A 55,554-nucleotide genomic window follows, 5' to 3' on the forward strand; every position below is an offset into this window, starting at 1 on the left:
TTTGTCGACTTTTTTCGAATTTTCGGAAAAATCCGTCGCACAAAAAATTGTTGTGTTGTATAGTTAAAAAAACATTCCAACGGAGCATCACAATGCGAACCATCGATACCTTAAGTGAAAGAGCAGATAGAGCACTATCCGCTATGACTTTTAATGCTGACATTGAAGCCAGTGTTCCAACAACTTACACACCGTCACGTTCTGGTGGTTGGGCGTTTACTAAAAATTCGCTTCAAACGTTACCAGGTTTAAAAAAGCCGCTAATTGAACAGGCAATGCGTGAATTGGAAGGTGAAGGTTATGTTTTTGAGAGTAAAACAACTGGTTCAGTGAAATCGACCCACCTTAGTATTGATGATGCTTGCGCTATCTATAAAAAGCTTGGTTTTAAAACCTTCAAAGAGCGTTTCAATAATCGTTGTTTAGTCGTCTCTTTTGCCAACTTGAAAGGTGGAGCTACTAAAAGTAGTTCGACAGTCACAGTTGCACACGCTTTACGTACACATAAACGCCGCATTGCAGATGACTTGAAAATTCTGGTTGTAGATTTAGATCCTCAGAGTAGTGCGACAATGTTTTTAAATCGTAGTTTAGCCGTTGGTGATGTTCAATGTACTGCGGTGCAAGCAATGCTAAATGATTTAACGACTGAGGATTTATTAGAACATTTCTGCCAACCTTCACAGATTAGCGGTGTAGATGTCATCCCTTCATCTATCGATGATGGCTTTATTGCTTCACGTCTCTACGATCTATGGAGAGACGACGAAGATCTTAAACATATGAACCCTCTGCTTCTACTTAAGTTGAATCTTATCGATAAGCTTTCGGATCATTACGATATTATTTTCTTAGATACTGGTCCTCATATCGACCCGTTATTAGAGAACACTTTATGCGCTGTCGATGCTTTGTTTACACCTTGTCCCCCAGCTCAGGTAGATCTTCATAGTACGTTGAAGTACGTAAAACAACTTCCGACTTTGCGCGAGAACATTAACAAACGCCAACCTGAAGATCTTATTAGTGAAAACTTAGTGCAAATTGGTTATATGACCAAATTTGACGAAAACAAACGAGACCATGATGAAGCCCACTCACTGGCGAAGAGTGTGTTTGGCTCGCAAAACTTTTTACCCAAAGCACTTCCAAAACTTGATGGCTTCGAACGCTGTGGTGAGAATTTTGAAACGGTCATTGCTGCTTCGGCCAAAACGTACGAAGGAGACTCATCTGCTCTAAATTCAGCTAAAACCGCAGCATATGAGTTCGCTGACAGTTTCTTTGAGATGCTTGTAGATAAAATTGAGGATGGTGAGTTATGAGTAGTTTTACTCCAAAAGGACGCGAAACTAATAGCTCAAAAGCGGGGACTCGTGCAAGAGTGAGTCTAGATGACATCACTGAAAAAACGTATGAATTGTCTAGTGGCAAAAAGGTTACAGGTACTCTCAAAAGAGTAGATCCTAAAGACTTTCATAAATTTCGAATTCACCCAGAAAATGGTCGTCAGCAAGAGTCGCTGAGCATGGAAGCCGTTAGCGATATTTATGATGATATTGATGCGCTTGGGGTTAGGATGGACCTTATTGGTATTGTGGTGGAGGAAGGTGGCGAGACTGTATTTTATATACTTGATGGTTCCCGTCGATTCTTCGTTGCTAAATTAACCAATCGTCCGTTTTTGATTTGGGTATTCCCAGAACTGGATATGCTTGATGCCCGTGAAATAGCGGAGATGACAACCAAGAGTAAGCCTCTTAGTTGGCGTGAAAAAGGCTTGGTTAAGCTAAAATACATCAAAGACAATGGCGGGAATGTTGAAGAAATGGGTCTGGATGCTTGCGTCTCTAGAATCATGGAACTGCAATCCATAGATCCAAAGAAATACGAAACAACTAAGCGAGAAATTAGATCTGCTCTTTTACCAGATGCGTTTATTCAAATGTTTGTAAACGGTGATGATTTACCAACAAAAATCTATACAACTTTAGGTTCCATCGAACATAACCTACGTAGCTTAGAGCATGATGTTAATTCGTTCGTAGATTCTATTAAGTTTGATTTCGAAAAACCAGTGGACCCATTTAAGATGGAAAATCTAGAGGAGGATTTTGCTTCTCTCGATAAATCAAAAGTTACCGAACTCAGAAAACAATACAAGGAAGATCTTGATAAATATAATGAGCTAGTGCACAAAGCGTTCGTAGTAGCCCTAAAAAATCTGAAGTCACAACCAAGTACGAATGTTTCAGCATTCGAGCGTGATTTCAATGTTGGTTCTATCAAGGTTAAAATTGAACAGAAGAAAGAACAGAGTAAAGTAACAATTAACGTCAGTAAGATGAGTAAGGGGCAGTTAGCTCGGCTTGAAGAGTTCTTCTTAAATTTGAATGACGCTTGATTCATTTATTTAGCCCTACCACACGTGGTAGGGCTTTTTATCACAAAAGTGAGTTATATAAATAAATTTTTGAGACATCATAGATAGATTGAAAGTTTTTGCTTGATGGGCTCTAGTAAAGCTCATAGATTCCATTCGTTTTTATTCAAAGAGGCCGAAGAATGGATTCCAAAGAACAATTGCAACCACTCATTGAAAGAGTAAAGCTTCTGAAGATTGAATCAGAAGAACGTCTTCGACAAAATACTCAGTCATTCAAAGATTTACGATTTAACTTCAACTCAACCGACAAGAATGATCAAGGGTCTTTATTTGAGGAAGAAAGTAGAATACTTGCAGAAATTAACAGGCTAGAGGGTGTTATTTCTATTCAAAATGAAGTGCTTGAAGCAATCAAGGCAGATGAATATGGTCTTTGTCGACAATGCTGGGATTATATTGATCTCAAAAAATTAACAGCTAATCCTTGCCTCATTCATTGCACTTCCTGCCAATCTAATATCGACTTGCGTTCCCGTAACTTTGCTACACAATATACCTAAGTTAGCTACTGACCCGTAAATTAAATGGGAATATTTATGGTGGCTAGAATTTTTCCGTATTGGTGTTGTTTCAATACAAGTTATTGTTCGGAGTGAAATATGGCCGCTAAAATTGATTTTTTTAAAGACCAAGTCTCTTCTGTCGTAAACTATTGCGAGCTTAACAATATTACTAATGTCATCATCTATGCATCACAAAAAGCTGTCGAATTATCGCCCAATGTCAGTGATTCCTCTATTCTTCCGTCTGAAGCCTCTGCTCAGTGTATTGGTACACGGATAGGGATTGATGCAGATGCGTTCGAATTTGCAAAGTATTTGATAGGTTCTAAATATGCGTTGTTTGACGTGTCAAAGTTGAAGGACGCTTTAGAGATATCTCGAGGCAAGGTTAGCATAGAGGTTCTACCGATATGTAATGTGGATCAGTTAAAAGTTAACTTTCTTCCAACTGGCAAATCTATTACCCATCTATTCAATGGTTTTGAAGAATTATGGACTTAATTACATATAACGCGCACATGAAATGTGCGCACGACGCAATCGAAGCTAAACAGCCAAGTATGGCTAGAGTTTCAATTACAAGAGCATTGAGTATTCTGCTTTCTACCTTTGATGCTGAAGTGCCAAGTACAACTTCTGATTTCCTGAAACACTTCGATGATTTTCAACTACTAGCTAACTCAGCTACTAGCTTGGACGATCCTAGTTTAAATGATTGTGTTAATGTTGGACGCTTCCTATTTTCAGTAATATTTCAGCTTGCTAATGAACGTGCATCTGACCAATCAGCCCAAGTTCGTATTAATGATTTAGAGGGGACAGTTCAATCGTTGAGATTAGAACTCTCTATCTATAATAGTATCTGTTCTGGTGCGGAAATCTTAAGTAAACGGCTTCATGCTCGGGAGTTTGATGAGTACGAGAATTTCATCAAGACTCATATACCAAAGCGATCTGACAGTTTGGTCTTTAAAAAACCATCATTGAATGACCTGTCTTCATTCATAAAGGTTTTTGGAAAGTTGTTTGAAAGTGGGCTTACATTTGCGCGCAAATTTGATGCCTTACAGAGACAGAATGTGAGCTTAATTAATGAGCTTTCCCAATTGCAAAAAAATCCTATTAATAGTGGTAAGAAATCTCGGAAAGGGAAAATTGTTGAGTATGTTCCCAAAAAAGTGTTGGATACTTTAGATAAAAAGCATGAGAGGGCATTAAGAGACATCGAAGACTTAAAGTTACAGGTGGCGCATAAGAAATCGTACTCTCGTAAGGTTTTGACAGTAAAGTCGGAAGATGAGTCTATCCCTGAATTTACGATGCTGTTGATCAATCAACCGACTCCTTACCGAACTAACGCAATGAATATTAAAACGATAACTGGTTTGCCTTTCACTATAGCGGTGACTGATAACCTTGGCATAACGATGGATGTGCAATTTTCAATTTGGGGTACCCCCATTTATCCTGAGTCTATTCCATTTGCCAAGCATTGGCCGCTCGCAATGAACGTAGAAATTGTTAACTTTTTTAAGAGTATTTTGAAAGATTCAAAAGAGCAGCGATTAAGAACGATTTATCGAGCGCTAGAAGATCTGAAACGTATAAGCGTGGATGACATTTTAGAGGTCGATGACTTGAGCGAGCGTACAAAACGTGCGGTCTCACTGAGTGGTTGTGAATCTTTGTGGGCGATGGCATCTCTATCGGATTATGCATTCACCTCTCGCGTAATTAATGCTTCCATGACAGATGGGAGTGGGGTCCAGTTCAGTATGGAAGAAGCGCAGGACAGTCACATAGAAATACTGAGCTATATTCAAGACTGTGCGATGATCTTAGCTGAAAATAGAAGTTTCAATTTTTAGTTGTCCTTAAAGCTGAGCCTTGTGCTCGGCTTTTTTATTGCGATTCTGTGATGCTGTAGGTGATTGCTTAATATTTCTCTGGTATATTGGCTGAGCACTTAGTTGTATATTTTAATTAACTATAGGGGAAAACTTCTCATGAAAAACTTTACTTTTGCGCTTTTGCTTTGCACATCTCTTCTAGGATGTGATCAAGGAGAGGTCATCACGGATACCTACGATTGCACCTCTGTTTCAATTGACAATAGAGAGCACCAGGTTGAAAAAATAGCGTCTTTTGATGGTATTGAAATTGGTTACTTTGACGGTGTTGAGTTCGTTAAGCACTCGGAGTGTACAGCGGCAATTGTCAAGAATACTGGTTCAGCATCTACCTACCTGTTCTATGAATACGGGAACCTTTCCGAACATAGTGGTGTTTCTAGTCTATCATTTTGGACTAATGCTATGGGTGTCGAAATGCTTCGTGCTGAGAGACTTAATAAGGTTGGGGCCGTTGTTGTGGAAGATGGACCTGTTCGTACCGTGCAATATATGAAATGGGTCGAAAATTTTGGGTCAGTTGTTGCAGAAGATAATTTTGACAACTCCGGTTTAACTCGTGTTTTGGTTACATTAGGTGATCGCTCGAAAGAACGTTATTTTGATCCTAACACCCAGCAGTGGGATTGTTACTATCGCGACAATGGAACAATTCTGACCATTGATCAGGAGTGTACTAATGAATCTTCCAATGACATTAAGTATCTAGGAAAAGAGATATTATCCGAACCATATTTTACTCAATTAGAAACAGCAGTAAGAAAATATGAAACTGATTCTGATGAGTTAGATAGACGGATTGAGATCTACTTTAACTAGTATGTTTACCAAAGCCTCTTCAAAATTGAAGGGGCTTATCTTAATTAACTATAGGGGACAACCGCATGACACATACATCTTTCACAGATGCTTTTCAGGTAGCGTTAACTGCGCCTGAAGTGTTATCAGCTCTAATTTCAGGTTTCTTTACCTTTTTGGCAGCGGCAATAACTTCATTTACAGGGTGGTGGGTTTCTCGCAAGTTCTTATCAAGAAAGCAGGCAGTTAAAACTTGTCTTCATGCTTTGGAGGAGATTGCGGAATACCATAATTTTGAAGCTGCTATGCAGTCAAAAACCGGAGAATCTAAGGTTGCATTGCGCAAATACGCTTTCAAAGAAAACGGCACTAAATTCAGTGGTAAGTTTTCGCCAAAAGCGTTAGAGCAAAAAATTTCAACGTATCAGCGTCGAGTAGAAGAATCACTAGGTGATTAAAAAAGAGGAGCCAATTTGGCTCCTTTTTTACGTTGAAAGGTAAGGAATTGGGGTTCAGCGGCACTTGTAACCCGTGTGCATATTGCAATACTGTGTTTTTATACAGTATGATTACGGTTATGTTGATTATAAAGAACAAAGTGTCTGCTTCGATTACCGGCTTTGAAAATCCGACCATTTCGTTTCGAAAATGTGCTCTTAATTTATCATCCATGTTTGTGCATTCACCATCTTCCATGAGGTTATATGAAAGTCCTTGTGACTACCTGTCCAATGGTGTTGCTAAAGGTGACTGGTTGTTAGTTGACTCTTCTAGGAACCCTGTCCTTACGGATTTATTGTTGGTCGACTTTTTTGGTGATAAAGAAGTCGTCAGTAAGAAAGCACTACTACATCGAGAGAGCCAAAAAATTGATTTGAGTGACCTTGTTGTCATTGGCGTTATTACAATGTCCATTCACCATTTTCGTACCCCGTCTAAATTTATTCCCAATCATACAGATATGAACGAACTGGATTTGCACAAATTATTAGTTGAGCGAGAGCACTCGACTTTGGTTTGTCGGGCCGATGGAAACTCAATGTTGCCTCATATCTTCAATGATGATCTCTTGTTGTTAGAACGGCACCTAAATGTCGAAGAAAATGATGTTTGCGTGTTAGCGTTAAATAATGATTTGGTGTGTAAGCGAGTTAACTGCCTGTCTCGAACGCTTATGTCGGACAACCCCAATTTCAAACCATATAAAGTTACAGCAGGAGATTACTTACGACTGCATGGTGTTGTTCGATATAGTATCCGACTACATAGGGACTTATTGTGTTCGCCTTGCTAGATGGTACCGCTTTTTATGCAGAGGCTAGTTGTATTTACAGGCCTGAATTGAGGGGGAGGCCAGTTATTGTTGTTGCAGGTCAAGGCATTAGTATTGCTGCAAATCGAGCTTGCACAAAGTTAGGAATAAAGAAGTTTAATCCTATTTGGTTAGATGCTGAAAAAATAAAGGTACTTGATGGAGCCATTTTTAAGTCGAATTTTAATACTATGAGCCATATATCAGATCGGTTTATGAGTTGCATTGAGTCAAGTTGCGTAGGGGCTCGAGTTCATCGCTATTCGGTCGATGAGGTCATTGTTGATTTGCATTATTTGCATAGCATTAATGTTGATTTGGAGGAGTTCATATTAAGCTTGAGGAAGAAGGTTTATAAGGAAACTGGGGTCGCCATTGGAGGTGGCGTCGGTAAAACAATCACATTAGCTAAATGTGCTTCTTGGGCCGCTAAAAACTCGCCGGAGTATAAAGGTGTATGTGTACTAGAAAACGAAAGTCATGTTGAGAAAGTGTTGGCTCGGTTGCCCATTGATAAGGTTTGGAACATTGGAAAGTCATATGCCCGTAGTTTGACACATGAAGGTATAATAACTGCCCTTCAATTAATGACGTGTGACCCTGTTGTGTATCAGCGGAAATACTCAATAAACCTCGCTAATGTAATAACTGAATTGAATTCGATTTCCGTTCTCAACTTTGATGATTCTAGAACGAAGAAGAAGCAAATTTGGTCAACTCAATCATACAGGGATCGACTCAAATGTAGGGACAAGCTTCAATCTGAACTCTCATATCACTGTGGGGAGGTTATGCGAAAAGTGCGCGAAAACAAGACCGAGGCTCTACGTATGAGGTTTCTAGTTTCCACAAGTAGTTACGATAAGTGTGAGCCGTATTCACGCACTGTTGACGTGCAATTTGAAAATGGCATGACAGATACTATTCATGCTCTTGCTAGTTTGAGGGGAATTGTAGACAAGCTCTTGCCTAAAGATCTTTGCTGGCAACCTATTTATAAGTTGGGGGTAGGGGTAATTCATATGGTCGATGGGGAGAAAAAACAGCTTGATTTATTTAATCGTTTTGACAACAAAGATAAGTTGAATACGGCAATTGATTCCCTAAATGCGCGGTTTGGTAAGGGTACTATCATTTTCGGGGCCCAGAAAAGAGCATATATGGAAAGAGAGGGCGACAGTATACAGTATTCAAGGTTAGAAGATTACTACACTGATTGTTCTGACCTTCTGCGAGTAAAGTGTATTTAGGGGGGCTCCCTACGAAATGTGAGACGATGTATGTCTAACTGCTTGGAGGATTTCGAACCACCGTGTAATATTGAACTAGTGCTTAGCATTCTTAACTTTATCAAAGGGGAAAAATAAATGAAATGTGCCAATCTATTTGCATTGTACTTAACATCAACACTGTCTATTGGTGTATACGCACAGTGTGATGTGGGTGAGACGATTACTGTCATCAATGAAAAATCAGTGTCCGGTTTAATCAATGAACTTTATGGTGATGCGACTGAATTTAGTGAGGTTGAGATTCAAAACGCCAGAACAGAAGTCTTGAAGTATGACTCTGTGTACAACGTATTTGAGTGCAAGAAAACATATTCATTCGACGATAATGGCATCTATCAGTTAAAAGGTAATGCTTGGGTAGCAAGTGGGATTGTTGTTGACGATAGCTTGTAGGCCTCTGAGGTTAATTAGAGGTGAGAGTAAGAAAGGAGCCATGATGGCTCCTTTCTTCGTTTAATGACTTCGTAAATTGCACGGTAATCTTTCTCAATCCAGCAAAAAGCTGTATAGTCATTTTATGCTTTTGCATAACTTCAATTGATTATAGGGGATAACCGAATGCAAGAATTAATCGCATACCTGACAGATATTGTCTCATCTTATGAGCAACATATCGGATTTTGGCACTTGCTAACTTTTTGTTTGCTTTTGCCAACGTTGACTTCTTTTGGATACCTCGCTAACCACGGACTTCAGTCTTACATTACTGAATACACAGAGAGCGATAAAAAAGAAATCAATCACTTTGGGCTTAAGTTCTAAGTACCAACTTAACCCTTTCCCAATTGTTTGGGAGAGGGTTTCTATTAAATAATTATAGGGGATAAATAGATATGGCAAAGCGTAAACGAGTTATCAAAACACAGTTTAGGGTATTGGAAAATCGAGGTCGGGATGAAGAGTTTTTAAAGTTAGCTGAAAACTTAATAGACGAAATCATGCCAGATTGGGATTTTAAAATGGATGTGGAACCTCACAAGCACTATTTCTTAGGCGTTAGTGGGGGGGCTGACAGCAGTGTTCTAGCATTGGTGTTGGCTGTTAAGAATCCTTCATTGCCCTTTGAAGCTATATTTTCAGATAGCGGTAACGAACCCGAAGATGTGTATGAAATACTTGATATTTTAAGCTCTCGTTTAAATATGAAAGTTACAGTCGCTAAGCCGGAGAAGTCTCTGTTTGAGATGATCGCTACTAATGGGTACTTACCCTCGGCGCGGCAACGTTGGTGTACTGCAATGATCAAAATTAGAACATTTGAAGATTATCTCTCGGGTGCATTGGAGAATCCTGAAACTATCTGTGTTAATGCTGCGGGGCTCCGCTATGATGAGCGGGATCGCAAAGGTTTGCTAGGCATAGATCGTGTTGAAAGTGTTCATCCATTTATTGACCAGAAGATAACCAGAGAACAAGTAATGCGTCTTGGTGCAGAGCTTGGTGTTCTATCTGTGGCATATTTCAGAGGTAAATCTCGCTCAGGCTGCTTGAATTGCTTCTTTCAGAGTCGTCAAGAGCTGATAAGTTTAGCTACTTGGGACCGAAAGCACTTTGAGCTTGGTAAGAGTGTAGAGAAACTGTCACAAAATATCATAGAAACATACGATGATTCAGAACATCCTTTACAGCCTAGCTTGTTTTATTCGCGCTTCCCATTACCGAAGCTTATTACCGAAGGGAAGGAATCGTTCACGGTTCATGATTTACTTGGAGGTAATTCGCGCTTTGATGATTTCGGTGTCAATTGGGATTATGTCGGTAATTCGCTAGTCAAAAAGAAAAAGAAAGTTGTAAAGCCTGTGTGTGATGATCAGCTATCAATTTTTGATTTGACTAAACTAAGCGAATCCTCGAAGTGTGAAAATGATGAAGCAAAACCGGATGTTGAACCTGCACTAAACGTAAATGAGTTGCTGTCTCTATTTGGGGACTCTGTCAAACCAAAATTTTGGGAGCGAACAGAAAGTGTTCCTGATGAGTTCGTTGACATTTATGTTGCTGTAGAGGTTTTGATTAGTCCTTATTCTATGGGGCATGGTTTTAATAATTATGGTGGCTATAGTCATAAGGTAATAACCTACTCTACTTCGCAGGGAGGTTTATCACGCGCAGTTAAGGGCTACTTCTACCACCGTCAGTGCGTGGCTGACGCTTATTTCAGTGGTGTTGATGGTTATGATGCAACTAGTCATGTGGTTTGTATTCAGATGCGATTTCCAAAGAGATTGCTTCCTGACGTTAACTATGATGAAGAAGGCGTGTACACTTGGTCGCAAGGCGTGTCATACCTAGAGATCGACTTTACACTTCGTGCTATCACCAGGTTAGGAGAATATCTCTATCTTAAACAATTGATAGAGTATTCAGATAAGCATGGCTACCGCACAATGGAAGTGAAACAAGCTCGAAAGGATGTACAGCGAATCGAGGACCTTGATGTTGAACTTGGGGAGCTAATCGCAATAGGGCATTTCCGCACTAACTTCAATAATGAAGAGTTACGGGAAGATTCTTATGACGAAGATGCTCGTACAGTTCGATGTATCGCGTGTTCACTTTAATCTGAAAAAACTCCCTCGTTCTAGGGAGTTTTTTTTACGCCACTTGGGAGCTCGGCGTAGCTAAGGCTAAGTGGATACAATTTATTATTTTTTTTGGTGTACTCTTTGAGTTGATAATCTTTAAAAGTGTTGCACGATACATATTCAAAAGGGCTTGCTCGGTACGAGCATTTTCCACTTCTTCAATAAATCGATTTTGAACGTAGTCCCACAAACCTGTATCTCTTTCTTGCAGCATTTTCATTTTTTCAAATGCAGGCATGATAGATAAAGGAGCGACCATTCCTTTTATGTATCCGGCTTCGTAAGCTTTGATGTGTTTTTGAGTTAAAGGTGAGCCCACTTGTTGGCATAAACCTACATTTAAGAAGTAGTCAATTGCTTTGGATGCTTTGACTGCGAGCAGTATTTCACCGGCATATTCTGCGCTATGAGCTTTGGTGTATTTGTCTTCCAGTACACCTAAAATAAATTCCACTACCTGCCACGATTGTTCTGAGCGCCCTAATATGGCATCAGTGTACATGTCTTCAAGATTGGGGCTTTGAAGCAACTTGTGTTCTACTTGCTTAAGAATTTCTATACGCCCTAAATTGGACATTATTCTCACATCTTCTCTGTTTATGTTTTGTCCAACACTATTCATGGATAGAAGGCGATATTCGGCAAGCAACTCCTTACGTTTTTCATTTTTGACCATTGGAACTGGAACCTCATCAATGGCCCCTTGAAGTGTGTATAGCATCGAATCTTGAAGCTCTTTTGTCGTGTTTTTTCGCATTTCTATGTAAGTCGACACAACTCCTCTTTGTATAAGGTCGTTTTTAGTGTTAATGCCAATATCAGATAACAGGGTTTTGATGCCACCTTTTACTTTAATGCGGTCGTTGACTGGCAAACCAAGCCTTATTGAGCGTTTGTACCGGATTTCTTTATATGTCGGAAGTAAGTTACTTTCGTAAAAATCAACTGTCTTAAAAATGTTGAAGTCTACTTCACGGTAAGCTTTTAGATGGGTTCTACTTGATTCAAAGGAGTGAATTGGCTCTTCATTACACCATATTGATTGTTTTTCTGATGAGCGACAGTAAACCTTTCCGTTGTGTATCAGCGCTAAGTAGTGCTCTCCCACCTGAATGAGTGAGCTTTTGTCCAGTTGTTTAATACTGGTTTTTAGGTTAAACCTTTGACTCAAGATTTCGTGCGCTTTTTGCGTTAGCAATGCATTTTGCTCTAGGTTTATGCTATCGTTCATTTAATTAGATCGTGTTGTGAAGATACGGCATCGTACATTCATCTTTAGTTGTATTTCTAATTCGCTCGCGTAATTTGAGACAACATAGATCCTTTAGAGAGAGAGTTATGCTGGTTGAATTAAAGCCAAAACATTTGTTTAACCAATTGATCTATCGTTTCATAGAAGCTCACCTTGATGTATTCGATAAAATTAATATTAATGACATTGTGTCTACGTTTAATGTTAGTCGCGCAACGGCGACAAGGCATATGAATTACTATAAATCTTTAGAATCGAGTTCATTTAACTGGCGATTCGTTATGTATGGACCTTACTCATACTATCAAAAAGGGTTCGGGTTTAAGCCAATAGTGATGGGGCCGACTATTGATTCAGGGAAGTATCTCAATGAACTTGATGTATTGATCGTGGGGAGGGGGGCGGTCCGTGGTAGCGATGTTCTAGATACTAAGGTGATAGAGAAGTTGCTGCACTCTCACGGTAGAATAAGAAGCATTGAACTTGCGAACGTCTTAAAGATTAGTAGGGATGCAGCATTTAAAAGGTTGGACTCATTAGTGCAGAGTAATGAACTTTGTTCGGTTAAAGTTGGCCGTGATAATTTTTACATGTTAAAAGAGAATAGTCCTTTCAAAGAGCTCGAAACACAGGCTCAAATTGATGCTTTCAACAACGCCTTAGAATACTGTACTACCAACAAGTAGATTGATAATGACCCCGCACCTAAAAAGGCTCAATAAAGAGCTGCCATATCAAGAAAAAAATCACGAGTTTTACACGAGTGAGTTGGCTGAACAAGTAACCCACTTAGATAAAAAAATTGCCAAAAGCACAGCTTCAATAAAGGCTTCATTGCACACTTCATTTGAATCAACAGATCTGAAAGTGATCCAGCGTTTGGTCGTTGACCTCGAATTATACTTAGTTGACGCTAGGGACTATCTGCCAGCTAAACTTGGGGTGAACACCGCCTATTCAGACTTAAGTCATTTATGCGAAACGGCTAAACGTTATGTATCTGAACGAACTAAGAACCAAGTTAGCTATGACACTTGGACTGCATTAAAAGAAGCGATCGGTATAGCACTTCTGCATATTGAGAACGTGCTAAGTAAATTGGTATTACGTCCGTCAAAAGAAGGGATTGTATTTGAATAAAATCTCGCTACCCCCTATGGAGTTGCGTTTTTCACGACATCATTAGAATTTCTCTTGGGTTTTAGCAAAGAGGATCGGTAAGTGTTTTTTATTATGTTGTAAGCCAGGTGGACTCTGAGTGCTTCTATCGGGGAGATGGTCGAATGGTAAATATCTGAGATGCTGTGATCCAGTGTTAGTCAACGGAGTTTGGATGGTAAAGTTGCTAAGGCGCGATAATAAAGTGGCGAACGTGCTGAAAAACGTCGAGCAACATTCAGAATAGTCGAGTAGAGGGAAAACGCTATGAATTATTGGTTTGGGTTTAGACAATTACCTGATGGAGCCACAATTGCCTGTGGGCCTTATTCAAGTGCTGACGAAGCTAACAGAGAACGATCTAGAGCAAAAGCTATAGATGCCGAAGTGTCCCAGTGGTTGGTTGCTGATACGGAAGAAGAAGCACAACAAAGAGCAGCTTTTTTTCTCGAAAATAAGCCTCTCCAAAACAAACAAGGGTAAATGGCATGGTTATAGGCAAAGCAAGGGGAATAGATGGCTTTAGGGCAGAGCGAAGTTAAAGTAAGGTAACTGAGTGGAGGATGGCAGTGAAACTAGGTAACGCTGCCATTTAGTATGAATCTTTAATCTACATACCCAATTCAAAGTATTTCTATCCCATGAAATAACCGCGACCTTGTGCTCTAGATCTTCTAGATTTGAGGTAGATACTCTTAATGAAAACCAGACCTACTTATTAGTCCACTCCTCATTAATGAATGTCTGAAGGTCGCTGAAAAGTTGCACTGAGTCCTCGTTGTTCATCTCGTTCCCATAAATTACATGTTTGAGAATTAGTTCTAGAGTTCGAGTACGCCTAAATAAGTATGCGAGCAGCTTTGACATTGCGCCTTCTTGAGTAAAGTAATGAAGAGGGTACCCGCCTGCTTGGACGAACCAAACTAAAACTTCTCTTAACTGTTTTGGGTTGATCGAATGGTTGTTGCTCTGTAAAAGCTTTTTTTTAGCCCTATGTTGGACTAAGTACATATTTAAGACACTGGTAGGCAAGGTTACTGTATCTGACAACTCGACTTCTAAATCCCTTGCGAAATTTTTTAGGGATTCATCTGTGTCGTAAGCTGTAATCCAGAAGGTCCTCTTATTTACACAAATTTCGGTAGTGAAATGAGAAGATCTACTGATTTTTAAGTGCTTAGAGATCTCTCGCACTAATGAATCGGGCATTGTGTTTACAAGCTTTCCAACATCAGTCGCTATAGGGTTGTTCACTGTGGGCGCAAGGTGAGTCTTACAACAAGACAGGAATTTCTCTTGCTCAATTGAAAAAAGAACTTGAACGTTTTTTCCTTTTGTATTTTTCGTGTGGCGGACTGACTTAGCTTGGTCCTCATTGAAGCTACCTTTCAGAATTTCAGCAACATTTTGCTCGTGGTCCTCTTCGAAAAACGCTAGCTTATATCCCCAAAGCTCAATGTATGTTACCCCTTTATCTTGTAGGAACTTTACGTCGGATGAGTGGCGCATTCGAGGTTTGTTTAGTCCCGTTCCAAGGTGTTTTAAGAAATCTTGATATGTTCGGCCAACATTAAGTTTATTGCTAAACTCGTCCCAAGATAAGTTTTCCCAATGACCTTCTTCTAAATGTGTCAGATAAGAGTTTCTAATAGACATGTATAATTGGAATACATCAGTATTAGCTTCTATTAGGTGCTTCGGGTAAGCAAAGAACTTTTCATCGTTGAGCAAGGCGTCGTACATAAAGCTCGACCACTCAACAAGGATGACTTTTGCCTCTTTTAATTGCTCTTCTCGGGTTAAGTGCATGGTTCTTTCTAACGTATCGTTTAAATAAGGTCGACAGTCTTGAATAAACTCATATTTTTTTTGGATGTGATTGCCGATTTTAATTCCGTGTAAAGTCGTTTCTTCAGCACCAGTAATAAAGTAATCAGTTCTCATTAATCTGTTTATTTGTTTTATTACTGTGCTTTCTCTTGCCCCACGAGCTTTTGCAATATCCGAAATTCGAATAGGAACTCTATTTTCAATTAGCTTATGATTCAGCATATTTCTAGAAAGGACAAAATACTCATGAGATAATGTAAACATTGCCAAAAGAGTCATAAATTCATCTTGGTTTGATACGTATGAGTCTGGGTTTAGTGTTTCTATACTAATATTTATTTTTTCACTGAACTCAGGAACTTCGATAGCTTTAATGTCGTAATACCGGTCAGATTTATAATGTGCAGGCGCAAACAATAACGAATACATAGCATCCTTAGTAGATAGCACTCTAAGAATATTGTTTTCCTTTGGTAGTTTTAAATGACCACGACGGATTTCGTTACCTATTAATGACCCTTGTTTCTTCTGTGCAGATACTTTTTCTAGTGCAGCTTTTTTTGCCTCGTGAGCTTTTAAAGCAGTTGCAGCATTCATTGATTTCAATTTGAGGCAATTCTGACGGCCTCTCAGTGCTATACCATTTACTTTAGCATTAACACTTTCGAGCAGTTCTTCTTTGGTCAGATTTCTAATGCGATTGTTGTAGAAGTTTTTTGTTTTTGAAGACCAATCTTCTATACCAAGTTCGTGGGCGTAAACTTGGTTAACGAGCTCAATAGGGATGAGGTTGCTCTTAAACGCCTCTTTGGTTTTCAGAATTGACTTGTAATAGGTTATGTCGTTAGCCACCAATTGCGATTCTATGTCATCTAGTTCGAAAGGTGACGCTGTAAAGGTGTCTGGCACGTAGATGAAAGACTTTTTACCTATTTCCATTTTTGTGGATAGGTTTAACGTTTCTGTTATCACAATGTTTCAATTGGCTATATTTAACGTTAGTGCAGCCTATACCTTTTTTAATTCTCGATCAACGTGTCTGCATCTTCCCCAACATCGAGCAGATTTTTCGTGACTTTGACTCTTTGCCTAAAATTCAGCCAGAGATTTATCAAATTAGATCTTTTCATTTTTTTCATTTTCTATTTGTTTATTTCCATATTTAAGATGGTCATAAGCTACTGTTTTATAAATGGTTATTGCAGTGGCATTTCTAGATCTCTCATAGGTCTCTTCAAGATCCTTTGCAGGTTATCTCTAGATCAATGAGTGGTAAAATCAAGGTCTTGGGTAGGTAAATTTAAAGTCACTGCATGGTTAATTTAAGGTCACGGCATGGGTAATTAACAGGTTATCCACAGACGGTGTGCGCAAAAGGCTTTATTTTGGATGAGTCTGTATCTGCCTAAACAATAGGATACAGGAACGTGACCTTAAAAATAAAATTTCTAATATATACAATAGGTTATGGTGTGTTTGGAGGTCATTTTTTGAGTGCTTTTAGAAAATTTATAATTAATTAAGAAAATGAGACAGCATAGACACTTTTGTTTCTAATAAACTGTGATGACAGAGGTAGATAGGCGTCTATAAATTAAGCAGAACTATCTTTGTAACTAATTTGTTTCAGGTAGAAATGTGTAAAGGCTTGCTGATATGAGGGGGATAGCAAAGAGCCATCGCATTGCGATGGCTCTTTAGAAGGCATTTATTATCAATTCGTTTTGTCGATCAGGAAGTCATCCAAAACATGGTCGCCTTGGTCAAGAAGCTTTTGCATTGCCGAAGGTGTTCGACCTTGACCTGTCCAAGTTTGCTCATCACCGTTGTGATCTTTGTAAACGTACTTAGGAGGGCGCGGAGCTCTTTTGGATTTTGTTTGTTTCCCTGAATTAGACATGTAAGCAAGGAGTTCGTCTGTGTTTATACCATCTTCCTTCATTTGTTTAACATACACTTCCAGTTTTCGTTCTTGCTCTTCTTCTTGTTGTTTAATTAGTTGTTCTTCTTCTTTTCTTTTTGTTAAAACACTCTGGACATTCTCGAGCATTCTTTCAATCTGTTCGATAGAAAATTCTTTTAGTTCACTTTCCACAGTTCTTTTATTTATTAACTTATTAATCATTTCTATTTTTATCCTATAATTTATTTAATAACCATGCATTTATGGGTTTAAATCATGGTACGGGAAACCGAATTTACTTACAATTACGTATCCGTCATAAACATGACATGGTTCCCATACTAGATTGTAGGCATAAACCATTGAACGTCAAAAAAGAATTAGCACAAAAAGCGAATGAACTAGGTTTAATTCAATTTATGGGTGATTTAGCCGCCCATTTTGGTCCTTTTGCTGAAGTTCATATCTCTTCAAGAGAAAGTAGTTCGGATGATTGGAATCATGAATGTGGATATGAGCGTCTTGTTAGCACTGAGAGAATAATTTCTAAAAGACCACTAACTTGGTTAAATGGGAGAAAGTTAGCTTTTGTTGTGCAGACGGATAAGTGTGAAAGGTTTAGTTGGCCGGAACATATTTCAAATGGGTATTTAAAGATTGAAGAGTACCATAGGTGTCCACCCCGAGATTTTCAATCAATCGTTCCGTATACAGGGTATTAAAAAGCCCTACGAGTAGGGCTTTGTTTAGTTTAGAATAAGCTTAGAAGGCGCGAATGAAGTTCGTTATTCGAAACCTTTGAGCTTGAGCAGTTCTCATTAAGAGATGTGTCACTACTTTCAATTTTACCGAAATACATGACAACAACTGATACACCAGAAGTCCCTTCAAATTTCTCAACCCCCTCCCAAAGAATTTCTGTTGATACGTTGTACTCTCGTTGTAAGGATTCTCTATGTGATTTTACTGTGCTAGGTAGCACTGCATACATTTCACCGGAATCGCTTAATATAGAGAGCGCAGCTTTTGTGTGCATCAAGTATCTATTTCCATTGAAAGGCGGGTTCGAAATGATTAAATCTTGAAAAACAAAACCATTTTGAGACAGCTTTAAAAAGTCGCCTTTAACAGCATTATGGTACCCCTTCGATTTCATCACATTGATGTTGAAATCTGAAATATCAATGAGAGTAGCGGATTTTGGAAGTAAACTAGCTAGCTTCCCATACCCGCACTGTGGCTCACAACATTTGATAGATTCAAGATCTCGACCTTCAAGTTCATCTGCAATAATCTGACGAAGTTTGTCAGTTGTTTGGTAGAACTGTGAGTCAACCTTGTTTAGCGGAGCTAGTCCGTTGCAAATTATCTGATTTACAAAGGCTTTAACTTCATCTAACCCAATTTTGAATGAGTAACATACTTTTTCACCAAATAATTTCGACTCCTCGGCAAGCTCACCAAGAACCATATCGGCTGCATCTTTTACTGATTTGTCGATAGTGATGTTGGTTAGCCCATTATATTCTCTGTCGTACTCTCTTCGAAAATCCTTTGAAGGCACTAGGTCGTAACCCTCTTCAATGGAAGCTCTACTGAGAGCGCAACGTAGATCGTTTGGTATGAGGCTTTCACGGCAGACAAACTCTTTTTGAAGCTTTAGACCCGAACTGTTCTTCTTCACATTTTTGCTATCAGAGATGGCTAATGGGTGAAGAAAAGCGAGTACATCATTAAGCTTATCGGCAATATCCGAAGCTATATGAATGTGCAGTGTTCCCTTCTTAAAGACTTTTACTGAAAGTGAATTCCCATCAATATTATGTGGTTTCCCATAGTTTGCTTGGCAAATCTTTAAAATACGATGAGTTTCATACTCTTCAATTACTTCAAAGTTTCGATTTACAACTGCAATTACGCAGCGTAGATCGTGTAATGCAGCAACAGCTCTGCTTTCGTAGAAGTAATAATGACTTGGTAAACCGTTGATGATCAGCTTATCGCTAAATCGCCCAGGTTTATTGGTCAAATGTACATCGCTAAGGCAATTGAAGATATCTTCAACGCGCTGAGCGAAGAGGTTATTTGCATTGGAAGTAAAGCTCGATATTTGTTCCCTTACGGTCTCAAACTCGAACGGAAGCGGTTTGTTTGATAACTCTTCATCCATTTTGTTTTGTTGGACAGTAGTCATTAAGAGTTTGACTCCGCTCTCTTTAATGATTTTTTTCCAACATTCTTCATCAAGCTTTCTAGTGGTATAAGTGTCATCAGCAGTATAAAAACGTGTGTTATCACCCGTCAGGTAATGCTGAATCAGGCCGCTATTGGCTGATAAGAATGAACGAACTAAGTTTATCTCGGCTTGCTTATTCTTTTTCCAATCGATGAGATTGTTTATCTCATACGTGATGGTGTCCATGTTTCCAAATGAAAGACCACCAGCTTTGGCAGTTGTGAGAACTGTACCCATAGATTTATCCCCTTTAATCAATTGAATTGTTGATAGATTTTCAACATTGTCAGTATATATAAACTTGCCAAATGTTAAAGGAAAACTAGTGGTTTTGTGTGTCGAGTTAAATTATTGGACGTTAGATATTTGTGACATCATAGATCAAAGAGCGTTTTGCACATTCTGGCCTCGATTCTATTAGGTTATCTTACGTCTAAATTTATCGTAGGAGTGATTGTTATGTTTGAATTTTTGTGGGGTGTAATCCCGCAGCTTTTTTTGGCTCTAATCGTAGGAATTATGATTAGTTCTTGCTTCTTTATTGTTAAAGGTAAGGAAGGAGCTGTACTTGAGACATTAGGAAAACCACATAGAAAAGCAAGATTCGCAGGACTTCATTTGAAGCTTCCTTCACCTATTACTCAAGTAGTATCAAGAGTAAATATGCAGTTGGTATCTTTGGAGTTTGAATTGGAAGTTAAAACGTCGGATGACGCATTTGTTACTTTGCCAATTTTTGCTCAGGTAAAAGTTCTTCAATCAGACACAGGACCGATCAGGGCGCACTATGAACTGGATAATCCTGAGGGACAAATGAAAAACTTTTTAGCAAACATAATTCGTTATGAAGCTACCAAACTTTTGATGAATGAGTTGTTCAAAAACCGAAAAGATATTCAAGATTGCGTGATAACTCAACTACAAGAGAAGTTTGCCACGTATGGTTATGAAATCGACTCTATTCAAATCGACGAGCCTGTACCTTCGGAGGAAGTTGTTGAGGCCTATAATCTTGTGATCGCTTCAAAACAAAAGGTAGTTGCTGAAACTAATTTTGCTGAAGCTGAAAAAATTAGACTGGTTGGTATTGCTGAGGGGCAGAAAGAAAGTAAAAAACTTCAGGGGCAGGGGTGGGCCGCAATGCGAGAAGCTATTGCGAAGAATGCCAAGGACTCAATGGAAGACCTTATGTCTACAGGGCTTTCCGCGCAAGATGCAATTTTACTTATCAATGAGATAAATCGACTAGATACAATTAGCAGCGTTGGTGAAAGTGGCAATTTGATCTTGATGGACCTAAGTGCGTCGAGTCAAGATATTGGCAAAATAATCTCATCTGTCATGTTAAGTGAGAAAGGGGGGCAAGCCACTAAACCTGATAATGCAGCCGGCCAGATAGGTGAAAGGCAATCAACAAGGTAAATCTCAGATACATTAGGGCAGGTTGGGTCTTGCCCTTTTTGTATAAGTTTACATTTAATCAAGGTATCGTTATATTATTAATGTACTTTTTGTATTGATTCAATTGACTATAGGGGACAAATTTATGTCAAAACTTTTTGCTCGAATTTCAGCTTTTTCAAACTCTAATGATTGGACTTTGCTTTTACAGCCTGTTGAAGAGCTAGACGTTCTTTCTGCGGATCTCGTATCTACTAACGGCTTACCAAAATACTACTCTGACCTTATCCATAACGGGCAAGGGACAAAGGTTAAGTTCAGCGAAGATATGGAAAGTTTTCAAGTTGACTTAGAGCTAAGGAATGTTTCGATTTATCATCATTATGGAGACTGCATTGGCAATCATGTCAAAGATAAGATTGTTAAATCATTTAAGCATTCAGAAAAGATTGAAAACTTCATTGTTCAGCTACCTCGTGGATTAGAACGCCTTGACCTATTACTCGAAATATTCAAGGAGTTTAATGTTGTAGGTGTAACTCTAAATGTCGGTGACTTTGAGAAAAAGGTTATTGCATTTAAAGCTGGACGCTCGAAGAAAGCACAAGAAAGTCGAGAAAAGTTCATATCAGAACTTAAACTTTTAAGTAGTTTTTAGGGGTTATTGCCTCTCAAATCATCTATCACTTTTGATCGTGTCATGAGTGAGATGAACAGTTACTACAACCAGGTAAGTATCTGTGCAGCTATAAGACACACTGACCTTAGTCAGTTAAGTAAAGGTGGATGCGTTGAAAAGCATTATATTCTTCTCAGCCATGTCTTAATTCATTAAAAGGGTCTAACTATCAGAGTTAGGCCCTTTTTTGTCTGCTGTCTATGTAGTCACACTTTAATGGTAGATTGACCGAAAAAACTCGCATTGAACTCCGTTTCATAACAACATCTTCCCCCGAAATATGTTGTGTTACTTATTCTTTGGCGGAAAAAGAGTGTGGCTCAACCTCGCGATCCGTCACGGCACTCATTGAGTGCCGTTTTTTTATTGAAGGGTTATGAAGTATGCGAACATTGTTTATTATTTTTGCGATTTTAATCGCAGGTGGAATGGTCTCGAACGCAATCATTGAGTCGAACTTACCAGATGAAGTGAAGGTCGAGATCTATGAAGCAAAGAAAAGTAAAGAAGCTGAATATGAAGCATCAAAATTGGTAGCTGATCTTGAAGATGAAAGAGACAAGGTTGCTGCTCAGTTAGAGGCAGAAAGGGCCAGAGAGTTAATACATGGTTTAACTAGTATGGACTTAGAAAAGGTACGCAGCTTATCGATGAGCGACGTAGCTTTAATGCTATCTTATTTAGCTCCACTTTTCATATTTTGGTCTTTGGCCGGTGTTTTACTTCTATCAATTTTGGTTAAATTTAACCGTGCCAAGAATGGGCGATAAAATTTTTATGGTAACTATAGCGTGATCCACGATGGGCTGTAGAATACTGTTATCGTGAAAAGTAAAGATATAGAGTTATGACCGTTGATAAAGTTAGCGAAAGCAAGCCAATGAAAATCGTTTTAATAAAAGATGATGGTTCAGAGATGATTGCAAACTCCGCTGCTGAAGTTGCAAAAAGACTACAATCTAAAGAAGCCAGTGTTAACGCCCTCATGAACGGAAGGTTTTACTCATTGAAAGGTTGGAGGCCGAAGCACTCAAAGAGTGAAGCTTTAAAAGAACGTAGGAAGACTCATTTTCAGCATATAGGTGTTCAAAAATCTGGTTATCAAGTTCGGGTTAAATCAGAAGGAATTTCTGTCTATTGCTCTAACTTGAATGAAGCACTCTGTACACGCTTGAGTTTCTTCTTGGAAGGTACGCTAAAGCCTTTAGGATTGCTTCTAGACTTTAAAGACACAATTCATTCTGGTGCAATATCACAAACAAATGATGTCAACCCAGTTGATGCAATACAAGTTAATTATATGGAGCTTGATACTTGTAAGTGGCGTAACAAAGTTTTCAGGATTTCTGAGGCTTGCTACCGTGACGAAGCGGCTTGTAGACGTGCTATCAAAGCGTTTTATGCCCCTTGGGTAGAAAACTACAATCGTATCGCGGAACTATACAATCAAAAGCGCACGAACATTTATGTTGAACTATCCCACCAAGAGATAAAAACTGGCAAGCCGGTAATGCCAAGTTGGAAGTTTGATCCTGAACTTTGGAAGAAATGTTTCGAAGAACTAGAAAAGTAAAAAAAGCACCGTAATTATTACGGTGCTTTTTGATTAGGTTAGAATAATCCCAATTGATTTATCTCAACTTTGATTTTTGATTTACTGGTCAATGTTGGAACAAAAGACGATTCGGTTGAATCATCATATTCTTCTAACTCCAAACCAAAGCAATCCAACAATGAAAGTTGATCCTCTTCGGGAGATACATCGAATAATGAAAGTAGTTCATCTACATCAAGTGGTTCGATAGTAATATCTTCATAATCAACTGCTCCATGCTTTGAAATTTCCTGCAAATACTGCTCTCTAGAGAGTAAATTAAGGTCACTTCGAGCTAAGGCTTCTGTAAGAGATATTTGACCATTTAACTTTCTTGCAGAGTAAAACTGCTGTCGTTGAGCCATTTTTTGGTAAACGCCAATTTTCCCTTTCGCGATCGAGATGGCACCACTTCGTAACAACTGAATAGCAGCACGAGTAGGGTGATAGCCTTCGTATGATCGTGATAAGAAATCCTTTGGTGTTAACTTGAGCATTTCTGCTGCTTCTTCTGATACTGCTAAAGAGCTGCTTTGCCCTACTGGCATCGCAAAGAAGGTTTCATTCGAGCTAGTACCATAGGCTACTCTCAAACCTTCACTATCAAAAGCAACAGCTTCATACTCATGATCAATAAGACCTTGATTTAGGCCTTTGTCTGTCCAATCAGACCCTACGTGAAGATAATATGGTGCAGGTTGTGGAGTTCGTTTCACTTCCTCCATATCATCAACATCCTCGAACAACTCGTAGATCCCATGCTCATAGACATCTTTCCAAATCTCAATTGCTTGAAATGGTTTGTCTGAAAAGCTATGGAATGACCACAAATACTCGATACGTAAGCAATCTTCCGCAGTAATCGTTTGGAAACGTGGTGTAGCCATTTCCCAGTTTTCTGCTGTATCGGGAATACGCCCCTCTACGATGTCTGTAGCTACTTGATAAGCTCGCTCTTCCTCTAGGTGATCAGCAGTTATCATGCCGTGTAGAATTCGACGGACCTTTGCAAAGCCGTAAAGGTCAGGTTGGATCTTCGTGTATCCAAATTTGTCTATTCCTCTGTTAGTGATAACTCTGGCCTCCCAATCATAGTGAGTCAGACTAATGTAGTTTCTGATACGGTTAAGAGGTTTTAAGTATGCATACTTTTCGTCATTCTCGATCAGCGACTCCATACTTTTGTCCCTGCCGCCAGAAACTAGGCAAGTCCAACAACCATGCCTACTGCCGCAACTAGCGCTGTTGGCAGCTTCAGTCTTGCTCGTTGCAAACATTATGCATTCCGAACTTGAGTCAGCGTATACAGTGATTACATCATCGTAATTATTTATAAATGATGGAATTAGTTTGTCTTCACCACTAAATGTAAGGATCTCCCAAATCATCGAAGTAGTAAAATGCTTAATAAAATACGCATTGTAACGTAATGTGCTTTCATCAAACGTTAGACTAAACGGATTGGATGTCCCTCCTTTGGATGCTATAGATTTCGATCTTATAACGCTCTCATCGTCTCTAGAGCCTAAAAATAAAGCGACTTTATTCTCTTTGAGCTTGATGCCGTTTTTTCGTAGATACTGGTTTACAGCTTGTGTTGACGGATTGACTTTTAAATCCATGCTACATTGTCTCACATTGCTAGAAGTAGTTGTTGGAAGCCCTCTTCCAGTAACAACACGTCCGACAAATGATTGAGAGAAGCTTGGTTGAGCCAATACAAAATCAATTGGTAGGTCGAGAGATACGACTTGCATTACTAATTGATTCCAGTGTTTCTTAGCAAGATTGCTGATTTCTGGATTATCTACACGAGTATCGCTATGTACTATGATCGAGTTATGTTCAGGTTTGAAACCTTCTAGTTTCAATTCAACACACGCGATGTAGAAAGCAAGTAATAATACTCCGCTATCCTTTCCAAAGCTTACCCCTATTTGAGCTATATAACCGTCTCTTAGAGCTTTTTTATAGTTATCGACAACTTCAATAAACATTAGTCCGGTAATGAAACCATCCTCATTTTCTTCGCCAAGAATGTGGTGCCAAAGTACCTTTTCGCGCCAATCTAGGAAGTCGTGGTTTATTGTTGAAGAAGATGCGATAACGTCTTCTTTCCTTAAATATGAAAGCATAAGTAGTTTGTCCCCTGTAGTCATTTGAAGTATTAGTCGTTTGACCAATAGATTAAGATTACAACACTTTTGACCTCAGTTCTAGAATGTAAGAGTTGAATGGCGAATAGACAGCGACTAAGATTAACGACGACGATTTTCGTTATTATCAATGATTATAGGGGACAAATAATGCGTTCGAATCGTGTAAGCAATAGCTGTACTCAAAGTATTCTTGAATATCACTATGAGGCAGATGATAAGCCGTTTGTAATGTTTTTAACCGGAAACAAAAACTCGCTTTGTGAGCTAATTAGCTTATGGGGCTTGTGTTCGGACCTTTCAGTTAAAGGATTACCACTTAGGCAAATATTCATTGTTGCTAATACTCAAAATTTTGGCAATTTGGTTGTGACTCGATTTGTAGATCAACTACTAGTTAAGCTTGAGGATTGTGCGAATACTATGGGGTTCCCAATCACAGTAATCAGAAGTTGTTCTAAAGTGGATGACATGTGGGTCGACCTACTGGGACACAGAAGAAGCTACGGATATCATACGGCCACAACAAAGCTATTTGTTGATGCTTACTATGATGTGTTATCCAAGCTCTCTCTTGTTTATGGTGGAGTTAAATTCGTCTCTTCGCGACATCAAAGGAATAAAATTGAGTTGGAAACGTATAATAATTCCGACGTCCATGTAAAAAACGCTACTGTTATAGAGTTGTTTGAAGGCTGTACTTCGGATGATTTGTGGATCTATTTGTTTCAATCTAAACAACCTTGGTTGAAGGGGAATTATGAGGTTATTAACCTCTATTTTTCACTAGGGTATGACGTATTCTCTGAGTCATGTGGTTGTCCAAGCGGTTCCATCTTTGAATGTTCAAGTGCTTTTGAGGCGGATGAATCTATGCCTGTGCTTTCTTTTCTACAGAACCAATTGGAGGATTATGTTGATAAGATTGATTCAGGTCAGGTTACTAAGGCTCATGCTAGTAAATTGCTCACTGACATCTTAGATATTCAGGTGTATTTGAATGCGAATGGTTTTTCTATTGAACTGCTAGGTGTGGTCACTGAAAGGAAAATTAGAACAATTTTACTTGAGGCTGGCGCATTACCTAGTTCTGTTGATGATGAGATTCAATTGATCGGAGAAAAGTTCAAACACTCTGGTCCAGCACTAGAATTTCTTCGCAGTATGAAATTGAAAAAATCAAGAGCAAAAGGTAATGCTTTTGCTGCTTGAATTGAAAAGCAAAGTCGGACAAAGTCCGGCTTTTCTTTTTTTGCTCTTATATGTCTGTAATGTCTCAGATTTCGTTATTTAATGGCAATGAAGGTCCTTCGATGAGTTGGATGTATCGTAAACTGGAAGTACCCTATTCAGAAGAGCCAAGAGAGGGCCTAGAGAAGCATGTTTAATTTTGATTTGTTTAATAAACGCAAGCTACTTGAGTTGGAGAACCAACTCAACCAAGCTCTTAGAGAAATTGATTCACTGAAATCAGACTTGCTTCACTTGGAGCGAGAAAATGATTCACTTAAGAAGAATGATTTACCTTATGCGATCAAAACTGCGGCGCGAGTTTGTACTTCAATTTCTTCTGAACCAAGTAAGAACCGAATTGAAGAAAATAGACCCGTTGGACATGCTGTCAAGGCCGATGTACCGATCGCTGTTCAGGGTGGAGAGTTAACAGGAGTTGGTTTGGCTTATTTAAGCATTGGGATGAGTTGTAATGATTCCGGTGATTAATGAGAGAAATCACTAAAAAAAACCATATTCCAAACAATGGAATATGGTTTTGAGTTGATGGGTGTTCACAAACTATTAGGCTTGACCGAAGTTACCTTGCTAGAGTGATGAAACACGCCAAGTGTTATGTTGTTGAAATACCCAGGGTCGCAGACGACTAGAGGTAAATCTCCGTTGTTGTCTAACTGGCATCCACCAAGAATGTGCGCAATGATTTCTCTGTATGCTTTTATCAATTTTGCTTGATAAAAGATTTTTTCACGCAGAGGTGGCGCTTCAGTGAACTCTTCTTCCCGTGCTTGTCTTACATATCCTCGACAAGCAAGCTTTGACCAAGAACTTTCTTTTTCCCTCAACTGCTCTCGAGTGGAGTTAGATTTGTCCATTAGTTTACAATACTCACTAATCAAGAAAGAGTGTGTCAGATAGGTTCGAAGCTTTTCTTTATGTGTTCGAACTTTATGTTCAAGCACAGACCACCCATCGTTTTTAAGAGCTTTGTTTCTTTTGCTTAGCTCTTTTTCAACCCGCATATAAGTCTCGCGTCTAATGTCACAATCAGCTACTTGAGGGCTGTCATTAACGAAGTAATTTTCACTAAGGAGAGCAAGGTAGTCATCAAGCCATTCAACCGGTACTTCATCGTCAATGAGATCGTTACATGCCTGACATTTTTCGTTTACGAACAAGCTCTCGTTCAGAGTTGATTTTGAGGAGTCGTAATTTGATAAGTCAGTTAGTAAGTCTCGAATAAACGATTGAGCTATACGGGCCCATAGGTCCTCAAACTTATGGTTTGAGGTAATCAAAGCTACTGTTGTTACTGTTGCTTTGTTCGCTCTGTGAGAGTGATTTTCTTCCAAGATCGCAAATGGATTCATATTTATCCCCTTTAGTTAATTAATGATTGCGAAGCAATGTGATGAATATATATGAATTTGCGTGTCCTGAACACTGTCGTATCGTTTGGTTTGGATTTATGTATGAGGTTCGACATGTCAACAGGTGTAATTGTAAAGACGCTCAAGGAGTGTTCTGAGGATTTTGAGTATTATCCGACAACCGAGCGCATGTTAGAGGCAGTTAAGACTGATATTGTTAAAAAGTTTGGTGCGTCGGACAGCGGTGAGGTTTATGACTCTGTCCTCGATGTCGGTGCCGGTTGCGGCTCAGCCCTAAATTATTTAACTATGGGCAAAAAGTATGCGATAGAGAAAAGTCGAACGTTGCTGAGTTTGCTGCCAAATGATGTGTTTGTTGTCGGGACTGATTTTGAGAGCCAAACTCTCATTGATAAGAGGGTAGATCTTGTTTTTTCAAATCCGCCATACATGACCTATGTTGATTGGGCAGTTCGGCTAATCAGGGAGTCTCAAGCAAAAGCTTTATATCTTGTTATTCCAAAACGTTGGGAGAGTTCGAAGGACATAGCTTCTGCGATCAAAGACCGTAAGGCAAAAGCAAAGGTGATTTTTGAGGGTGATTTTACTCAGGCTGAGAGGAGGGCGCGAGCAAAAGTCCATATTGTTCGAATCCAATTGGCCGATCAGCCTGAATACTATGTACAGTCAGGGTTTCGTAATTATGTCGAGCCGTTCAGTCTATGGTTTAAATCAAATTTCAAAATGTCGATTCAAGCCAATGATCTTGCAAATTATGAGGTCGTTGACCTTGTAAGGCGTGGTGTTAAGCAAAAGATTAACAAAAGCAATAAGCTTGTAGCGAATAGTGGTTATATCAACGTATTGGAACAGCTCTATTTAGAGGATATGGACCATTTGATGTCAAATTACTTGAAGCTAGCGGAGATTGATTCTGATTTGTTGAGTGAGCTAAACGTAAATTTGAGAGGGGTTATGGAAGCAGTGAAGCTAAAAATAGAATCTCTCAAAAGCGTGTATTGGAATGAACTTGTTAACCGTATGGAGGTGATTACTCAACGTTTAACCTCAGAATCACGCGACGAAGTCATTGGCACTTTGTTGGAACATACACAAGTTGACTTTACAGTTTCCAACGCGCTCGCAGTGGTTGAATGGGTTGTGAAAAATGGCAATGACTACTTTGACCGTCAGCTTATTAGTTTTGTTGAATCATTAGTTGGTGAGGCAAATATTGTTCTCTATAAATCAAACTTAAAGACTTTCGGTAAAGATGAGTGGAAGTATTCCAAAACGCCAAAATCGTTAGATCGCTTTAAGTTAGACTATCGTGTGATAATTCGAGCAGATGACACTTTGGTGGATGATGCTTTGACAATAGCCTACAACTTAGGTTTTGATACGACAAAGACTAAACGGCTTTCAGAAAGGGAAATTTGCTTCGGTAAGAAGGAAGAGTTTTTTTACTATAACCATACGTTAAAGGATTGGGTTTTACTATTTGATGCTAAGTGGCATCAAAATAACAACCTTCACTTAAGGTTTAATCAGGACTTCTTATGCACTTTGAACGTGCAGTTTGGTTTTCTGAAAGGGTGGATTAAGGATAACAATCAAGCATCTGATGAGCTTAATATAGAGCTTGATGTGCTCGATGCGATCAAAGGGAACTTTAAGATACTGCCGAGCCTTGCAAAGTTCTTGATTACATAGATTTTGCCCGAGAGATCATGCGATTAAATGAATCAAAAAGCCGAAAAATTGTTCGGCTTTTTCGCATCAAAAATAGTGTTTAGGCCATAACACCCCTGCCGAGAAGTGATAGCACTATAGCAAAAACCCAACTCCAACAACCAATTGCATTGAGCCACATAAATGCCCTAAACCTAATTGACTTGTTCGATGCTCTTTTTTGTATAAATGGATAGGAAAAGCAATAATCTAAGAAGCGACTTCCAATAGCATATGAGAGTTTGTAACTAGGTCGCATATCACCTTTTTCGTCGTAGATTTTTGTAATGCTCTTAGCTAATTGTTTATCGATAAAAACAATGTGTCGATAATCGCCCAGAGAAATGATTGCGGAGATAACTACACCTGGTATCGCCCATAAAATAGCGTAAGCACCAAACATAGTTGCAGTTCCCATGATTGCGTTTTCTAACAAAGTAATTACTCCATTGACCATTGATAGATAAAATACAGTTCATCGCCGGCAGCTTTTCCTAAAGTGGAACCAGTGATCCCTCCTATGGCACCACCAGCTATTGCGCCACCAATTGCTGCAATAGCAAGAACTGGGGCAGACGCAGTAACTCCCAGAACAATTGCGATACCGGTAACTATGCCTGTAGAAGCTGATGCCCCCAAAGCACCTCCCTTGATTCCTCCAAACCATCCCCCCATGAATCCTGCTACTTCACGAGTTGTTGTTTTAGCGCAGTCCCCTGAAGCATCAATATTACATGCTTCATAAATGCTATTCATACCGCTGGCCGCACCCAGTAAAAGTCCTACATGACCAATCCCTCGCGCTGCGCTAATGCCAATAGAAATATTCCCAATTTTTCTTCCTAGGTTCCGTACGTAACCTTTCTTTAGGATTTCATCTGCATTATGAACCACTGATTTAGTCGACAGCTTGAGATTTCTCTTAAGCTGCGTATAGACGGGAAGTTGAACAGATTTTTTGGATAACATGGCAAACGAACCATCAAGTTTAGTCAACAATTCTGAACGTTGAGAGATAAACGTCCCATAGTTCATTGAACCAGTGCGACTAGCCATAGCAACCTGTGATACATAGAGCGTGTTGATTTCCTCAAGGACCCTAGTGATGTTCGTTAAGTTCTGTTCAACTAAAGTGGCTGTTGCACCAACACCAGTTGACACTTGGGCGTAATAGTCGTTTGGTAGACCATCGTTGGCAATTCGAACGCTTAATTGATGTGACAATAGTTCAAAATACCTATTCAGCGTCGCTACCTCAGTATCTAATAGCTTTGCGAGCTCATAACTAGCAATGGTCGCTTCTTCAATTAAATTTCTAAAATCCGATTGCTCAGATTCAGTTTGAGGTGAAGAGGTTGGTAGTACGACTATTTCTCCTTCAAGTACAGGTTCATTGAGGTGTGAGTTTGAATCGATAATGAGTTTCTTCTGTGACGGTGAGGTTTCTGAAGTGAAAAGCTCTTCCCATAAAGATTCCTGAGATTGTTTCTCAGTGACTTGCATCCATCCTAGTGAAAATCGTACGTGTTCAGATTTATTGTGATCATCGCTCGACTTAGGCCCTTGTTCTTTGGTTGTTTCATGGGTTGTAGATTCAACAAATTGCAGATTGTTTGTATTCGTCGTGGTACTGGAAATTGTTCCGATGGGAGTCAGCGGTCTTTCCGCCGGATTTGCGAACCCGCTTTCTGTAGGGTTTTTTCTACTTCTTATCGCGTTACACCAATTTACAAAAGGTTTAATGCCTTTTGACTCCATAAGGAGAAGTTCTTTCTCTTTTCTTAGGTAAAATTCAAGCTGTTGTTCTGTGTGTGCTTGTTGCGCTTCAACCACTGAGTTGTATTTAACTTTTTTGTAAACCTTACTGTATACGAGAGGGTCGTTTCCAAGAAATTGCTGCATCGCCGTTTGCTGATAGAACATCTCCACGGCTTGATCATAGGTAACGTGAAATCTCACCCAAAGAGCACTGCTTCTGGGTGGAAATGGGTAATTTCGTCCTTTTGGTTTCGAGTTCATGGTATGCCCAAATGAAATAAACGTAATAATACTCTTATATTTTGTATGGAATATTGTGTGGAAGTATTTCAGTTAAGTTGTCTAGTTAAACAGTCGTAACGACTATCAATTAGTTTGAATTGATTAGGTTTCGTTGTTTGCTCTAAGGTCGCTTGCGTATTTTTCAGGTGCGATATGCTCTTAAGAACTATCAGTGGAGGTGATTAGTGATGAGCTGTGCAAAACCAAGATTCAATGACTTTGGTTTAGTTGTGACTGAAGCCATTGAAAATGATTTTAAGATAAGTGCAAAAACGGCCATTTATCGGAATGGGCCATCCGTACCAATGAAAGAACTTCATAAACGCGGCTTGATACCAAAAGAGGCATCTTGTTTGAACTTTGGTAAAGGTAAGTATAACCATGATTCGGACCTTATAAGATCCGTCAGCGGCAATTGTAGTGACTACGATTACACGTATTGTAGAACTAACATTCTAGGAACTTCCTTTAACTTCGTTGTATGTTTTTACGTTCTTAATACCCTTCCTTTTGAGTCTCGAACTGTTGTTTGGTCCCAGTTACGACAAGTAACAAAACAGGGCGGTGTGTGCTTCATTGCAGTACGCTCAGATAAAGACCGAGCTATTAAGGGAGTACCATATGAAGATGGATTTAGAACGAGTTCGGGCACGTATCAGATAGGTTTTACCGAAGAAGTAATTACGAATGAAGCGTTACAGTTTTTTGCTAATGTAAGAACAATTAAAGCATCAGGTTATCGACTGTTAGAATGTCGATAATTGTAGTGGTAACTGTTATTGAGAAAGTATAAGAATATGCATAACAAACGTATTTTAAGGACCCCAAAAGATGTAACTGAATGGTTCAGTCGCACACCGACGGCCCCAGTCACATGCGAAAGATGGGGAGGACAGCGACTAGAAGCCAGAACGTTCGATGAGGCAATGCGGTTCCTTAAGCCGCTCAAGCTACTAACATTACCGACAGGGAATCGCACGGCTTTTTCTTTTACGGTTGAAGACGATGTATTGGTATTGATTGACGAAACTGAAGATAAACCTCTGACCTCTCTCACCAATGCGATTGGATTTGTTCTGGTATATTTCAAAAGAGAATTTGGCTCAGCAATGCCGAGTCAAGTAGTTAGCCGTGACTCAGATGGGTATTGGTGTCGAGTAATACATACAAATGGAAAATTTGAGAGTTGGAGGCCTATTGCTAATGGTCTAACAGCTCATGGTTGGGAACCGGAAGATGTTTTGGAACTTCTTTCACAGAAATGCATGTTGCAGTGAGGGTGATATGTTTCAAATGATTGGTAACTCGGACCTGATTAAGCTACTTGATAAACACTTATGCTTGTTTCCTTCCATACCTTTTTACTCTAAAGGGGAAATTGACGTGGGTGATTGGTCGCTAAAGCGTTTTAGTTTTTCATCAGCTAAAGGGTATTTTAGTGATATTTCAACTTATGGAACAGGTGTAGCTTTAGTAAAGAACGGTGTTCCTTGGATGAGTTGTACTCCACTCGAATTTGAAAGTCACTTGTGTGCTGAATATTCGGCGACAGGCAAGGTTGTAGTAGCTGGCTTAGGGTTAGGTATGATCGCTAACAGTCTGCTTCAAAAAAACACGGTCAAACGGCTGATTGTGTTGGAAAAAGATGCTGACCTGATTAAAAACTATGAATCTCTGATTAGTGGAAAAACTTTAAGGCTTTGGAGGAATGCTAAGGAAGCTGGCAGGCTAGTGATTCATGAGTGTGATTGCTTAAAACCATTGCCACCTCACGTAATCAGCGATTGTAAAAATGCGTCTTATCTTTGGGTAGATGTATGGGAAAAGTTACTTGCAGAGGAGGGGCTTGGTATTGCGCAATGTCTGCAAAAGCAGATTCAAGCCCAAACGGTAGATTTGTGGGGGGTGGAATTGGAAATCATGTCCCGTATCACAAGTGAATTTAAAGCGAATCCAAATAAAGATTTTATACGAGCAGCAAAAGAGTTAGAGCTTCCTGTTACAGCGCTTACCTTAAGCGGTAAGTCATTGCAATTATATGTAGAGCTCTCAATTAAAGCGATGCGAAGTTACCTAGAAGAACAGCAGAAAAAAAAGGTGGCTAATTTCGCAAGCTTGCAAAATTAGCTTGTACTGATTAATCCGGCTAAAAGGTGCCAACCTTATGAAGAGCTTTGAGAGGTCTATTCAACGCGACTACAATAAGATGCCATTGAACCTGAAGCGCTATTTCGTTTTAGAGGGTAAATGGTTCAATTTGATTGATGCGATTGTAAAGCTTGGTGTTTTAATAACACTAGCGATTTACGTGAACTTAATGGTTGATGAAACATGGTTAGTTGGAGGTAAACGATTGATACTTCAGAACCTAGAACATCTACCTCACCCAATTACAGTGATAGGTTTTAGTCTCGGAATTTTTTGTGCGCCGCATATCTTCACTGTTTCAGCCAGATGCTACTACTTATCGCTACGAAACCGGTGGCAAACAAACCAAAGGTAATTCACCATAAGTCTGTTATGCGCACGGATCTAACAATGCTATTAACGTCAAAGCGTTAACGACTTTGCGTCAATAGCAGTCGTTCCGGTTTTGTTTAATTTCCTGAAATTAAGGTACGGATTCATGACCCAAGAACCAAATGATGTCGACAATAAGGATAAAGACTCAAAGCAAGATGAAAAGGTAGTCCGTGAAGATGGCTACTCAAAGCTTGCTGAAAAGGTAGTCGAGATAGGGACTCTATTACATAAATTTGCTTCATTTCCGTCATATTGTAGAAGGCTGCTTCTTAAGAAATACTTAGACCAGCAGAGATCCGTCTTAATGTTTGAGCGCCCAGATTTCGGAAAAGACAATTATGCAGGGCTTAAGGCGCACCTGAAAGGAATCAAAGCCCATGACGGCTCACCTAAATATAGAGTCGATTTAGTGTCAGACGAAGTTGAATTTAAAGAAAAGCTACAAACGAAAAAGTTTGACCTCGTTACAGTGGACTATTTTTGTGAATACTTGGAACCTAAACTAGAAAATAAACAGAAACGTGAGTGTAAAGTACGAGAGTTGAATGAACAGCTTGGAGAGTTGGATAAGTTAATCGAAGGTATTAGAACAAACATGGCTGCTGTTTGGTGTACCGATGGTCACGACCTAGCACTAGAGGCCAACGAAATTATTGAAGCTATTCCGGTTAATGAAAGACCTGAATTGGCAATTCATTCACGTTTTGGGCGGAAGTTGGTCACTACAGAAGACTTTAATAAGCTTCAAAACATTAATATTTCTTGGTTGTGGAAGGACAAAGATTTACATGAAGTCAATTGTGATGTGCTCGATAGTTCAAGACAACGCGAAGTCAAACATTTGGAGGCATTAATCAGGACCTCTCGATTGAGAAGGTTAGACGCGAGCATTAAGAAGCTAAGCTTGATTGGACTAATATCGGGTGTAGTTACGATCATGCTTTGCATTTTGGCGACTGAAAACTTAGAGTCAGCTAGCCCCCATATCCTATCAATACTTCTCGGTGTTTTTGCATCTTTGCTAGTCAATGCCATCTCTTTTTTAATAAGTCGGGGCCGCCGATCTTAGTTCAATGCAAGTTGGTCTTTACGGGGCGCGGTTTTACCGAGCCCCGAACTATTAGTTTACGGTAACATATGGTAGATTAAATATTCGTAGCTTTTGCTATGAAAAATCAAATGATTATAGGGGATAAATGAATGAATCTTCGCGACGATATTGAATGCGTTCCATTGGCAAAAAAACTTGGTTACGAGGTATATCAGCATAAAAGTGGATTACCTAAGCAAGTGTTTAATGAGTACGACCCTGAACCATCGAATGAGCTTACTTTCGAGTACAAGCTCGATGTGGGTACTTTCTATGTTTGGTCAGTTCATAATGGATGGCGCACAGCAATTCTATTGGGTGGGCAATTTACGAAGAAATCGACACCAGAGAAATCGCTCACAGTGTGTTTAGAGTCAGTTAATGATCTATTAAAAAGTGATGTTAAATAACTATAGGGGACAACCATGTTCGTAGTAGCAACTGTTACTGAGTATGATCTGATTGGACTTGAAGATGACCAGGTTAAGAAGTCATTACTCAAGTCAAAAGATAAGCACTTGGTGTTATCTGGGCAGCAATCACTGTGCAAAAAGTATGTGAAAAGCATTTCCGGTGTACCAAGTATTTTTATCCCATTCGGAGAGGAAGAGGAACTGATTCAAGCTCTAAAGTCAGTTGAACTCATTCCTAACGACCTTGAATACTGTGTTGAGGACGTTGCTGAAGGCGCTATGTGGATTTCTGTTGAAGGACACGATGCTGCTCTGAATATCGATGTATCGTTATCGTTCGAAGAGTAGATATCAAACAGGAGTTCTATGAACTCCTGTTTGTTCAGTGATTTTACGAATGAACAGAAAGCATTCTTTTAAATAATTATAGGGGAAAAAATGATGAAAACATTTCATAGGGGTGGTAAACAAAACTTAAAGATGATGGATCTCTTTACTGGTATAGCCGGCTTCACGAGAGCTGGCGAAATGACCGGTAAGATCGATTCGATTTTGGGGTCTGAAATAGATAGCTTTAACGTTAAATTTCTGGACCAAAAAATTGGATTAGATAACTGTGGGGATATATCTAATCTAGCAGTTCCATTATCAGAGCACCCTCATGCCTCATACGCTGACGACGATTTAGTTGCAGTAGAAGAGACAGGGTTTACTACAGTGTCAATTGAAGACTTTTACGAAGGTGCGATCGAGTTCCCAGACATACTTTGTGGTGGGTTTCCGTGCCAAAACATTAGTCCGGCAAACTGCCATGATTCTAGTGGTATTCAAGGAGATAAGAGTGGCTTAGTTCATGAGCAACTTCGTGTAATTGAATTGCTCGAGCCGAGTTACTGCATTATGGAAAACAGTGAACAATTAACTAACAAAGGCCTTGATTTTATTCTCAATGAACTCCAAAAACTTGGATATGTTGTTGAGTTCGAGTGCGTTAGTGCTGCTCATTTTGGTTTTCCATTTTATCGACATCGACAATATTTAGTCGCTTATTTACCAAGTACGCCATTAGCAAAACATGGGAAATCCGTGTTCAGTGTTTTGAGGAAAGAAGCTTGTAAAGCACCAAACTCGAAGTTTCCTTTCAAACATGAAGCTAGTGACGAGTTTATTGAGTCAGCGATTGTACTTAATCCGAGACAGATAAAGCTCCGAACAAAGCGACTGAATAGCCTAGGTAATTCCATCATTCCTTGCATAGCTAAAGCAATTTTCGATGCCATCGTGATTGCAGAATTTGGAAAGGTTGACTCTTTAGAGGACGTCTTGCTTACGGAGTATAGCGGTTCGTTGGTGGGAGAGTCTTGGGTCAATATTATTGGGCTTTTTGAGAAGAAGGTTAAGCCTTTTAAAGTACCGTCCCGTGGTTATATGAATGGTTCGACGCTCTACACTGGGCCTCGAGATTCTATGGTGAATCCACTAAAAACTACCTACCAAGGTATGTGGCAGACATTAATAGCTCGTGATGGTAATAATAATTTCACGACTAAGTCGCGACTCAATAGGCCTGGTGGCCTCGGTGGTTTAGTCGGGGAGTTCATGAAGCTCGGGATTAATGACGGTGGTCTTTCGCCAGTTTTTTCTGAAGAATTCATGGGCTATCCAAAAGGTTGGACCGAACTTCGTTCAAATTAAGTAACTATAGGGGATAAATAATGAAGGTGTGGATGATTCCATTAAGGGCTCTGCTCTTTGTATTTTGCTTTAGCCTCATAGCTGGCATTGTGAGATTGGTAGAACCAAACAGTGCAAGTATGCCGGTACAAGAGGAACAGAGAGTATATGTTCAAGTTCTAATACTAATGGCATGGGTAATTCCATCAGGGCTGGTGGTGTTATCGGCCTATTTAGGAATTAAGGTAATTTCTTATAGAGAAATGCTTAAGAGTATTAATTAAATAGACTATTAGGAGCCTTCGGGCTCCTTTTTCGTAATCATCACCGCCACACCTACTTACAATTGGTATTATTTGGGATGATTGCCGCTTGTGTTAATTAGCAACTGTGTGAAGTTGGTTGTAGCTAGTTCAGAAACGCTCGCGACCAGTAATAAGCGTTACTTGCTTTTACAAAGCGTATTGAAAGAATGCGTTTGATAAAAGCGAAAGTCGTCAAGCCTAACCAATCGGTGGTTCGGTGATGTTAGGTAACGTTGAAAAGAAACCGAGTTTATTTACGAGAATCATAGATTCAGACTAATATGGGAAATTTAAAAATGGTCATTGATCAGTGTTTTCAGTGTGGCTGTTCCATCTATCAAAGTGATGAGCATGTATCCAAGGGAATGTTGTCTTTTCACCTTAACTGTCATGAAGTGTATGAAGGTGAATGTGAGTTTACAGAGCGACGAGAGAGTGAACACTACAAAGCAGAGCAACGCCGTCACAAGTGTCTTTTAAAAAAACTCAAGCGCACCTTGAGGGCAAAAATTTATCAAGCTATCGAGTTGGAACTCGACCAGCATCAGTGCCATGACTTTGAAATAGTGTGTCGCTTACAGGTTGAGGGACAGAAAAGAAGAGGTCGCGATTATTTTGGTGAAAGCACAGCAATCCGCCACGTCTACGATGATACCAGTTCGTGCAGTTATTCAGGTACGTATGGCGGGAATGTCTTTTTGCGTTTATCGAATGACCGTTATTTGCGGATTTATGTTACGGGTTAATTAAGGGGAATTTGAATGAAACCAATCAAAGCTTCTAAAGATAACTCTGTTTCAAGTAAGAGGTGATTGTTGTGAGTGACTTTGAAAAGGTGAGGTTATTAACTTTAAGTTTGATTATGTTCTGCGTAGTTACTCCATTTGTGGTTTTATCGACACTTGAAGCAATCGTCTTACAGGCTTTTCTATCTGTCGTTTATATACCGATAATCGTAACTTGGTTCATAGATTATCGAAAATTTAAGCGTTCTTCATTTAAGTGTTATCAGCACTATTGGCATTATCATCATAACATGGACTCAGACGTCTAGAGGAAATTGCTTTGAAAGCCTTTACCAAGAAATTAATTGAGGTCCTACTTTCTGGTGGGGTCATGATGTTAGCGGGAGCGGTTGTGTGTTTTGGAACTGGCTGGGTGGTCAAATATTTTGCCTTTGATTTTGCGCTCGGAGTTGTGGGTGTTTCAAGTGATGATGAGTATTGGTCATTTGTTCAGGCACTTTATGTTTTATTGCTTCTTCCGCCGATCTATATTGGCATGTTCAGGGCTCTTCCTTATTCAGAGCAAGAGAGCATAAAGGAGGGAGTTGTTGTATTTGGGGTGGCTTTACTTCAATTGGCTGATTGGATTGCGAAGGGAGTATTGGTTTTCATTGGAGCCTACCTTGCATATGATACTTTCATTGTGTAGCTGTAAAACGAGCATTAATCATGATGTGTTGGCACATCAAAATTCCTCTGATAAGTCGAATTAGACTTTTGCCCAAATGAAGAACCTGAGCGCATTATTGATATGGCAACTCATTTTTATACTTTTTTTATTGAACTGCAAATTAGAATGGAACATCTGGTATTGTAGTCATAGTTAGCAATATAGGTACGTTTTATGGAAGGTTTAATCGATAGTCTTTTTACCCCATCAGCAATGGTTCTTTTGCTTATTTTTGTTGTGATAGCGGCAATCGTAGTGAGAAAGGTAAAGACAAAGAGTGACGACAGTTCGTCTTAAAATGGCTTGCGTGGGTGACAAAATTAATGATTTTTCAGCTATTAGACAATCCGAATTGGCAGACGAAACTTCGCGGGACCAATGCTGAGGAGTATGAATTGTATTTAAACCATTGCATTGACTCAGAAGGTAAAGAGATTACGTCAGGCCTACCTAAGAAAACTTTTGATGAATGGTTGGAAGAGTAGTGAATGTTTTGGTTCTTAAGTGTCGATGTGGTTTTAATGACACTTTATCGCAAAAGCAAGCTGAATCACTGCGATGGACAGAGAGTGGTGAGGTAAAGTGTAAGTGCGGTAAGTTTATTGATTACAAAGGGCACTCAGCAAACGTTAGGTTCGGTGCTTTTTGGCAACAGTCTTCAAATGGAGTGAAAAATGATGGGTAACAGTTTAAGGGGGCGTATCCTAGAACGGGACCTTGTTAAGCTCCAAAAGACCCTTGCTTGCTTTGGTTTGATGGATGACTTTAAGCTTAGCCAAAGCAAGACGTTTGGAAGATTTGATACCATAAGCTTTGTTATTGAGTGTACCCGTCTTGATTTAGAGCGCTTTGAGCTTTTGCAGGATGAGATCGAATGCTTAACGTGGCGTTGTGATGAGCTGGTGGATGACCAATTAGATTTTTCGACAGAAAAAGTAGCTTGTTATATAACCATCGGGTTTATTCTTGCTGTTGGATTGTGCCAGTTTTTGCTTGGGTGGAAGGTTGTGGCTTCAAGTGTTATCTGGCTAATTTGGTTGACCTGGTTCTTGGTTGGTATGCTTACTCTTATTAAAAAGATGGAAAGTAAAGGAGTGGCAAGTTTATCGTGTGTATTTGTTTGGCCCATCCAGTTCTTATCTTCTGATTAGAACCAGTTAACTTTCATTCGTGTTGATCCCATCAATTCTCAACAATAAAGTTCTGTAATATGATTCTTTAGGCGCTCTTCCAATTAGAGCGCCTTTTGCGTCTATGGAATCACGAAATTTTACAAGTGAACGTGTAAAAGAATCCTACATTAGTATCATCTTTTTAAACAATCTTAAGGTCCCCATGCGTGGACATTCCAATTCTTGGCTTATACGGGCGCATATTACTGATTATGGACACAGACAAAATTCATCACATCAAGTTTAGTAGAACAGGCAACGCAGATAAGAGAAATCCTCAATGGCGCTGGGTTGGTTGTGACTCTATGCAGATGTGTGTTGTGAGCGGAGCTCAGTTAATGGTGATTCGCATGTCAGATGAGCAGCCAGACTTGTATGAGCTTTATTATCTTGGAATGCAATCTAACCCTATTATGGGATTAGAGATGGCAAAAAAACTTGCTCCAAGATTCGTTGAGGTAGTCTTCGAAGCTTTGTGTGGGTTAAGAGAGCAGTTAGAAATAGACCAAGCTTTAAAAATAAAGGTTATTGAATAAATGAAATGCGAATTGAACGTCGACGGTATGAATTATACACGTACGTCCCTTCACTTGGCGGCGCAAGTTGTTGTGAATGAACTTCGTTTTAGATTAGGGGGAGGACAGGTTTCTGTTCAAATTTATCCTTATCGGGAAAATGAAATGGAACACATAGGCTGCATGTTTTATGTCGATGATCAGAATGTAGAGCTCTCAATTACGATTACAGGTAAAGCCAGTTACATCAGTTGGGATGAGATGTGTGTTATTGATATGGCCGAGGGGTTACACTTGTTGGGTATAGTGACTTCATCATTATCGGCTAATGTGAAGCTTGGATTGCATGAAAAGGAGATGAATGAACAAGTTCTAGTTGAACCATTACAAGGCGTTCATATTAGTGGCCGAATGAAGTTGTTTGATTGGCCGTAGTGTTAGCTTTGACGGTGCATGTTTTAATTCCCAACTTAAAATTACAATCTAATTCAGTCTAATCAATGGTTTAGCTTTGGTTGGCATGGTGTAAACACGGTGTTTTTTCCCGATGCTGGCTATTCGAAATTTGTGTGCTGCTCGAACTTAATGTTGTATAGTACCTCCGCTATACATAACTTTTTAACTAACTAAAGGGGACAAATTTATGGATTCAATTTATAAAGACACTAAATTATTTATCAGATCTTCAAATGCAATTTTAAGTTACTACTTGATTCGACATGACGAAGGCGAGTTGTACTTTAATCCAAAGTACCAACGTTCGTATTGTTGGACAGAGACAGAGCAGCAGCAACTTTTAAACACAATATTCGATGGCGAGGTCATTGGGTTTATTTCATCAGTGATTAATGAAAACGGGCCAGTTGAGCATTACCTAGAAGTTGTTGACGGCAGACAAAGACTGACAACATTGATTATGTTTTACAAAAATGAGATACCGGTTTTACGTAATGGTACGGAGTATTATTTTGATGACTTAAACAATCAGGATAAGCTCAAATTTAAACAAACAAAATTGTCTACATACGAGCTATCGAACTCAGATGGAACGATGTTGACAGAATTGCAAAAAGCTAGGTACTTCTATAGCACAAATTTTGCCGGTGTACCGCAAAGCGAAGAGCACCGAGATCATGTTGCAAAATACATCGAGAGAAACAGTTAACTCAGAATGAGTTAACCATAATATCAATTGACCATAGGGGAAAAACAATGACCAAACTTTATAAAGCGCTTAACACCATGCAACAAGCTCGCGAGGCAGTTAGCGTGGAGTTAGCAAAAGAGTTGATTAAATCCATTGAATCTAATAACTCGAAAATGCTCTTAAGAGCGATCGGTAGTATTAACGGTGAAACACTTTCAGCCCAGCAGTTGTTGATTTCTGTTAGGGACCAATTAGAAAGTCGTAATGAGAGTGGAACTATTTAATGCCAAGGAAGCTTAATAATGATGCATAGTCGTAATTCGTGGCAAAGAAACGTGGAGAGCTAACTTATAGCGCTTTACACGAATCTGCTTTGAATTTTCAATATGACCTTAGTTGTATTTAAAAAATCGCAAGCGAATGACTAATTTTAAAGACTCCGAACTTCGGAGTCTTTTTTTTGTGTGATATTGCATACAAAGTAGCCTGAATATTCATTTTTTTTGTATATATAACAGCCAGAATAATGATGGTTGATGACTTTTGATTTGACGTTGAACATGTGGTTTGGGAGAATGTCAATATTACTTCGGTAATTAAATTAAATAATTAAAGGATATAAATATGAATGTATTAACGAAAATACTGGGAATTATCTCACCAGTTACAGAGGCTTTACTAAAGCCAGTTCTGACGGGAATTGTGAAGGTTAACAGCCGTTCGTGGTCTCGTTACGTTTGTGGATTTATTGTGTTTTCATTGTTTGTTTGTTCTTTAAAGTTTTTTGAAGGTGCATATATTGATAAGACATCAGTCGACATCGCAAACAACTTTGCCAAACAAGAGTTCGAACACAAGAAGAACATGTATAACAGTACAGTAGAAAACCTAACCTACTGTATTTCCTCAGAAGATAAACCTTCTAAGGAGCATGTATGTAGATTAGCCCAAAGGTACCCTGAGAAGATCTTGAACACGATTGATATGAGAAGTGTCAATCGATACAAGGGGGATCTTGAGTACCTTCTGCTTGTACTGAAAAGTCGTAAGATTGATGTCTATAAGGCACCAGTTGAGAAGAAGACAGGCTATTCGAAGTATCTACCAAAGAAAGCAACTTCTTTAGTTGATAGCATGGTTAAGTCATCGGGTCGATTTTTAATGACACTGTTGGCACTGACGCTTTTCTTTAGTTTTGCGTACTCGACCTTCAGAAGTGACAGGTTAAAAGCTTGGTATGATGCCCGATTAGATAACTCGCAAGTGGGATCTTAACGTCCTTCAAAATTGAGTTATGAATGCAGTATAAAACTGTTCTCAAAACCGCCTCCGGCGGTTTTTTTGTATTTATTGGTTGCGTGATGATAAGACCGTGAGAGCCTTTTCTTGATTAAGAGTATTCGAGTTAAGTGTTTTATGAAGCATGATAATAATATTTCGCGTAATAAACCGATTATAATCATTAACTGTTCAGGGTTGAAATCAGTTCATCCTTGTAAAGCTGTTGATATGTATGTTCATCACAATTCTTTAGTGGCAATCTTTAGGAAATACCTTGGTAGTGATTATCAAGGTGTTGATTTATTAATCCTAAGTATGAAATATGGTCTGATAGATGCCAAGGCGTATATTGAACCTTATGAGGCAAAGATAGATCTTAAGGATACCGATAGTTTTAATGACTTTCTTAATTTGCACAATAGGAATTCGCGTAAGCTTCTGCGAGCGTTGAATGTTGGTTCGAGGCCTGTCTTTGTATGTATGGTAAATTCATACCGGAAGGCTTTGTATAGCCTTACTGGTGACATCTTAACAAACCACAAGTGGTTGTATGAATCAGTAGGTCATTGTGGCATAGGTGAGTTAAGAGGGCGCTTAAGTCGAGTATGTCAACTGTTCTCAAAGAAAACATTTTTACCCGAGCCTTATCGTTTCTATTCAGGAATTGTTGATAAAAGCTACATCGAAACTTTTCGAAAGGCAAATTGCAATATAGGCTCTTCACTTTATTACTGTAATCGCGCTTCCAAATCGGACCTGCTTCAAGAATTGGTTAATGTCATAAAGGTAAGTAACCACGGCTTCCAAGCTCGAGGGCGAGTTTTTCTAGATAATGGTTTTCATACTAGCACGGCTAAAGGTGAGGGCCTGAATGTCGGTGAGATTCTTAATGAGTATCAAGCCATTTATGATCGGTATATCAAAATCCCATCATTTGCGAACAAAATGACGATTGTCATACCAGATTCAGTTGATGCCACTGAATCAATTTCTATTTTGAAGGTTTACAAAAACGAGATTACCAACCTTGTAAACTCAGGCTATCGGGTTGTCCTTCCGGTTCATGCTCAGGAAAATATCGCTGAGCATGTAGAGTTACTTCTTAACGAGATTAAATATCCAGAATTGATTGCATTGGGGGTACCTTGTCTAAGAGAGCGGATGTATTCAACTGCTGATTTGGAGAAGGTTCTCACGGTTGCAAAAAAGAAGGGCGTAGAAGCGATTCATTTTTTTGGTATTTCGCCTAATCGAAAAGGAACTGAGTATCCAAGAAGAGTTCTTCTTGCTCAGCTATATGGATTTAAAGATATATCTTGTGATTCAACTCGCTTCAAATCTTGGTTTGGTAAGGATGATGGACAGCGTAAAGGTTCGGTTTTAGTCAGAAATGTTAAAAAAACTCTGGTTTCTCCCCGTAGTGACGGCGCTCTTCCTCTTGATTTTGAACTAGCACAAAAGCAGTCAGCATGTGTAAGAAGCACATTTCTTAAATTGATTGAAGAAGATACTGATAGGGCGTTTGATGTCTATAGGAAGGTGATGCCACGTATATTTTCAATCCTTAATGACTTACCCAGAGAGGTAAAGTGTATGGAAATGAAGAGGAAAATAAATGGTTTAAGGTCAACTGAGTGGAGAACTCTGTCAGTTAACTTTAATAGTCAATTGCAAAGAGAAGGGTTGATTAACTTTACAGATCTCAAGGTTACATATTCAGAAGGGCGAAAAATTGCAATAAGAAGTCTCATATCATTGGGTGGATGATGAAAGTTAAAATTGAGAGGGCGCAGGCCCTCTTTTTTAATGCGGTTCTCTATATGGATAGTCTCATCAACTATCGGCCAGCTAAACTGCCTATGCGTTCCAGTTTTAAAATCTTATTCCTAATAAAGTTCTTGCGAAAAAAAAGTGTTCGATACAATAAGAGGTGGCTCTATATAAGCATTTATATTTTGATTGAATTGGTAGTAAAAGTATGCAGAAAATGTCATCCATTAAAGCTTTGGAAATTTCAGACAAAGATTTAGAAAAGCCTCTATCCGAGCTCTTGGGTTCTATGCTCGGTAATTTACCATGTGAGGAGAAAGAACTGTGTAAATGTTCCAACTGCATTGAAGGAAGAGGGTTGGAGCAGCGTCGTAATCAGCTCCTCAAGGAAGGTGTGTTCAAGTTAAAAGATGTCATTAATCGCGATGTCAACGATGCGTTCAGTTCAATGTTGATGTTGAATAGAGAAGTAAATACTTTGGGGCGTGAGGACGTTTCCTCTTTGGAAAATGCTCTATCATCTTGTATCAAATTCCCTCATATACGACAGAGTCAACCTGGTAACTTCTTAGAAGAACTATGTCGATTACAGGTGATAAACAAAATTGAATTGAAACGTTTGCTTACTTCCCAGAAGGTAAGCTTTACTTTAAGTTCACCAAACAAATTAAAACTGTTCCAAGTCTATACGTTGATGACTTCTTTTGGATTATTCGAACGATCGAATCGAGCAAGCGCTATCGGCTCTTCTCTCGAGTATTCAATCTTAAAGCAAGCAGCCAAAACATTTGATATGCCTGAGTTCAAGAATGTCGTTGATTTTGATTCTGCTTACGATATGTCTACAGAGGCAATAAATGATCAACTACCCCTGCATTTGCATGGGCTTATTGAAGCCTATGTTCACAAATCTTCAGATAGACATTTCTTAACTCCAAGTTTGTTGGGTTACATTTTTGAGCTAGATAAACGAATTGCAAAAAATAAGAACGATCTGAATGATGACGAATTAAACCTCATTTCATTCGTCACATATGTGATTGTTACCCAAGTTGTTAACTCTGGAGGAGTGGTTGCGCTGTGTATGTTGTGTACGAGTTTAAGAATCAGTTTTTTAGAGGATTATTTCGCTCAGTATTCTGGTTTAGTGGAGCACCTATCATGGGCGACTGAAGTTTTTTCTAACCATCAAGCCTTTTTTTGTCTGCAACAACTAAGCGGTGTTGGAGAGTTTTTTACAAGTGAGGGAAGTCGATTAGAGTTGTTTGAGCGAACGTTTCTTGAACTGGATAAGTTGTTGCCAGTGATCTCAAATCTATCTAAAACCAACCCATCACAAATAGCAGGATTGCTCTCAGGTCCAGCGCGTAAATGTATCTCACATGCTTTAGCCAAGATGGTTGATTTTGAGAGTACGACAAGACAATTCCAAGAAGAGTGTGTTCCAAGTTTCAACTTTCAGCTTCTAGCAAACGAATTTGGTAGAATCAAAAGACCTTTTGAAATTGCTAACTCAATGTCAATGAAAGCACTTTCTTCAGTTGATACTTTGTTGAATCATAACCTAGATGTTATTGATGGCTTTATCTCCAATGTCGAATCGGAGATGAAAGCTCATCAAGTTAAACTTCTTCAATTCAATGAAACACTTCGAATTTTAATAGAGGGCAACCAATACGATGAGGTGCATGAAGTATCTATGTCTCGTAAAGATGCCCAAGAAGAAGCGTCACTCTTCATCGAGTCGATTTTTAGCTCTTTTGATGTTGAGTCATATGTGTACGATCTTCCAGATGAGAGTGAATTAGAGGGATTCGCAAAAAACAAATTCATGACGACGCTTAATAAGGAATGTGGTTTAGAGTCACTTGAGCCTGTTGTCGAATCTCTAAAAGCAGAAGTTAAAAGTTTAAATGTGGAACTTTTTAATTCGAAGGAACAGGTAAAAAGCTTGGAAGGGCGTCGAATCAATGAGAAGGAAATAGGCTACAGTGATTCGAGCATCGAGTTGATGTTTGGTGAACCGACTATTGAGCATGTTTTCAATTCAATTAAGGAGGTCTACCCTCACGTTGTGTTTTCTGATGACTTTTCAAAGTTAATCAAGAAGTGTAAATATAAGAACATCAAGCGGCTTCATAAAGAACTAAAGTTTTTAGTTGATGATTACACTAAAGCTATCAATTCCGGTGTTCCAGATAGTCGTGCAAAAGAACTGTTGGGGTCAAGTTATAGCGCCAATGAGTCTAATCAGACGATGAGTCATTCGAAGTTAGGTAAGCAACGTTTATTTAAGTTTGACGGGGAGTTGATAGAGATGCAGCAGCACCTTACTATCGGCAATGCTCACAACGAAGAGACTACGGTACAAGTTTACTTTTCATTACTGGATGGAAAAATCTTGCTAGGGTATGTAGGAAAGCATAAGGGTGTTATTACAGAGGTTGTTGCAAAGTAAAATGATGCCGTCTTTACAACCAGGCAGTCTTAGTTAGAACCATGTATAGTTCAATCTAGTGATAAAAGATAGCCCCTCAACTTGAGGGGCTATCTTTTATGAGCAAGTTAGTCGCGGGGGATGTTTTCAAGTCGCTCAATGAGTAGCTTAATGTCGACCCCAGATTTTCTAATCATATTAATAGTTTCGTCTAACCGGTCGTTGTTTCGAGTAATGGTGCTTTTGTCCTTTTCTGCTTCACGCCTTAGTAGTTCGTTGCGGATGTTTTTTGCTAATTGCTCTAACGTCTCGGAGGGAACATCCTCTAGCAGTCGGGGAGCTACACGTTTGTTCGCTAAACGTTTAAGCGTGGTTGATAACATTGCTAATTCCTCAAATGTTGATCAAACAGGCAACGATCTTTTCGCCACCAATATCGACTGTATTACCAAGGGATTTAGCTCGGTATCCATTTCTACGTAAAAGAACCAACATGGACTTAGGTGAGATACTGACGAGCCTACGGACGTTATGAGTTTTTGCGACTTTGACCACTTCATTAAAAATACTGACAGTATGTTCACCGAACTGAGCATCGTTCGATTGAGGATTGAACGTAACGCTACAAAATCTTGATACTTCCCATGTTTCTGAGTCTTTCGGTACTGGACCATCAACCAAATGAGGGAACACTTCTTCTAGTAAGTATTCTGAGGTGGTTGGTAATAATCTGGCACATCCAACAATTCGGCCAGAGCTCTCTGAAGCTGTGACATAAATTGTGTCGTCAACATCAAACTGGTCAATCTCTTGTCTTTTAGTATGAGACCCTAGACCGTCGACAACCCCCCAACCTAGCAATTTTGCAAACACTTCATACCGGTACAAGAATAAGGCTTGTTTGCATACTTGGTTCATGCTGGAAATCTGAGAAATTGAGTATTGAATCAAAATGCTGTTTCTAAAATGAGAATTTGGAAAAAGCATAAGCAATAATAAAAAAGGGTATAACTGGGCGTTCGCCTAGGTTTTCTCACAAATTTATTAGAATTCGGCTGATCCTCACGCTATTTTTTGTGAGGTCCTAGATTGAGGACACGAGGTATGAGCAACTTACGCATCCTGCGTCAATGATTCAAGTGAGCAGGTATCGCATTGAAGTGAGACATTGGGCATGTTCGAACTCAGGGCTGTTCGCTTGCAATTACCGGTTCTGCCCTAAAATAGACGATAGGTTTCGTGAGTCTGTACCATGCCATTCATAAATATTAAGAATGATGAATAAGCGGTTATGAAAAAGAACTATCAAAATCAATTTGAAGATACGATACAACGTATTACGGTATCAACATGCAAACAGACTATGTTTGAGGAATTAAGGAAGGGCGCGGTCGAATTAGAATATGATTATTTTGCTTTTGGGTATAAGTCGCGCTTTCAATGTTCGGCACCCAAGATTGAAGCCTTTAATAATTACCCGTCAACATGGAATAAAAGGTATTTGGACGATAATCTTGCTCAAGTTGATCCCTTGCTTAAGCTCGGTATGCAAACGAAGAACTGGATCAATTGGGATTCTGTTTGCCGAAACGAGCATCTTGAGTTCTGGGAAGAAGCTGCAAGCTATGGTATTTCTCATGGTATATCTAAGCCTACCCATTCCACAGATGGGTATTCAAGTATGTTTAGCTTAGCGCGTGATACCCCTTCAGATATTTTCAAAGGTCAGGAGGTGGCCCCGCAAACAAACTTATTATACTTAACCGCTGAGTTTGCCTTTTCTAGACTTTGTAAACCCTCTTTTATATTCGAGGAACGCCCAAGTTTGACTAAGAGAGAGCTTGAGATTTTAAAGTGGGTAAGTGTAGGTAAATCTGGTGTTGAGATCTCTATAATTCTAGGTATAGCGGCCAAAACTGTAGCATTCCATATGGCAAATATTAATAGAAAAATGGGAGTTACCAACAAAACTGCCGCTGCGATTAAAGCTGTAATGATGGGGCTGTTTTAATCCAACTTAACTACTGCGTTGAGTTTGTGAGATACCGTAAAAGAGTTATAGTGCTTGGGTAGTAATAAGAAGTGACGGGCAAGATGGACCGAAATAAATTTAATCTAATTGGAAATTCAAGTTACAAATCGAATCTTGGAGTCAAGATTTCATTTGTGGTGTTAGTTCTTGTTACTTTCTTGACAGCTTTTCTTTCAGAGCGACAAATCTTAGAGGTGAATCGTCTGTTGTTATTGGCGCTACCTCCTAGCTTTGATTTAAGTCAAATTCACAAGTTGTTGTTTAATAGAGCATTAGACCTTCCTATTATTCGTATTTTAAATAGTGTTCTTTTGGGGTTGCAGTGCATGATCATAGTGCAGTGTGTATATGAGCTTCGGACTGTTTTGAACAGTGCTATTCAAGAGTATAAGGGTAGGAAGGGGGAGTGGGCTTATCTGCTTTTCATGGCAGTTTTAGGCGTATTGGTACTCTATTTTGCTCTGTGGTTCTTGGGTTGGTTAGTGTTTGATTTAATTTCACTTGTTTTGAATTAATTACAATGCTTACTGGTGGTTGCAGTACACGAGCTAAAAGGAGATGCCTTACGAAGATCATAGGGGGAAAAGGATGCCAAGAACGTTAAGCTATGATATGACAGTTCGTCAAGATGGTGATTCATGGACAATTTGGGGGTTGGGTGTTGAGCGTGACGGAAAGGTGTTGTGCCACCTCGCTTCTAAAACTCGATCTAGAAAGCAAAAAAATGGTTGTTGCCCAATTCAAAAGCACGATTGGGTAAAAGGCACCAAACGGGTCTAAGAGGGAAAGTATGGGTAATAGAAATTTACAACATAGCGCAGAGCAAATTGAACAAGGTACAGTTCAGTACAATCAGTGCGTGTCTGACATGCCTGGTCGCGGTATGTCTTTTGATTTGCATAAAAAAGAACTTAAAGGCGACGCAAAAGAAGCGCTAGAACGTAAATTAGAGGAAAGTCTTTGATTCACATGCAGGAATATGAAGGTTCAAAACGTAATTTTTGGACCAGATAATCAAATTCGTGATTATGAGTCTAAATCCACAGGAATAGAGAGTATGAAAATTTTCACCGATGATGTTGGAACTAAAGAGCTTAGATTTGGTAATAGAGCGCAACATTCAATTACTTGGTCAAGTCGAAATCCAGAAGCAGTGATCTTCTTTATGGCATCCAGTGATGTCACTGTTAGCACAGCTCTAAGTGTTGATGGTATTCGAGTTCTTAAAGATAGCGATAATGCGAGTGTTAGGTTCTCTAACCCAAGTAAGCAGTTTATGCAGCAAGCGACATTGCCTAAAAAAGTGGCTGATGTTCTTTGTGCAGAGTTGAAACTAAAGTACGAAAATACCGATTTATCAGAATAGCGCTATTGAAGGGAAAGACGATATATGTGTCATTATTTCAAATACACTGTGATGATGGTTTGTTTAATTGTGGCCGTAGGTTGTACTGAAGGTCAAGATCAAACGTTACTGGTTGTTAGGTCGGAAATGTTAACTCAACTTAACGAGGTAACAGCCGTTTGTGAGTCTACCCCCGATTCTGCAATCAGAGGTTCTGATTGTATTAATAAGATGAATATGCTGAGTGATCGCATTGATTTGTACTTAACACCTCAAACGAGTCTAGTGATTGGACCTGTAGTAGTGGGATTGGATGATTTGTCTAAATCGGTTTATGACCGTTGGGTGTCTTTCGAGAATTCTACCAATCCTAGGGCTTCAATCGATTAAGAAGGTGGAGTCTTAGTTCTAATTGGCAATAATAACGGTTATTGCCAATTAAATCCTTTTTTATTCAGATAGCTATACCCTTTTAAGACCTTTCCTGCGTGTTTGCCAGTAAATCTCAGAGTATTGCCATTAGCAGTAAGTTCATTTACTGCGATTCGGTCATTAAGAATTCTTGAACCGATGGTGTTTCGCCCACCAAATACTGTATTTTATGTTGGCTAATTTCTTCCCCAAGAATCCAGTTCCATCCTTCCTCCCAATCTTCGGGATTTGCTTCTGGGGAATCGGCGTAGATCGCTTTGAAGACTTTCACAATTACGAAAGCTTCATCTTCAATGTCTTTAGTCTCACAGAATTCATTGAATTCTCCGCTTTTAATAAATTCAGCTAAAGCAAGTGTTGCGGTTTTCGCCTCGCCGTAATGTCGTATACCTTCTTCAAATTGAGCACAGGCGATAAATCCTTCTTGTGTAAGTTGCATTGCTTTGTTCCTTAAGTTTTATTTGTGTTTACTGAGAATTACCAGCATGAGCGTCTTTGTGTGGCTCTATGTGCGGTTCTTTAATGACCTTAAGACCTTGTTGTAAGTGAAACCCAAAACCATTGTTAAAAGGCATATAGAAGCAATTGGCGCAGTAAGACTGTTAGTATTCCCTTTCACTATCTCATTCAGTAAGCCGAAGATTAGAAATCCGACAAGAAGAGCTAGACCGATCAACAAGATTAATAGATAGTGAATCCGCCCGTCGCAGCTTAGGTAATTACTATTCTTCATAATAATTAGCTGCTCTTTTCCATTTCGCTATAGATCAGGTAGAGCTCTTTTGTCGGTAATTTATCTATCTTTTTAAGATCCCATTCCCAGTCGGCATTCTGTTGGTTGCCGCAAAAGTATGCGTAGCCCTTACCTTCCATTTCCATTGCATGACGTGCTGACTTGAAATTGCTTCCTTTGATTGCTTTTAGTAGGAGCGACCGTTGTAAAGTGTCGTCTTCATCTATGTCTGAATCTTTGTTCATGTTTAGTTCAATTTCGCTCATAGCTAGATATAGCAAAAGCTCTAAAAGGTCAGATGTTTTCACTTCTAGGGTTTCGTCCCCTTCTTTATTTGCATGAAGAGTGGCCGAGGCGAGTTTGTTTTTAACATCGTTTATGTTCGAGAATTTCATGTTTTGTCTCAAGTTGATTGGTTGAGGTGAGTTAATGACAGATTACGGTAGGAATGGAAGTACGCAAGGTATTCAAGGGCTTCGATACCCTCGTATCATTTAGTAATGAGATATTACTTTGTTTTTGAACATCGAATTTTCAAAAGACATTGACCTGCTTGAATTGCAACCTCAAACAACTTATGTCTGCCTCAAATATCGATTAGCAGCTATTTTAATTGTGAGAGTTGAGTTTTGTTCGTTTTATAACCTTATTTGAGATGTCATAGACAATTATTAACCCTTTGTATTGTTGTTCTTTTTAGCTTGTTACTGAAAAATACATAGACAAATTAAGTGTGGAGGAATACCCAATGTTAAGTTCACGGGCAAACGTAGCAGTATTGCTTTTATTAGAACTTGAAGCTTCGACAAATGCTGGTCTTAACAGTCGAGTTACCGAGTTAGCAAAAGCGCTTGATATTTCGACTAGTTATGTTGAACAGCTTGTTTGCATTTTGAAGGCAAATAATCTGGTAGTAAGTTCGCGGGGCCCAAATGGTGGTTATAAGCTATCAAAGTCACTATCAAATGTTCACCTCTCTCAAATTGTAATGATTTTCGAGAAAAGGTCAGATTTTGAAAGTGCGAAGCGTAACAGTCGGTGGTCATCCTTCCGTGATGGGCTACATTTATCCTTAACTAATATAACATTAGATAAGATCTCAAATTTTGATAATGTGTCTCTTCTCCCTCCTAGAGTAAGAAAGGCAAGTTAGCCCCTACCCCTATTAATGTTTTGCTTTTCGGCTTTGTTGCGCCATTCGTTTCTAAGGTTAACCTGTCCTTACATAAAGCAATGTTAATAGAGGCCAAAAATGTTAGTAAACAAATTTGTGATGACTGATGATGAGCTCTTAGAAGGGGTTCGAGCTGGGCATGAGCAGTGTATTGTTGAGTCATTAGGTGACGGTTTTCTATGTTGGCACATAGGTGATTCTCGGGAACGTGAACCAATACACCAGGTTAAAGCAGGTGAACGTTTTTGGTGCTGGAATTTTCGTTCATTGAGTGGTACTTATCTCCATGATTATGCAAACATGGCAGAGTCGAATGTTGTCATTCATACAGACGTTCAATTAAGACTTGTTTTTATAACAGATGATTCTCAGCATGAGGCGCTGTTCAATACCTCACTCGATAAGTCCCCTAACATCACTTAACAAGCATTGCCTATGACACATGGTTATGGTGTAGGAGAGTGATAAAGAATCATACTCACACCACCTACAACCACGATAAGTCAATGCATATTTGATGAGATAAGAAAATAGAGTTTCATACTGAAATATCTACCAGCGTAGAGACTTAGAAGATTCTAAGTAATAAAGATTCATACTGAACATTAAGGCGATTTATGTACACAAACATTCAACTCTCTAGAGGCTGGCAAGGCAAACTCGGTTGCATCGCCGCAGATGTCGAGCCTATTGGTATCAACTATTTCAATGAACAAATGAGCGAGTTCCGAGAATTCATGGGAGAGGCTGAAGTTGAAGAAATAGATCTTGGGTGGCGCTCATTATGTTTTCAATACGAAAGCCTTGAGTCTGATCCTCAAGGCACTCCTATTCAAGATCGCTTTGCTGCTTTACAGGATGAATGGTCTTTGCGTCGAAGACTCATGATGATGACGGATTCAGGCAATGCCGACCTAGCCTCTATTATTGCTCAGAATCATTTTAAGCAAAGTCCGCTCAACTTCACGTCATCCCCAGTAAGGGACATATCAAACAGTGATGAAGAAGATGACGACGATTGGGACATGAACTACACACCGAGCTGGTTTGATTAACCTTGCTTTAGTATGAATCTTTATTACTTTGTATGAGACTTTAATGCTCAGTATGAAAGTTTAATACTTAACCACATATGGACGATTTCTTATGGGGGGCTTGGCTCGCACCTTAAAGCAAAATGATGCTGTGGTAACAGAGTTTATAATGCGCCAATGGCAACGGAAGGGGTTGGCGGTTGGACTTGTACCCCTACCTTGTTTAGAGCATTAAAGTGTAGATGCCATATATCCTATCGAGTAGCTAGCAGCGTATCCTATCAAAGCAATCATTAATGCTATTAGGATATGCTTTATCCCTTTCTTGTAGCTAATCCCCATGCAGGCCCAAAGGCAACCAATCATACCGGCGGTAAAGTAGTTTAATCTTACTTGAATAGTTAGATTGTTTCCCAGTAGCAAAATGAAAATGGAGGTTATTAGGCCAACAAGTATGGCTTGTAGAGTAATTTGTTTGATGCTCACTTTAGTTAGCTTTACCCCCCAAAGTTTAATAGTCCTATTACCTTTAGTTGAGGCAGTATGATCGTTGGTTAGCATTTATTTACCCTGTAGCAACTGCTTTAAAGTTCAGCCGTTTAAAGCTAACGCATAAATAGCCATGCTTCATCTTTAACAATAAACGGTTTACTGGCTTTTTTCCCGCGAAAAAAGGCACCTCTAGGGAGCTGGTCGCCCCTGTTCACCCGATGTAACCACTCTTTAAATGCTGCGTTCTTATTTCTATGGTTAGCATGGTCATCATGTTTCTGTGTCGCGTGGACCGTCTTGACTCCGAATTTTGGGGTGTAAGATCCCGAGCCAAAGAACATAGTGTGATGCTTTAACATTTTGTCTGTAATGGTTTCCATGCTGCACTCCTATTGCCGTGGGCCTTGACCTATCTGTCGACGTCTACCCGTCAGTATTTATCGGTCTAAAGAAAGCCTCTCGATGAACGTAGTAATGAGGCGTTTCATTGTTTATGTATTTTGCGCACGTCTTGCGGTCTGGTACCGGTAGTATTCTCGCTTCAGCATACCCAAGACGATTTAGCATTTCGTTTCTCCATGCCCATAGGCCTGTTAGGTAGGCTTCGAGCTCATCTATATCTGACTGTTTCGCTGAGTTTTCTAGTTGAACACTAATAACGAGGTCCGATATTCTTGGGGGGCTAACTGTTTTTTCTCCACGAATAGCCGCAACAAACCGACCAAACAGTGATGCTGGTTTATGTTGTTCGTGAAGTTGCTCTTTCGTTCTTTGGTTGCCTCTCTCTTTCCAGAGAACCATCTCGAATATGGTTTTGTTATCCTTGCGATTCGCTCTTACTGGGGGCATAAACACTGCTCGAGAGCGTTTTCGTGAACAAAATTGTTTGTACTCTCGTTCATGCCCTTTGGCGAGTCTGTAGGCCAGGTATATTAAAGTCTTTTCCAATGAGCCGTATTGGTCTGGATGGGCCTTAACCACTTTTTTTCCTTTACCTTCACCAATAGTGACTTTCCAACCTTCAGCCCCGTTTGGAACGATCTTTCGCGGGATTTGAATATCCACTAATCCTTCGGCTAAGGGAACCCTTAGCTCTCGGTA

The 55,554-nt window shown here is 39.3% G+C and carries 63 protein-coding genes (1 of these 63 only partly in view); 48 read left to right on the plus strand and 15 right to left on the minus strand.

The annotated features are described in order from the left end of the window. The first annotated feature begins 92 nt into the window (after window positions 1–92). The 12 genes from J4N44_RS26845 (at window position 93) to J4N44_RS26900 (ending at window position 10,822) form a co-directional block, all read left to right on the plus strand. On the plus strand, window positions 93–1,325 hold the full coding sequence (locus J4N44_RS26845; RefSeq protein ID WP_252045859.1) for an AAA family ATPase: 1,233 nt from the start codon (window positions 93–95) through the stop codon (window positions 1,323–1,325). Beyond that, on the plus strand, window positions 1,322–2,404 hold the full coding sequence (locus J4N44_RS26850; RefSeq protein ID WP_252045860.1) for a hypothetical protein: 1,083 nt from the start codon (window positions 1,322–1,324) through the stop codon (window positions 2,402–2,404). Before J4N44_RS26845 ends, J4N44_RS26850 begins: the two co-directional genes overlap by 4 nt. A gap of 161 nt (window positions 2,405–2,565) precedes the next feature. Then, window positions 2,566–2,946, plus strand: a complete 381-nt coding sequence (locus tag J4N44_RS26855; RefSeq protein ID WP_252045861.1) for a TraR/DksA C4-type zinc finger protein — start codon at window positions 2,566–2,568, stop codon at window positions 2,944–2,946. Window positions 2,947–3,045: 99 nt separating this feature from the next. Continuing rightward, a complete protein-coding gene (locus tag J4N44_RS26860; RefSeq protein ID WP_252045862.1) occupies window positions 3,046–3,450 on the plus strand; it encodes a hypothetical protein in 405 nt (134 codons plus the stop codon). Further along, complete coding sequence (locus J4N44_RS26865; protein ID WP_252045863.1) at window positions 3,441–4,817, plus strand: hypothetical protein; 1,377 nt, start codon at window positions 3,441–3,443, stop codon at window positions 4,815–4,817. Before J4N44_RS26860 ends, J4N44_RS26865 begins: the two co-directional genes overlap by 10 nt. Window positions 4,818–4,955: 138 nt before the next feature. After that, window positions 4,956–5,678: a hypothetical protein gene (locus J4N44_RS26870; RefSeq protein WP_252045864.1), complete on the plus strand. Its 723-nt coding sequence runs from the start codon at window positions 4,956–4,958 to the stop codon at window positions 5,676–5,678. Window positions 5,679–5,743: 65 nt separating this feature from the next. Next, on the plus strand, window positions 5,744–6,115 hold the full coding sequence (locus tag J4N44_RS26875) for a hypothetical protein (protein ID WP_069219011.1): 372 nt from the start codon (window positions 5,744–5,746) through the stop codon (window positions 6,113–6,115). Between the two features lie 119 nt (window positions 6,116–6,234). After that, window positions 6,235–6,951 (plus strand): S24 family peptidase, encoded by a 717-nt coding sequence (locus J4N44_RS26880; protein WP_252045865.1) that lies wholly within the window; start codon window positions 6,235–6,237, stop codon window positions 6,949–6,951. Beyond that, window positions 6,936–8,219, plus strand: coding sequence for a Y-family DNA polymerase (locus J4N44_RS26885; RefSeq protein WP_252045866.1), 1,284 nt, complete (start codon window positions 6,936–6,938; stop codon window positions 8,217–8,219). The genes J4N44_RS26880 and J4N44_RS26885 overlap by 16 nt, the downstream gene beginning before the upstream one ends. 117 nt (window positions 8,220–8,336) lie before the next feature. Then, window positions 8,337–8,654: a hypothetical protein gene (locus tag J4N44_RS26890; RefSeq protein WP_069218829.1), complete on the plus strand. Its 318-nt coding sequence runs from the start codon at window positions 8,337–8,339 to the stop codon at window positions 8,652–8,654. A 165-nt stretch (window positions 8,655–8,819) separates the two neighbouring features. Next, window positions 8,820–9,023 carry a hypothetical protein gene (locus J4N44_RS26895; RefSeq protein ID WP_069218828.1) on the plus strand — a complete coding sequence of 68 codons (204 nt, stop codon included), beginning with the start codon at window positions 8,820–8,822 and terminating at the stop codon, window positions 9,021–9,023. A gap of 71 nt (window positions 9,024–9,094) precedes the next feature. Further along, window positions 9,095–10,822, plus strand: a complete 1,728-nt coding sequence (locus J4N44_RS26900) for a phosphoadenosine phosphosulfate reductase domain-containing protein (protein ID WP_252045867.1) — start codon at window positions 9,095–9,097, stop codon at window positions 10,820–10,822. Window positions 10,823–10,856: 34 nt separating this feature from the next. Here the strand turns inward: J4N44_RS26900 and J4N44_RS26905 are convergent, their stop codons facing one another. Next, complete coding sequence (locus J4N44_RS26905; RefSeq protein WP_252045868.1) at window positions 10,857–12,077, minus strand: TfoX/Sxy family DNA transformation protein; 1,221 nt, start codon at window positions 12,075–12,077, stop codon at window positions 10,857–10,859. 107 nt (window positions 12,078–12,184) lie between these two features. Between J4N44_RS26905 and J4N44_RS26910 the strand changes: the two genes are divergently transcribed. The 3 genes from J4N44_RS26910 to J4N44_RS26920 all read left to right on the plus strand — a co-directional run bounded on the left by J4N44_RS26910 (window position 12,185) and on the right by J4N44_RS26920 (window position 13,739). Next, on the plus strand, window positions 12,185–12,784 hold the full coding sequence (locus tag J4N44_RS26910) for a hypothetical protein (RefSeq protein WP_252045869.1): 600 nt from the start codon (window positions 12,185–12,187) through the stop codon (window positions 12,782–12,784). A 7-nt stretch (window positions 12,785–12,791) separates the two neighbouring features. Further along, the gene (locus tag J4N44_RS26915; RefSeq protein ID WP_252045870.1) at window positions 12,792–13,238 is read left to right on the plus strand and encodes a hypothetical protein; all 447 of its coding nucleotides are present in this window, start codon (window positions 12,792–12,794) and stop codon (window positions 13,236–13,238) included. Window positions 13,239–13,523: 285 nt separating this feature from the next. Next, entirely contained in the window at window positions 13,524–13,739 is a 216-nt protein-coding gene (locus J4N44_RS26920; protein ID WP_252045871.1) for a hypothetical protein, read from the plus strand. Between the two features lie 228 nt (window positions 13,740–13,967). Here the strand turns inward: J4N44_RS26920 and J4N44_RS26925 are convergent, their stop codons facing one another. Further along, on the minus strand, window positions 13,968–16,058 hold the full coding sequence (locus J4N44_RS26925; RefSeq protein ID WP_252045872.1) for a replication initiator protein RctB domain-containing protein: 2,091 nt from the start codon (window positions 16,056–16,058) through the stop codon (window positions 13,968–13,970). Window positions 16,059–16,800: 742 nt separating this feature from the next. Next, entirely contained in the window at window positions 16,801–17,211 is a 411-nt protein-coding gene (locus tag J4N44_RS26930) for an H-NS family histone-like protein (RefSeq protein ID WP_069218763.1), read from the minus strand. 140 nt (window positions 17,212–17,351) lie between these two features. Between J4N44_RS26930 and J4N44_RS26935 the strand changes: the two genes are divergently transcribed. Beyond that, window positions 17,352–17,711: a hypothetical protein gene (locus J4N44_RS26935; protein ID WP_069218762.1), complete on the plus strand. Its 360-nt coding sequence runs from the start codon at window positions 17,352–17,354 to the stop codon at window positions 17,709–17,711. Window positions 17,712–17,740: 29 nt separating this feature from the next. Here the strand turns inward: J4N44_RS26935 and J4N44_RS26940 are convergent, their stop codons facing one another. Continuing rightward, window positions 17,741–19,462, minus strand: coding sequence for a DUF4942 domain-containing protein (locus J4N44_RS26940; RefSeq protein ID WP_069218761.1), 1,722 nt, complete (start codon window positions 19,460–19,462; stop codon window positions 17,741–17,743). A 222-nt stretch (window positions 19,463–19,684) separates the two neighbouring features. On the opposite strand from J4N44_RS26940, the gene J4N44_RS26945 reads away from it, so the two are divergent. The 4 genes from J4N44_RS26945 (at window position 19,685) to J4N44_RS26960 (ending at window position 22,878) form a co-directional block, all read left to right on the plus strand. Then, on the plus strand, window positions 19,685–20,647 hold the full coding sequence (locus J4N44_RS26945) for an SPFH domain-containing protein (protein ID WP_069218760.1): 963 nt from the start codon (window positions 19,685–19,687) through the stop codon (window positions 20,645–20,647). A gap of 124 nt (window positions 20,648–20,771) precedes the next feature. Next, a complete protein-coding gene (locus J4N44_RS26950; protein WP_069218759.1) occupies window positions 20,772–21,284 on the plus strand; it encodes a hypothetical protein in 513 nt (170 codons plus the stop codon). Between the two features lie 404 nt (window positions 21,285–21,688). Continuing rightward, complete coding sequence (locus J4N44_RS26955; RefSeq protein WP_069218758.1) at window positions 21,689–22,075, plus strand: hypothetical protein; 387 nt, start codon at window positions 21,689–21,691, stop codon at window positions 22,073–22,075. A 77-nt stretch (window positions 22,076–22,152) separates the two neighbouring features. Beyond that, the gene (locus tag J4N44_RS26960; protein WP_252045873.1) at window positions 22,153–22,878 is read left to right on the plus strand and encodes a hypothetical protein; all 726 of its coding nucleotides are present in this window, start codon (window positions 22,153–22,155) and stop codon (window positions 22,876–22,878) included. Between the two features lie 38 nt (window positions 22,879–22,916). Here J4N44_RS26960 and J4N44_RS26965 read toward each other — a convergent pair whose 3' ends face one another. Next, the gene (locus tag J4N44_RS26965; protein ID WP_252045874.1) at window positions 22,917–25,034 is read right to left on the minus strand and encodes an adenine nucleotide alpha hydrolase family protein; all 2,118 of its coding nucleotides are present in this window, start codon (window positions 25,032–25,034) and stop codon (window positions 22,917–22,919) included. A 171-nt stretch (window positions 25,035–25,205) separates the two neighbouring features. On the opposite strand from J4N44_RS26965, the gene J4N44_RS26970 reads away from it, so the two are divergent. After that, on the plus strand, window positions 25,206–26,267 hold the full coding sequence (locus tag J4N44_RS26970; protein WP_252045875.1) for an adenine nucleotide alpha hydrolase family protein: 1,062 nt from the start codon (window positions 25,206–25,208) through the stop codon (window positions 26,265–26,267). 168 nt (window positions 26,268–26,435) lie between these two features. Beyond that, window positions 26,436–26,777 (plus strand): hypothetical protein, encoded by a 342-nt coding sequence (locus J4N44_RS26975; protein ID WP_069218753.1) that lies wholly within the window; start codon window positions 26,436–26,438, stop codon window positions 26,775–26,777. A 65-nt stretch (window positions 26,778–26,842) separates the two neighbouring features. On the opposite strand, the gene J4N44_RS26980 is transcribed toward J4N44_RS26975, so the two are convergent. Next, window positions 26,843–27,658 (minus strand): hypothetical protein, encoded by an 816-nt coding sequence (locus tag J4N44_RS26980; RefSeq protein WP_252045876.1) that lies wholly within the window; start codon window positions 27,656–27,658, stop codon window positions 26,843–26,845. 114 nt (window positions 27,659–27,772) lie between these two features. On the opposite strand from J4N44_RS26980, the gene J4N44_RS26985 reads away from it, so the two are divergent. After that, entirely contained in the window at window positions 27,773–29,371 is a 1,599-nt protein-coding gene (locus J4N44_RS26985) for a DUF4942 domain-containing protein (protein WP_252045877.1), read from the plus strand. A 79-nt stretch (window positions 29,372–29,450) separates the two neighbouring features. Here the strand turns inward: J4N44_RS26985 and J4N44_RS26990 are convergent, their stop codons facing one another. Both J4N44_RS26990 and J4N44_RS26995 read right to left on the minus strand, forming a co-directional pair. Next, window positions 29,451–29,825: a hypothetical protein gene (locus J4N44_RS26990; RefSeq protein WP_252045878.1), complete on the minus strand. Its 375-nt coding sequence runs from the start codon at window positions 29,823–29,825 to the stop codon at window positions 29,451–29,453. A 5-nt stretch (window positions 29,826–29,830) separates the two neighbouring features. Further along, on the minus strand, window positions 29,831–31,408 hold the full coding sequence (locus tag J4N44_RS26995) for a hypothetical protein (protein WP_069218750.1): 1,578 nt from the start codon (window positions 31,406–31,408) through the stop codon (window positions 29,831–29,833). Between the two features lie 209 nt (window positions 31,409–31,617). Between J4N44_RS26995 and J4N44_RS27000 the strand changes: the two genes are divergently transcribed. The 17 genes from J4N44_RS27000 (at window position 31,618) to J4N44_RS27080 (ending at window position 47,232) form a co-directional block, all read left to right on the plus strand. Beyond that, window positions 31,618–32,190, plus strand: a complete 573-nt coding sequence (locus J4N44_RS27000; protein ID WP_069218749.1) for a class I SAM-dependent methyltransferase — start codon at window positions 31,618–31,620, stop codon at window positions 32,188–32,190. A 36-nt stretch (window positions 32,191–32,226) separates the two neighbouring features. Continuing rightward, window positions 32,227–32,706 carry a hypothetical protein gene (locus tag J4N44_RS27005; protein ID WP_069218748.1) on the plus strand — a complete coding sequence of 160 codons (480 nt, stop codon included), beginning with the start codon at window positions 32,227–32,229 and terminating at the stop codon, window positions 32,704–32,706. 7 nt (window positions 32,707–32,713) lie between these two features. Continuing rightward, entirely contained in the window at window positions 32,714–33,556 is an 843-nt protein-coding gene (locus tag J4N44_RS27010; protein ID WP_069218747.1) for a hypothetical protein, read from the plus strand. Between the two features lie 499 nt (window positions 33,557–34,055). Further along, window positions 34,056–35,021 carry a hypothetical protein gene (locus tag J4N44_RS27015; RefSeq protein WP_252045879.1) on the plus strand — a complete coding sequence of 322 codons (966 nt, stop codon included), beginning with the start codon at window positions 34,056–34,058 and terminating at the stop codon, window positions 35,019–35,021. 131 nt (window positions 35,022–35,152) lie between these two features. Then, window positions 35,153–35,452 carry a hypothetical protein gene (locus tag J4N44_RS27020; RefSeq protein WP_069218744.1) on the plus strand — a complete coding sequence of 100 codons (300 nt, stop codon included), beginning with the start codon at window positions 35,153–35,155 and terminating at the stop codon, window positions 35,450–35,452. 15 nt (window positions 35,453–35,467) lie between these two features. Beyond that, window positions 35,468–35,803: a hypothetical protein gene (locus tag J4N44_RS27025; protein ID WP_252045880.1), complete on the plus strand. Its 336-nt coding sequence runs from the start codon at window positions 35,468–35,470 to the stop codon at window positions 35,801–35,803. A gap of 90 nt (window positions 35,804–35,893) precedes the next feature. After that, entirely contained in the window at window positions 35,894–37,150 is a 1,257-nt protein-coding gene (locus tag J4N44_RS27030; protein WP_252045881.1) for a DNA cytosine methyltransferase, read from the plus strand. Between the two features lie 580 nt (window positions 37,151–37,730). Then, window positions 37,731–38,180, plus strand: coding sequence for a hypothetical protein (locus tag J4N44_RS27035; protein ID WP_069218740.1), 450 nt, complete (start codon window positions 37,731–37,733; stop codon window positions 38,178–38,180). 319 nt (window positions 38,181–38,499) lie between these two features. Then, entirely contained in the window at window positions 38,500–38,868 is a 369-nt protein-coding gene (locus J4N44_RS27040; RefSeq protein ID WP_252045882.1) for a hypothetical protein, read from the plus strand. 695 nt (window positions 38,869–39,563) lie between these two features. Continuing rightward, window positions 39,564–40,040, plus strand: a complete 477-nt coding sequence (locus tag J4N44_RS27045) for a hypothetical protein (protein WP_252045883.1) — start codon at window positions 39,564–39,566, stop codon at window positions 40,038–40,040. 188 nt (window positions 40,041–40,228) lie between these two features. Further along, window positions 40,229–40,597 (plus strand): hypothetical protein, encoded by a 369-nt coding sequence (locus tag J4N44_RS27050; protein ID WP_252045884.1) that lies wholly within the window; start codon window positions 40,229–40,231, stop codon window positions 40,595–40,597. A gap of 144 nt (window positions 40,598–40,741) precedes the next feature. Next, window positions 40,742–41,011, plus strand: a complete 270-nt coding sequence (locus J4N44_RS27055; protein WP_252045885.1) for a hypothetical protein — start codon at window positions 40,742–40,744, stop codon at window positions 41,009–41,011. A 208-nt stretch (window positions 41,012–41,219) separates the two neighbouring features. After that, the gene (locus tag J4N44_RS27060) at window positions 41,220–41,741 is read left to right on the plus strand and encodes a DUF262 domain-containing protein (protein ID WP_252045886.1); all 522 of its coding nucleotides are present in this window, start codon (window positions 41,220–41,222) and stop codon (window positions 41,739–41,741) included. Window positions 41,742–41,788: 47 nt separating this feature from the next. Continuing rightward, entirely contained in the window at window positions 41,789–42,007 is a 219-nt protein-coding gene (locus J4N44_RS27065; RefSeq protein WP_252045887.1) for a hypothetical protein, read from the plus strand. Between the two features lie 340 nt (window positions 42,008–42,347). Next, window positions 42,348–42,998, plus strand: a complete 651-nt coding sequence (locus J4N44_RS27070) for a hypothetical protein (protein WP_252045888.1) — start codon at window positions 42,348–42,350, stop codon at window positions 42,996–42,998. A 141-nt stretch (window positions 42,999–43,139) separates the two neighbouring features. After that, complete coding sequence (locus J4N44_RS27075) at window positions 43,140–44,771, plus strand: DUF6884 domain-containing protein (protein WP_252045889.1); 1,632 nt, start codon at window positions 43,140–43,142, stop codon at window positions 44,769–44,771. A 211-nt stretch (window positions 44,772–44,982) separates the two neighbouring features. Next, window positions 44,983–47,232 (plus strand): hypothetical protein, encoded by a 2,250-nt coding sequence (locus J4N44_RS27080; protein WP_252045890.1) that lies wholly within the window; start codon window positions 44,983–44,985, stop codon window positions 47,230–47,232. A gap of 107 nt (window positions 47,233–47,339) precedes the next feature. Here the strand turns inward: J4N44_RS27080 and J4N44_RS27085 are convergent, their stop codons facing one another. Then, window positions 47,340–47,594 (minus strand): hypothetical protein, encoded by a 255-nt coding sequence (locus tag J4N44_RS27085; protein ID WP_252045891.1) that lies wholly within the window; start codon window positions 47,592–47,594, stop codon window positions 47,340–47,342. Between the two features lie 10 nt (window positions 47,595–47,604). After that, window positions 47,605–48,129 carry an acyl-homoserine-lactone synthase gene (locus J4N44_RS27090; RefSeq protein WP_069218429.1) on the minus strand — a complete coding sequence of 175 codons (525 nt, stop codon included), beginning with the start codon at window positions 48,127–48,129 and terminating at the stop codon, window positions 47,605–47,607. 373 nt (window positions 48,130–48,502) lie between these two features. On the opposite strand from J4N44_RS27090, the gene J4N44_RS27095 reads away from it, so the two are divergent. The 5 genes from J4N44_RS27095 to J4N44_RS27115 all read left to right on the plus strand — a co-directional run bounded on the left by J4N44_RS27095 (window position 48,503) and on the right by J4N44_RS27115 (window position 50,609). Next, entirely contained in the window at window positions 48,503–49,222 is a 720-nt protein-coding gene (locus J4N44_RS27095) for an autoinducer binding domain-containing protein (protein ID WP_069218420.1), read from the plus strand. Window positions 49,223–49,305: 83 nt separating this feature from the next. Continuing rightward, on the plus strand, window positions 49,306–49,758 hold the full coding sequence (locus tag J4N44_RS27100; protein ID WP_252045892.1) for a hypothetical protein: 453 nt from the start codon (window positions 49,306–49,308) through the stop codon (window positions 49,756–49,758). 73 nt (window positions 49,759–49,831) lie between these two features. Beyond that, window positions 49,832–50,023, plus strand: a complete 192-nt coding sequence (locus J4N44_RS27105; RefSeq protein WP_252045893.1) for a hypothetical protein — start codon at window positions 49,832–49,834, stop codon at window positions 50,021–50,023. 10 nt (window positions 50,024–50,033) lie between these two features. After that, window positions 50,034–50,207, plus strand: a complete 174-nt coding sequence (locus J4N44_RS27110; protein ID WP_252045894.1) for a hypothetical protein — start codon at window positions 50,034–50,036, stop codon at window positions 50,205–50,207. A 93-nt stretch (window positions 50,208–50,300) separates the two neighbouring features. Then, the gene (locus tag J4N44_RS27115; RefSeq protein ID WP_252045895.1) at window positions 50,301–50,609 is read left to right on the plus strand and encodes a hypothetical protein; all 309 of its coding nucleotides are present in this window, start codon (window positions 50,301–50,303) and stop codon (window positions 50,607–50,609) included. Window positions 50,610–51,123: 514 nt separating this feature from the next. Here J4N44_RS27115 and J4N44_RS27120 read toward each other — a convergent pair. Together J4N44_RS27120 and J4N44_RS27125 are read right to left on the minus strand one after the other, a co-directional pair. Next, window positions 51,124–51,459 carry a hypothetical protein gene (locus tag J4N44_RS27120; RefSeq protein WP_069218415.1) on the minus strand — a complete coding sequence of 112 codons (336 nt, stop codon included), beginning with the start codon at window positions 51,457–51,459 and terminating at the stop codon, window positions 51,124–51,126. A 299-nt stretch (window positions 51,460–51,758) separates the two neighbouring features. After that, on the minus strand, window positions 51,759–52,148 hold the full coding sequence (locus J4N44_RS27125) for a hypothetical protein (RefSeq protein WP_069218414.1): 390 nt from the start codon (window positions 52,146–52,148) through the stop codon (window positions 51,759–51,761). 353 nt (window positions 52,149–52,501) lie between these two features. Here J4N44_RS27125 and J4N44_RS28240 point away from each other — a divergent pair, with 353 nt between their 5' ends. From J4N44_RS28240 to J4N44_RS27135, 3 genes are all read left to right on the plus strand, one after another. After that, complete coding sequence (locus tag J4N44_RS28240; protein WP_069218413.1) at window positions 52,502–52,906, plus strand: RrF2 family transcriptional regulator; 405 nt, start codon at window positions 52,502–52,504, stop codon at window positions 52,904–52,906. A gap of 99 nt (window positions 52,907–53,005) precedes the next feature. Beyond that, window positions 53,006–53,350: a hypothetical protein gene (locus tag J4N44_RS27130; RefSeq protein WP_069218412.1), complete on the plus strand. Its 345-nt coding sequence runs from the start codon at window positions 53,006–53,008 to the stop codon at window positions 53,348–53,350. Between the two features lie 194 nt (window positions 53,351–53,544). Beyond that, window positions 53,545–53,982, plus strand: coding sequence for a hypothetical protein (locus J4N44_RS27135; RefSeq protein WP_252045896.1), 438 nt, complete (start codon window positions 53,545–53,547; stop codon window positions 53,980–53,982). Between the two features lie 210 nt (window positions 53,983–54,192). Here J4N44_RS27135 and J4N44_RS27140 read toward each other — a convergent pair whose 3' ends face one another. The 3 genes in view from J4N44_RS27140 to J4N44_RS27150 are tightly spaced (at most 44 nt apart) and all read right to left on the minus strand, a layout consistent with a single transcriptional unit that may run on beyond the window. Then, a complete protein-coding gene (locus J4N44_RS27140; RefSeq protein ID WP_069218411.1) occupies window positions 54,193–54,522 on the minus strand; it encodes a hypothetical protein in 330 nt (109 codons plus the stop codon). A gap of 44 nt (window positions 54,523–54,566) precedes the next feature. Next, window positions 54,567–54,833 carry a hypothetical protein gene (locus J4N44_RS27145; protein ID WP_069218410.1) on the minus strand — a complete coding sequence of 89 codons (267 nt, stop codon included), beginning with the start codon at window positions 54,831–54,833 and terminating at the stop codon, window positions 54,567–54,569. Window positions 54,834–54,876: 43 nt separating this feature from the next. Beyond that, window positions 54,877–55,554, minus strand: the 3' portion of a protein-coding gene (locus J4N44_RS27150) for a hypothetical protein (RefSeq protein ID WP_252045897.1). Its footprint extends 60 nt past the window's final position; the window shows 678 of its 738 coding nt (coding positions 61–738); the start codon falls outside the window, past its right edge — the gene reads right to left on this strand; its stop codon occupies window positions 54,877–54,879.

Origin of the sequence: Vibrio sp. SCSIO 43155, from assembly GCF_023716605.1 — a bacterium.
GTDB classification, from domain to species: domain Bacteria; phylum Pseudomonadota; class Gammaproteobacteria; order Enterobacterales; family Vibrionaceae; genus Vibrio; species Vibrio harveyi.

What these genes read in the sequence shown, in the direction of transcription:
- J4N44_RS26845 (WP_252045859.1), top strand. Translation starts at nt 93, where the DNA reads ATGCGAACCATCGATACCTTAAGTGAAAGAGCAGATAGAGCACTATCC.
- J4N44_RS26850 (WP_252045860.1), top strand. Translation starts at nt 1,322, where the DNA reads ATGAGTAGTTTTACTCCAAAAGGACGCGAAACTAATAGCTCAAAAGCG.
- J4N44_RS26855 (WP_252045861.1), top strand. Translation starts at nt 2,566, where the DNA reads ATGGATTCCAAAGAACAATTGCAACCACTCATTGAAAGAGTAAAGCTT.
- J4N44_RS26860 (WP_252045862.1), top strand. Translation starts at nt 3,046, where the DNA reads ATGGCCGCTAAAATTGATTTTTTTAAAGACCAAGTCTCTTCTGTCGTA.
- J4N44_RS26865 (WP_252045863.1), top strand. Translation starts at nt 3,441, where the DNA reads ATGGACTTAATTACATATAACGCGCACATGAAATGTGCGCACGACGCA.
- J4N44_RS26870 (WP_252045864.1), top strand. Translation starts at nt 4,956, where the DNA reads ATGAAAAACTTTACTTTTGCGCTTTTGCTTTGCACATCTCTTCTAGGA.
- J4N44_RS26875 (WP_069219011.1), top strand. Translation starts at nt 5,744, where the DNA reads ATGACACATACATCTTTCACAGATGCTTTTCAGGTAGCGTTAACTGCG.
- J4N44_RS26880 (WP_252045865.1), top strand. Translation starts at nt 6,235, where the DNA reads ATGTTGATTATAAAGAACAAAGTGTCTGCTTCGATTACCGGCTTTGAA.
- J4N44_RS26890 (WP_069218829.1), top strand. Translation starts at nt 8,337, where the DNA reads ATGAAATGTGCCAATCTATTTGCATTGTACTTAACATCAACACTGTCT.
- J4N44_RS26895 (WP_069218828.1), top strand. Translation starts at nt 8,820, where the DNA reads ATGCAAGAATTAATCGCATACCTGACAGATATTGTCTCATCTTATGAG.
- J4N44_RS26900 (WP_252045867.1), top strand. Translation starts at nt 9,095, where the DNA reads ATGGCAAAGCGTAAACGAGTTATCAAAACACAGTTTAGGGTATTGGAA.
- J4N44_RS26905 (WP_252045868.1), bottom strand. Translation starts at nt 12,077, where the DNA reads ATGAACGATAGCATAAACCTAGAGCAAAATGCATTGCTAACGCAAAAA.
- J4N44_RS26910 (WP_252045869.1), top strand. Translation starts at nt 12,185, where the DNA reads ATGCTGGTTGAATTAAAGCCAAAACATTTGTTTAACCAATTGATCTAT.
- J4N44_RS26915 (WP_252045870.1), top strand. Translation starts at nt 12,792, where the DNA reads ATGACCCCGCACCTAAAAAGGCTCAATAAAGAGCTGCCATATCAAGAA.
- J4N44_RS26920 (WP_252045871.1), top strand. Translation starts at nt 13,524, where the DNA reads ATGAATTATTGGTTTGGGTTTAGACAATTACCTGATGGAGCCACAATT.
- J4N44_RS26930 (WP_069218763.1), bottom strand. Translation starts at nt 17,211, where the DNA reads ATGATTAATAAGTTAATAAATAAAAGAACTGTGGAAAGTGAACTAAAA.
- J4N44_RS26940 (WP_069218761.1), bottom strand. Translation starts at nt 19,462, where the DNA reads ATGGGTACAGTTCTCACAACTGCCAAAGCTGGTGGTCTTTCATTTGGA.
- J4N44_RS26945 (WP_069218760.1), top strand. Translation starts at nt 19,685, where the DNA reads ATGTTTGAATTTTTGTGGGGTGTAATCCCGCAGCTTTTTTTGGCTCTA.
- J4N44_RS26950 (WP_069218759.1), top strand. Translation starts at nt 20,772, where the DNA reads ATGTCAAAACTTTTTGCTCGAATTTCAGCTTTTTCAAACTCTAATGAT.
- J4N44_RS26955 (WP_069218758.1), top strand. Translation starts at nt 21,689, where the DNA reads ATGCGAACATTGTTTATTATTTTTGCGATTTTAATCGCAGGTGGAATG.
- J4N44_RS26960 (WP_252045873.1), top strand. Translation starts at nt 22,153, where the DNA reads ATGACCGTTGATAAAGTTAGCGAAAGCAAGCCAATGAAAATCGTTTTA.
- J4N44_RS26965 (WP_252045874.1), bottom strand. Translation starts at nt 25,034, where the DNA reads ATGCTTTCATATTTAAGGAAAGAAGACGTTATCGCATCTTCTTCAACA.
- J4N44_RS26970 (WP_252045875.1), top strand. Translation starts at nt 25,206, where the DNA reads ATGCGTTCGAATCGTGTAAGCAATAGCTGTACTCAAAGTATTCTTGAA.
- J4N44_RS26975 (WP_069218753.1), top strand. Translation starts at nt 26,436, where the DNA reads ATGTTTAATTTTGATTTGTTTAATAAACGCAAGCTACTTGAGTTGGAG.
- J4N44_RS26980 (WP_252045876.1), bottom strand. Translation starts at nt 27,658, where the DNA reads ATGAATCCATTTGCGATCTTGGAAGAAAATCACTCTCACAGAGCGAAC.
- J4N44_RS26985 (WP_252045877.1), top strand. Translation starts at nt 27,773, where the DNA reads ATGTCAACAGGTGTAATTGTAAAGACGCTCAAGGAGTGTTCTGAGGAT.
- J4N44_RS26995 (WP_069218750.1), bottom strand. Translation starts at nt 31,408, where the DNA reads ATGAACTCGAAACCAAAAGGACGAAATTACCCATTTCCACCCAGAAGC.
- J4N44_RS27000 (WP_069218749.1), top strand. Translation starts at nt 31,618, where the DNA reads ATGAGCTGTGCAAAACCAAGATTCAATGACTTTGGTTTAGTTGTGACT.
- J4N44_RS27005 (WP_069218748.1), top strand. Translation starts at nt 32,227, where the DNA reads ATGCATAACAAACGTATTTTAAGGACCCCAAAAGATGTAACTGAATGG.
- J4N44_RS27010 (WP_069218747.1), top strand. Translation starts at nt 32,714, where the DNA reads ATGTTTCAAATGATTGGTAACTCGGACCTGATTAAGCTACTTGATAAA.
- J4N44_RS27015 (WP_252045879.1), top strand. Translation starts at nt 34,056, where the DNA reads ATGACCCAAGAACCAAATGATGTCGACAATAAGGATAAAGACTCAAAG.
- J4N44_RS27020 (WP_069218744.1), top strand. Translation starts at nt 35,153, where the DNA reads ATGAATCTTCGCGACGATATTGAATGCGTTCCATTGGCAAAAAAACTT.
- J4N44_RS27025 (WP_252045880.1), top strand. Translation starts at nt 35,468, where the DNA reads ATGTTCGTAGTAGCAACTGTTACTGAGTATGATCTGATTGGACTTGAA.
- J4N44_RS27030 (WP_252045881.1), top strand. Translation starts at nt 35,894, where the DNA reads ATGATGAAAACATTTCATAGGGGTGGTAAACAAAACTTAAAGATGATG.
- J4N44_RS27035 (WP_069218740.1), top strand. Translation starts at nt 37,731, where the DNA reads ATGGTCATTGATCAGTGTTTTCAGTGTGGCTGTTCCATCTATCAAAGT.
- J4N44_RS27045 (WP_252045883.1), top strand. Translation starts at nt 39,564, where the DNA reads ATGATGGGTAACAGTTTAAGGGGGCGTATCCTAGAACGGGACCTTGTT.
- J4N44_RS27055 (WP_252045885.1), top strand. Translation starts at nt 40,742, where the DNA reads ATGGAACACATAGGCTGCATGTTTTATGTCGATGATCAGAATGTAGAG.
- J4N44_RS27060 (WP_252045886.1), top strand. Translation starts at nt 41,220, where the DNA reads ATGGATTCAATTTATAAAGACACTAAATTATTTATCAGATCTTCAAAT.
- J4N44_RS27065 (WP_252045887.1), top strand. Translation starts at nt 41,789, where the DNA reads ATGACCAAACTTTATAAAGCGCTTAACACCATGCAACAAGCTCGCGAG.
- J4N44_RS27070 (WP_252045888.1), top strand. Translation starts at nt 42,348, where the DNA reads ATGAATGTATTAACGAAAATACTGGGAATTATCTCACCAGTTACAGAG.
- J4N44_RS27075 (WP_252045889.1), top strand. Translation starts at nt 43,140, where the DNA reads ATGAAGCATGATAATAATATTTCGCGTAATAAACCGATTATAATCATT.
- J4N44_RS27080 (WP_252045890.1), top strand. Translation starts at nt 44,983, where the DNA reads ATGCAGAAAATGTCATCCATTAAAGCTTTGGAAATTTCAGACAAAGAT.
- J4N44_RS27085 (WP_252045891.1), bottom strand. Translation starts at nt 47,594, where the DNA reads ATGTTATCAACCACGCTTAAACGTTTAGCGAACAAACGTGTAGCTCCC.
- J4N44_RS27090 (WP_069218429.1), bottom strand. Translation starts at nt 48,129, where the DNA reads ATGAACCAAGTATGCAAACAAGCCTTATTCTTGTACCGGTATGAAGTG.
- J4N44_RS27095 (WP_069218420.1), top strand. Translation starts at nt 48,503, where the DNA reads ATGAAAAAGAACTATCAAAATCAATTTGAAGATACGATACAACGTATT.
- J4N44_RS27100 (WP_252045892.1), top strand. Translation starts at nt 49,306, where the DNA reads ATGGACCGAAATAAATTTAATCTAATTGGAAATTCAAGTTACAAATCG.
- J4N44_RS27105 (WP_252045893.1), top strand. Translation starts at nt 49,832, where the DNA reads ATGCCAAGAACGTTAAGCTATGATATGACAGTTCGTCAAGATGGTGAT.
- J4N44_RS27110 (WP_252045894.1), top strand. Translation starts at nt 50,034, where the DNA reads ATGGGTAATAGAAATTTACAACATAGCGCAGAGCAAATTGAACAAGGT.
- J4N44_RS27115 (WP_252045895.1), top strand. Translation starts at nt 50,301, where the DNA reads ATGAAAATTTTCACCGATGATGTTGGAACTAAAGAGCTTAGATTTGGT.
- J4N44_RS27120 (WP_069218415.1), bottom strand. Translation starts at nt 51,459, where the DNA reads ATGCAACTTACACAAGAAGGATTTATCGCCTGTGCTCAATTTGAAGAA.
- J4N44_RS27125 (WP_069218414.1), bottom strand. Translation starts at nt 52,148, where the DNA reads ATGAAATTCTCGAACATAAACGATGTTAAAAACAAACTCGCCTCGGCC.
- J4N44_RS28240 (WP_069218413.1), top strand. Translation starts at nt 52,502, where the DNA reads ATGTTAAGTTCACGGGCAAACGTAGCAGTATTGCTTTTATTAGAACTT.
- J4N44_RS27130 (WP_069218412.1), top strand. Translation starts at nt 53,006, where the DNA reads ATGTTAGTAAACAAATTTGTGATGACTGATGATGAGCTCTTAGAAGGG.
- J4N44_RS27135 (WP_252045896.1), top strand. Translation starts at nt 53,545, where the DNA reads ATGTACACAAACATTCAACTCTCTAGAGGCTGGCAAGGCAAACTCGGT.
- J4N44_RS27140 (WP_069218411.1), bottom strand. Translation starts at nt 54,522, where the DNA reads ATGCTAACCAACGATCATACTGCCTCAACTAAAGGTAATAGGACTATT.
- J4N44_RS27145 (WP_069218410.1), bottom strand. Translation starts at nt 54,833, where the DNA reads ATGGAAACCATTACAGACAAAATGTTAAAGCATCACACTATGTTCTTT.